The organism is Streptomyces sp. JN8, from assembly GCF_055808075.1.
Genome location: NZ_CM147852.1, coordinates 4,148,874 through 4,204,696, shown reverse-complemented (window position 1 = coordinate 4,204,696; position 55,823 = coordinate 4,148,874). Strand labels below are relative to the sequence as shown.

Annotated in this window: 51 protein-coding genes (2 of these 51 cut by a window edge); 21 read left to right on the top strand and 30 right to left on the bottom strand. The window is 71.7% G+C overall.

Going from position 1 to position 55,823, the window contains the following annotated elements; genetic code table 11:
- A protein-coding gene (locus ACY0MR_RS18470) for an MATE family efflux transporter (protein ID WP_388800774.1) crosses the window boundary here: on the bottom strand, window positions 1–447 show its beginning. Its footprint begins 891 nt before the window's first position; 447 of the gene's 1,338 nt are visible here — the first part of the coding sequence; the start codon lies at window positions 445–447; its stop codon lies beyond the left edge, outside the window.
- 423 nt (window positions 448–870) lie between these two features.
- Here ACY0MR_RS18470 and dnaB point away from each other — a divergent pair, with 423 nt between their 5' ends.
- Window positions 871–2,355, top strand: a complete 1,485-nt coding sequence (gene dnaB / locus ACY0MR_RS18465) for a replicative DNA helicase (protein WP_388800777.1) — start codon at window positions 871–873, stop codon at window positions 2,353–2,355.
- Between the two features lie 55 nt (window positions 2,356–2,410).
- On the opposite strand, the gene ACY0MR_RS18460 is transcribed toward dnaB, so the two are convergent.
- Window positions 2,411–2,974, bottom strand: a complete 564-nt coding sequence (locus ACY0MR_RS18460; protein ID WP_473554142.1) for a dihydrofolate reductase family protein — start codon at window positions 2,972–2,974, stop codon at window positions 2,411–2,413.
- Between the two features lie 112 nt (window positions 2,975–3,086).
- Here ACY0MR_RS18460 and ACY0MR_RS18455 point away from each other — a divergent pair, with 112 nt between their 5' ends.
- Window positions 3,087–4,469: a serine hydrolase domain-containing protein gene (locus ACY0MR_RS18455; protein WP_473554140.1), complete on the top strand. Its 1,383-nt coding sequence runs from the start codon at window positions 3,087–3,089 to the stop codon at window positions 4,467–4,469.
- 134 nt (window positions 4,470–4,603) lie between these two features.
- Here the strand turns inward: ACY0MR_RS18455 and ACY0MR_RS18450 are convergent, their stop codons facing one another.
- The 3 genes from ACY0MR_RS18450 to ACY0MR_RS18440 all read right to left on the bottom strand — a co-directional run bounded on the left by ACY0MR_RS18450 (window position 4,604) and on the right by ACY0MR_RS18440 (window position 6,627).
- Window positions 4,604–5,056 carry a GNAT family N-acetyltransferase gene (locus ACY0MR_RS18450; protein ID WP_388800793.1) on the bottom strand — a complete coding sequence of 151 codons (453 nt, stop codon included), beginning with the start codon at window positions 5,054–5,056 and terminating at the stop codon, window positions 4,604–4,606.
- An 83-nt stretch (window positions 5,057–5,139) separates the two neighbouring features.
- The gene (locus tag ACY0MR_RS18445) at window positions 5,140–5,598 is read right to left on the bottom strand and encodes a MarR family winged helix-turn-helix transcriptional regulator (protein WP_361855334.1); all 459 of its coding nucleotides are present in this window, start codon (window positions 5,596–5,598) and stop codon (window positions 5,140–5,142) included.
- A 165-nt stretch (window positions 5,599–5,763) separates the two neighbouring features.
- Complete coding sequence (locus tag ACY0MR_RS18440) at window positions 5,764–6,627, bottom strand: GNAT family N-acetyltransferase (protein WP_361855337.1); 864 nt, start codon at window positions 6,625–6,627, stop codon at window positions 5,764–5,766.
- A gap of 114 nt (window positions 6,628–6,741) precedes the next feature.
- On the opposite strand from ACY0MR_RS18440, the gene ACY0MR_RS18435 reads away from it, so the two are divergent.
- Both ACY0MR_RS18435 and ACY0MR_RS18430 read left to right on the top strand, forming a co-directional pair.
- A complete protein-coding gene (locus ACY0MR_RS18435; RefSeq protein WP_388800797.1) occupies window positions 6,742–7,395 on the top strand; it encodes an HAD family hydrolase in 654 nt (217 codons plus the stop codon).
- Window positions 7,396–7,504: 109 nt separating this feature from the next.
- Entirely contained in the window at window positions 7,505–8,794 is a 1,290-nt protein-coding gene (locus ACY0MR_RS18430; RefSeq protein ID WP_388801224.1) for a globin domain-containing protein, read from the top strand.
- On the opposite strand, the gene ACY0MR_RS18425 is transcribed toward ACY0MR_RS18430, so the two are convergent.
- The 5 genes from ACY0MR_RS18425 to ACY0MR_RS18405 all read right to left on the bottom strand — a co-directional run bounded on the left by ACY0MR_RS18425 (window position 8,737) and on the right by ACY0MR_RS18405 (window position 12,583).
- Entirely contained in the window at window positions 8,737–9,231 is a 495-nt protein-coding gene (locus tag ACY0MR_RS18425) for an NUDIX hydrolase (RefSeq protein WP_361859761.1), read from the bottom strand. The genes ACY0MR_RS18430 and ACY0MR_RS18425 overlap by 58 nt on opposite strands.
- A gap of 134 nt (window positions 9,232–9,365) precedes the next feature.
- Window positions 9,366–10,262 carry a LysR family transcriptional regulator gene (locus ACY0MR_RS18420; protein WP_361859764.1) on the bottom strand — a complete coding sequence of 299 codons (897 nt, stop codon included), beginning with the start codon at window positions 10,260–10,262 and terminating at the stop codon, window positions 9,366–9,368.
- A 312-nt stretch (window positions 10,263–10,574) separates the two neighbouring features.
- Window positions 10,575–11,708: a cystathionine gamma-lyase gene (locus tag ACY0MR_RS18415; RefSeq protein WP_473554135.1), complete on the bottom strand. Its 1,134-nt coding sequence runs from the start codon at window positions 11,706–11,708 to the stop codon at window positions 10,575–10,577.
- A complete protein-coding gene (locus ACY0MR_RS18410) occupies window positions 11,705–12,196 on the bottom strand; it encodes a low molecular weight protein-tyrosine-phosphatase (protein WP_392866862.1) in 492 nt (163 codons plus the stop codon). Before ACY0MR_RS18410 ends, ACY0MR_RS18415 begins: the two co-directional genes overlap by 4 nt.
- Window positions 12,197–12,205: 9 nt before the next feature.
- Window positions 12,206–12,583: a phage holin family protein gene (locus tag ACY0MR_RS18405; protein ID WP_319315257.1), complete on the bottom strand. Its 378-nt coding sequence runs from the start codon at window positions 12,581–12,583 to the stop codon at window positions 12,206–12,208.
- 51 nt (window positions 12,584–12,634) lie between these two features.
- Between ACY0MR_RS18405 and ACY0MR_RS18400 the strand changes: the two genes are divergently transcribed.
- The 4 genes from ACY0MR_RS18400 to ACY0MR_RS18385 all read left to right on the top strand — a co-directional run bounded on the left by ACY0MR_RS18400 (window position 12,635) and on the right by ACY0MR_RS18385 (window position 14,932).
- On the top strand, window positions 12,635–12,952 hold the full coding sequence (locus tag ACY0MR_RS18400; RefSeq protein ID WP_473554132.1) for a cupin domain-containing protein: 318 nt from the start codon (window positions 12,635–12,637) through the stop codon (window positions 12,950–12,952).
- Window positions 12,953–13,123: 171 nt separating this feature from the next.
- Window positions 13,124–13,342, top strand: coding sequence for a DUF5326 family protein (locus ACY0MR_RS18395; protein WP_361859777.1), 219 nt, complete (start codon window positions 13,124–13,126; stop codon window positions 13,340–13,342).
- A 237-nt stretch (window positions 13,343–13,579) separates the two neighbouring features.
- Window positions 13,580–14,350 (top strand): IclR family transcriptional regulator, encoded by a 771-nt coding sequence (locus ACY0MR_RS18390; protein WP_361859780.1) that lies wholly within the window; start codon window positions 13,580–13,582, stop codon window positions 14,348–14,350.
- A 138-nt stretch (window positions 14,351–14,488) separates the two neighbouring features.
- Window positions 14,489–14,932 carry an SsgA family sporulation/cell division regulator gene (locus tag ACY0MR_RS18385; RefSeq protein WP_030317990.1) on the top strand — a complete coding sequence of 148 codons (444 nt, stop codon included), beginning with the start codon at window positions 14,489–14,491 and terminating at the stop codon, window positions 14,930–14,932.
- A gap of 172 nt (window positions 14,933–15,104) precedes the next feature.
- Here ACY0MR_RS18385 and ACY0MR_RS18380 read toward each other — a convergent pair whose 3' ends face one another.
- Complete coding sequence (locus tag ACY0MR_RS18380) at window positions 15,105–16,514, bottom strand: YibE/F family protein (RefSeq protein WP_388800812.1); 1,410 nt, start codon at window positions 16,512–16,514, stop codon at window positions 15,105–15,107.
- Window positions 16,515–16,725: 211 nt separating this feature from the next.
- Between ACY0MR_RS18380 and thiC the strand changes: the two genes are divergently transcribed.
- Window positions 16,726–18,519, top strand: a complete 1,794-nt coding sequence (gene thiC / locus ACY0MR_RS18375) for a phosphomethylpyrimidine synthase ThiC (RefSeq protein ID WP_392045193.1) — start codon at window positions 16,726–16,728, stop codon at window positions 18,517–18,519.
- Between the two features lie 62 nt (window positions 18,520–18,581).
- On the opposite strand, the gene ACY0MR_RS18370 is transcribed toward thiC, so the two are convergent.
- From ACY0MR_RS18370 to ACY0MR_RS18360, 3 genes are all read right to left on the bottom strand, one after another.
- Window positions 18,582–19,241, bottom strand: coding sequence for a hypothetical protein (locus tag ACY0MR_RS18370; RefSeq protein WP_473554128.1), 660 nt, complete (start codon window positions 19,239–19,241; stop codon window positions 18,582–18,584).
- 160 nt (window positions 19,242–19,401) lie between these two features.
- Window positions 19,402–20,763: a metallophosphoesterase gene (locus tag ACY0MR_RS18365; protein WP_473554125.1), complete on the bottom strand. Its 1,362-nt coding sequence runs from the start codon at window positions 20,761–20,763 to the stop codon at window positions 19,402–19,404.
- 273 nt (window positions 20,764–21,036) lie between these two features.
- Window positions 21,037–22,143, bottom strand: a complete 1,107-nt coding sequence (locus ACY0MR_RS18360) for a LacI family DNA-binding transcriptional regulator (protein ID WP_361857832.1) — start codon at window positions 22,141–22,143, stop codon at window positions 21,037–21,039.
- Between the two features lie 682 nt (window positions 22,144–22,825).
- Between ACY0MR_RS18360 and hisC the strand changes: the two genes are divergently transcribed.
- Window positions 22,826–23,929 carry a histidinol-phosphate transaminase gene (gene hisC / locus ACY0MR_RS18355; RefSeq protein WP_404084059.1) on the top strand — a complete coding sequence of 368 codons (1,104 nt, stop codon included), beginning with the start codon at window positions 22,826–22,828 and terminating at the stop codon, window positions 23,927–23,929.
- A gap of 60 nt (window positions 23,930–23,989) precedes the next feature.
- On the opposite strand, the gene ACY0MR_RS18350 is transcribed toward hisC, so the two are convergent.
- Window positions 23,990–24,370 (bottom strand): cyclophilin-like fold protein, encoded by a 381-nt coding sequence (locus ACY0MR_RS18350; RefSeq protein ID WP_473554122.1) that lies wholly within the window; start codon window positions 24,368–24,370, stop codon window positions 23,990–23,992.
- Window positions 24,371–24,573: 203 nt separating this feature from the next.
- On the opposite strand from ACY0MR_RS18350, the gene ACY0MR_RS18345 reads away from it, so the two are divergent.
- Genes ACY0MR_RS18345 through ACY0MR_RS18330 form a run of 4 tightly spaced genes read left to right on the top strand, consistent with a single transcriptional unit; the run spans window position 24,574 to window position 32,566 of the window.
- Window positions 24,574–26,082 carry a cytochrome ubiquinol oxidase subunit I gene (locus ACY0MR_RS18345; protein WP_361857841.1) on the top strand — a complete coding sequence of 503 codons (1,509 nt, stop codon included), beginning with the start codon at window positions 24,574–24,576 and terminating at the stop codon, window positions 26,080–26,082.
- A gap of 18 nt (window positions 26,083–26,100) precedes the next feature.
- A complete protein-coding gene (cydB, locus tag ACY0MR_RS18340) occupies window positions 26,101–27,102 on the top strand; it encodes a cytochrome d ubiquinol oxidase subunit II (protein WP_388800827.1) in 1,002 nt (333 codons plus the stop codon).
- Window positions 27,103–27,121: 19 nt separating this feature from the next.
- Complete coding sequence (cydD, locus tag ACY0MR_RS18335; protein ID WP_473554119.1) at window positions 27,122–30,799, top strand: thiol reductant ABC exporter subunit CydD; 3,678 nt, start codon at window positions 27,122–27,124, stop codon at window positions 30,797–30,799.
- 54 nt (window positions 30,800–30,853) lie between these two features.
- Window positions 30,854–32,566, top strand: coding sequence for a GAF domain-containing sensor histidine kinase (locus ACY0MR_RS18330; protein ID WP_473554117.1), 1,713 nt, complete (start codon window positions 30,854–30,856; stop codon window positions 32,564–32,566).
- A gap of 15 nt (window positions 32,567–32,581) precedes the next feature.
- Here ACY0MR_RS18330 and ACY0MR_RS18325 read toward each other — a convergent pair whose 3' ends face one another.
- Window positions 32,582–33,463: a Cof-type HAD-IIB family hydrolase gene (locus tag ACY0MR_RS18325; protein ID WP_473554116.1), complete on the bottom strand. Its 882-nt coding sequence runs from the start codon at window positions 33,461–33,463 to the stop codon at window positions 32,582–32,584.
- Between the two features lie 262 nt (window positions 33,464–33,725).
- Between ACY0MR_RS18325 and ACY0MR_RS18320 the strand changes: the two genes are divergently transcribed.
- Complete coding sequence (locus ACY0MR_RS18320) at window positions 33,726–34,313, top strand: DUF6083 domain-containing protein (RefSeq protein WP_473554113.1); 588 nt, start codon at window positions 33,726–33,728, stop codon at window positions 34,311–34,313.
- Between the two features lie 194 nt (window positions 34,314–34,507).
- Here the strand turns inward: ACY0MR_RS18320 and ACY0MR_RS18315 are convergent, their stop codons facing one another.
- The 6 genes from ACY0MR_RS18315 to ACY0MR_RS18290 form a co-directional block, all read right to left on the bottom strand.
- Complete coding sequence (locus ACY0MR_RS18315) at window positions 34,508–35,401, bottom strand: LLM class flavin-dependent oxidoreductase (RefSeq protein WP_361852756.1); 894 nt, start codon at window positions 35,399–35,401, stop codon at window positions 34,508–34,510.
- 24 nt (window positions 35,402–35,425) lie between these two features.
- The gene (locus tag ACY0MR_RS18310; RefSeq protein WP_473554111.1) at window positions 35,426–35,878 is read right to left on the bottom strand and encodes a hypothetical protein; all 453 of its coding nucleotides are present in this window, start codon (window positions 35,876–35,878) and stop codon (window positions 35,426–35,428) included.
- A 37-nt stretch (window positions 35,879–35,915) separates the two neighbouring features.
- Window positions 35,916–36,500, bottom strand: coding sequence for an RNA 2'-phosphotransferase (locus tag ACY0MR_RS18305; RefSeq protein WP_361852750.1), 585 nt, complete (start codon window positions 36,498–36,500; stop codon window positions 35,916–35,918).
- A gap of 143 nt (window positions 36,501–36,643) precedes the next feature.
- Entirely contained in the window at window positions 36,644–37,570 is a 927-nt protein-coding gene (locus tag ACY0MR_RS18300; protein ID WP_404084074.1) for a MerR family transcriptional regulator, read from the bottom strand.
- A 106-nt stretch (window positions 37,571–37,676) separates the two neighbouring features.
- Window positions 37,677–39,470, bottom strand: a complete 1,794-nt coding sequence (locus ACY0MR_RS18295) for an SDR family oxidoreductase (protein ID WP_473554108.1) — start codon at window positions 39,468–39,470, stop codon at window positions 37,677–37,679.
- Window positions 39,470–40,315: a M24 family metallopeptidase gene (locus ACY0MR_RS18290; RefSeq protein WP_361852741.1), complete on the bottom strand. Its 846-nt coding sequence runs from the start codon at window positions 40,313–40,315 to the stop codon at window positions 39,470–39,472. Before ACY0MR_RS18290 ends, ACY0MR_RS18295 begins: the two co-directional genes overlap by 1 nt.
- Before the next feature lie 274 nt (window positions 40,316–40,589).
- Here ACY0MR_RS18290 and ACY0MR_RS18285 point away from each other — a divergent pair, with 274 nt between their 5' ends.
- Genes ACY0MR_RS18285 through ACY0MR_RS18270 form a run of 4 tightly spaced genes read left to right on the top strand, consistent with a single transcriptional unit; the run spans window position 40,590 to window position 44,146 of the window.
- Entirely contained in the window at window positions 40,590–41,552 is a 963-nt protein-coding gene (locus ACY0MR_RS18285; protein WP_388801228.1) for an ABC transporter ATP-binding protein, read from the top strand.
- Window positions 41,549–42,451, top strand: a complete 903-nt coding sequence (locus ACY0MR_RS18280; protein WP_473554106.1) for an ABC transporter permease — start codon at window positions 41,549–41,551, stop codon at window positions 42,449–42,451. The genes ACY0MR_RS18285 and ACY0MR_RS18280 overlap by 4 nt, the downstream gene beginning before the upstream one ends.
- Before the next feature lie 49 nt (window positions 42,452–42,500).
- Window positions 42,501–43,412, top strand: coding sequence for an ABC transporter ATP-binding protein (locus tag ACY0MR_RS18275; protein ID WP_473554104.1), 912 nt, complete (start codon window positions 42,501–42,503; stop codon window positions 43,410–43,412).
- 14 nt (window positions 43,413–43,426) lie between these two features.
- Window positions 43,427–44,146, top strand: a complete 720-nt coding sequence (locus tag ACY0MR_RS18270; RefSeq protein ID WP_473554101.1) for an ABC transporter permease — start codon at window positions 43,427–43,429, stop codon at window positions 44,144–44,146.
- Between the two features lie 139 nt (window positions 44,147–44,285).
- On the opposite strand, the gene ACY0MR_RS18265 is transcribed toward ACY0MR_RS18270, so the two are convergent.
- Window positions 44,286–45,584: a CynX/NimT family MFS transporter gene (locus tag ACY0MR_RS18265; protein ID WP_473554099.1), complete on the bottom strand. Its 1,299-nt coding sequence runs from the start codon at window positions 45,582–45,584 to the stop codon at window positions 44,286–44,288.
- Complete coding sequence (locus ACY0MR_RS18260) at window positions 45,584–46,261, bottom strand: FadR/GntR family transcriptional regulator (RefSeq protein ID WP_388800866.1); 678 nt, start codon at window positions 46,259–46,261, stop codon at window positions 45,584–45,586. The genes ACY0MR_RS18265 and ACY0MR_RS18260 overlap by 1 nt, the downstream gene beginning before the upstream one ends.
- A gap of 124 nt (window positions 46,262–46,385) precedes the next feature.
- Between ACY0MR_RS18260 and lpdA the strand changes: the two genes are divergently transcribed.
- Together lpdA and ACY0MR_RS18250 are read left to right on the top strand one after the other, a co-directional pair.
- Window positions 46,386–47,789 carry a dihydrolipoyl dehydrogenase gene (gene lpdA / locus ACY0MR_RS18255; protein ID WP_473554095.1) on the top strand — a complete coding sequence of 468 codons (1,404 nt, stop codon included), beginning with the start codon at window positions 46,386–46,388 and terminating at the stop codon, window positions 47,787–47,789.
- A 56-nt stretch (window positions 47,790–47,845) separates the two neighbouring features.
- A complete protein-coding gene (locus tag ACY0MR_RS18250; protein ID WP_473561836.1) occupies window positions 47,846–48,502 on the top strand; it encodes a rhomboid-like protein in 657 nt (218 codons plus the stop codon).
- Between the two features lie 104 nt (window positions 48,503–48,606).
- Here ACY0MR_RS18250 and ACY0MR_RS18245 read toward each other — a convergent pair whose 3' ends face one another.
- From ACY0MR_RS18245 to ACY0MR_RS18220, 6 genes are all read right to left on the bottom strand, one after another.
- Window positions 48,607–49,413 (bottom strand): HAD family hydrolase, encoded by an 807-nt coding sequence (locus tag ACY0MR_RS18245; RefSeq protein WP_361852719.1) that lies wholly within the window; start codon window positions 49,411–49,413, stop codon window positions 48,607–48,609.
- On the bottom strand, window positions 49,410–50,699 hold the full coding sequence (gene serS / locus ACY0MR_RS18240) for a serine--tRNA ligase (protein ID WP_388800874.1): 1,290 nt from the start codon (window positions 50,697–50,699) through the stop codon (window positions 49,410–49,412). The genes ACY0MR_RS18245 and serS overlap by 4 nt, the downstream gene beginning before the upstream one ends.
- A 497-nt stretch (window positions 50,700–51,196) precedes the next feature.
- Window positions 51,197–52,132: a prephenate dehydratase gene (gene pheA, locus ACY0MR_RS18235; protein ID WP_361852713.1), complete on the bottom strand. Its 936-nt coding sequence runs from the start codon at window positions 52,130–52,132 to the stop codon at window positions 51,197–51,199.
- 81 nt (window positions 52,133–52,213) lie between these two features.
- The gene (gene efeB, locus ACY0MR_RS18230) at window positions 52,214–53,479 is read right to left on the bottom strand and encodes an iron uptake transporter deferrochelatase/peroxidase subunit (protein ID WP_388800878.1); all 1,266 of its coding nucleotides are present in this window, start codon (window positions 53,477–53,479) and stop codon (window positions 52,214–52,216) included.
- A 3-nt stretch (window positions 53,480–53,482) separates the two neighbouring features.
- Window positions 53,483–55,456 carry a copper resistance CopC/CopD family protein gene (locus ACY0MR_RS18225; RefSeq protein WP_473554091.1) on the bottom strand — a complete coding sequence of 658 codons (1,974 nt, stop codon included), beginning with the start codon at window positions 55,454–55,456 and terminating at the stop codon, window positions 53,483–53,485.
- A gap of 45 nt (window positions 55,457–55,501) precedes the next feature.
- Window positions 55,502–55,823, bottom strand: partial view of a copper chaperone PCu(A)C gene (locus ACY0MR_RS18220; protein ID WP_361852705.1) — the 3' portion only. Its footprint extends 146 nt past the window's final position; the window shows 322 of its 468 coding nt (coding positions 147–468); its start codon lies off the right edge, out of view; the stop codon is at window positions 55,502–55,504.

Genomic DNA, 55,823 nt, shown 5'->3' with positions numbered 1-55,823 from the left:
CATGGCGGGGATGCCGAAGCTGGAGATCCTGAGGTAGGTGACAGCGTGGGGTGTCGCGGTGTCGGAGGCGCCGAAGAGGTCCACGAGCCAGGGCGCTGTGGGCAGGGTCAGGGCGACCACCGCGAGGCCGAGGAGAAGGGCGAGCCAGATGCCGTCCATGCCCTGCCGGATCGCGGCCGGGAGGTCTCCGGCGCCGACACGGCGGGAGACGGCGGCCGTGGTGGCGTAGGCGAGGAAGACGAAGACGCTGACGGCGGTGGAGAGCAGGGCGGCGGCGATCGCGAGACCCGCGAGCTGGGGGGTGCCGAGGTGGCCGACGATGGCGCTGTCGACCATGAGGAAGAGCGGCTCGGCGACGAGCGCGCCGAAGGCCGGCAGGGCGAGGGAGACGATCTCGCGGTCGTGCTGCCGGCGGACGGCCTTAGGTGTCGCGGGGGCCTGGGTCATGGGGTCAATCTAATCTTCCACAGGTAAGAGATGCAATGCATCTGTGATCCTTACTTCTGGCGGGCAAGGTGCTTCGGGTGTGGGTCGTTTGTTCTGATCTTGGTCCAGGGGTAGAAGTTTTTCTCCCCCACAGCCCGTGGATGGGAAAGTCCCAGCTCAGAGCCGTGACGGCGGGGGGTCTATGAGTTTGTCCACATGGCTGTCCCCCGGTCCGTGCACAGGTTCCGGCGAGTTCTCCACAGACTGAGGGCCTTCACCCACAGGGCCTGTGGATAACCAGATTGGCTGACGCCTCCGACGGGCCTACCGTGGTCCGGCGCCCGACGCGCCAGAAGCGGTCGCAAAGCCACTCGTTGATCAAGCCCGTGGCGTAAGAAAGAGTGGCACGGCGAGGTCCGCGGAGCGGACGGGAGGAGGTGCTTGGTGAGCATTCCCGAGCCCATGGACGACCCTTGGGCCGACGGCGGACCGAGCGACCGACTGCCCACCCGTACCCGGGGCGAGGGACGCGGCCGCGGCCGCGGACGGGACGACCAGCACGAGCGCGGCGGCGAGGGCGGACCGTGGGACGGCGGGCTCTCCGGCTTCGAGCGCGTCCCCCCGCAGGACCTGGACGCCGAGCAGTCCGTCCTCGGCGGCATGCTGCTCTCCAAGGACGCCATCGCGGACGTCGTGGAGATCATCAAGGGTCACGACTTCTACAAGCCGGCCCACGAGACTGTCTACGCGGCCATCCTCGACCTCTACGCCAAGGGCGAGCCGGCCGACCCCATCACCGTCGGCGCCGAGCTCACCAAGCGCGGCGAGATCACCCGTGTCGGCGGGGCCTCCTACCTGCACACCCTGGTCCAGTCGGTACCGACCGCGGCCAACGCCTCGTACTACGCGGAGATCGTCCACGAGCGGGCCGTCCTGCGGCGCCTGGTCGAGGCCGGCACCAAGATCACGCAGATGGGCTACGCGGCCGACGGGGACGTCGACGAGATCGTGAACTCGGCCCAGGCCGAGATCTACGCGGTCACCGAGCAGCGGACCACCGAGGACTACCTGCCGCTCGGCGACATCATGGAGGGGGCGCTCGACGAGATCGAGGCGATCGGCTCCCGCAGCGGTGAGATGACCGGTGTGCCCACCGGGTTCACCGACCTGGACTCGCTCACCAACGGTCTGCACCCGGGCCAGATGATCATCATTGCGGCCCGCCCTGCCATGGGTAAGTCGACCCTGGCCCTGGACTTCGCCCGTGCGGCATCCATCAAGAACAACCTGCCCAGCGTCATCTTCTCCCTCGAGATGGGCCGCAACGAGATCGCGATGCGTCTGCTCTCGGCGGAGGCCCGGGTCGCGCTGCACCACATGCGCTCCGGCACGATGACCGACGAGGACTGGACCCGGCTGGCCCGGCGGATGCCGGACGTCTCGCAGGCCCCGCTCTACATCGACGACTCCCCGAACCTCTCGATGATGGAGATCCGGGCGAAGTGCCGCCGGCTCAAGCAGCGCAACGGCCTCAAGCTCGTCATCATCGACTACCTGCAGCTGATGCAGTCCGGCGGTTCGAAGCGGCAGGAGAGCCGTCAGCAAGAGGTCTCCGACATGTCGCGAAACCTGAAGCTGCTGGCCAAGGAGCTGGAACTGCCGGTCATCGCGCTCTCGCAGCTGAACCGTGGTCCCGAACAGCGCACCGACAAGAAGCCGATGGTCTCCGACCTGCGTGAGTCCGGCTCGATCGAGCAGGACGCGGACATGGTCATCCTGCTGCACCGCGAGGACGCCTACGAGAAGGAGTCCCCGCGCGCCGGCGAGGCCGACATCATCGTCGGCAAGCACCGTAACGGCCCCACGGCCACGATCACCGTGGCCTTCCAGGGCCACTACTCCCGCTTCGTGGACATGGCCCAGACCTGACCGCGCCCGCGCGAGGCGGGACCGGGCTGTCCGGGCCGTGTGCCGCGACGGCTGCTCAGCGCTTCGTTGCGTATCGGGTCAGGATCACGCCGCCGGGGAGGGGGCGGGTCTCCAGGAGGTCGAGGTTCGACCAGTGGTCCAGTGCGGAGAAGAACGGCGTTCCGCCGCCCGCCAGGACCGGGGCGGTGGCCAGGACGTACTCGTCGACGAGGCCGGCCCGCATGGCCGCGCCGGCGAGCGTCGCACCGCCGATGTCCATCGGGCCGCCGTCCTCGGCCTTGAGCCGGGCGATCTCGGCGACCGCGTCGCCGGTGACCAGTCGGCTGTTCCAGTCGACCCGGTCGATCGTCGAGGAGAACACCACCTTCTCCATGTCCCGCCAGCGCCGCGCGAACTCGATCTCCGCCGGAGTCGCTCCGGGCTGCTGGTCGCCGGTCGGCCAGTAGGAGCTCATCGTCTCCCACAGCTTGCGCCCGTACAGGGTCAGTTCGGTCGCCTCCAGCTGGTCGGACCAGAACTGGAACAGCTCGTCGCTCGGCACGCTCCAGCCGATGTCGTCGCCGGGCGCGGCGATGTAGCCGTCCAGGGTCACGTTCATGCCGTAGATCAGTTTTCGCATGGCGCCAGCCTTCCGTGCGGGGGTCTTCCGAGTACGGACCGACGCGGCGCCGGAAACTGATCGGTGCGCCGCGGCACGCCGTCCGTCCGGGGGATCACGTTGGATGGGGTCCATGACGACAACTTTCGAATCCCTGCTGCCCGGTACCGAGCGGGCACTCCTGCACCGTGTCGCGGTGGCCCAGTCCGAGGGGCGGGCGCCCTCCTTCGTAGGAGCGGTGGTGCGTGAGGGAGCGCTGGTGTGGAGCGGCTTCCGCAGTTGCGTGGACGGACACGCGCCGGACGCCGACACCCAGTTCAGGATCGGGTCGATCACCAAGGTGTTCACGGCCGTGCTGGTGATGAGGCTGCGGGACGAGGGGCTCCTGGGCCTGGACGATCCGCTGGAGCGGCATCTCAAGGGCACGGGTGTGGGGGCCGTGACGATCGCTCAGCTCCTCGGGCACAGCGCCGGTCTCGCGGCCGAGACGCCGGGGCTGTGGTGGGAGCGTTCCTCCGCGGAGCTCCGGCCGGAGCTCTCCGACGTCCTGGGGGAGGAGCCCTTCCGGCAGGCCCCCGGGCGGCGTCACCACTACTCCAACCCCGGCTACACGCTCCTCGGTTCGCTGGTCGAGGCCGTGCGCGGGGTGCCCTGGGAGGAGGCGCTGCGGCGCGAGATCCTGGAGCCGCTCGGGATGGACCGCACGACATCGGATCCGGTCGCCCCGCACGCGGGCGGTTGGGCGGTGCACCCGTGGGCCGACGTGATGCTGCCGGAGCCGTCCGAGGACCTCGGGCTGATGGCGCCGGCCGGACAGCTCTGGTCGACGGCCGCTGACCTCGCCCGTTTCGCCGTGTTCCTCGCGGCCGGAGACGAGCGGGTGCTCGCGGCGTCGACCGTGGCGGAGATGCGGGCCCCGGCCGCCGCGCCCGGCGAGGGCGACTGGGAGGGGAGTTACGGGCTCGGTCTGCAGCTGGTCCGCAGGGACGGCCGTACCTTGATCGGTCACTCCGGCTCGCTGCCGGGCTTCGTCGCCGCCCTCTGGGTGAGCGTGAAGGACGGGGTCGCGGCGATCGCGCTCGCCAATGCCACTTCGGGGCCTCTGGCGGGGGCTGTGGCCGCCGATCTCGTCCGGATCGTGGCGGAGGCCGAGCCGCGCTTTCCGGAGCCCTGGCGGCCGCTTCCGGCGGCCGAGGTCGACGAGGAGCTGCTGGCCCTGGCGGGCCCCTGGTACTGGGGCACGTACGCCTACGGGCTCCGGATCGGCCCCGAGCGCGGTGTGGTGCTCGAACCCCTGCGGGGTGCCGGACGGCGGGCCCGCTTCCGGGCGCTGCCCGAGGGGGGCTGGATCGGGCTCAACGGCTACTACGAGGGCGAGACGCTCCGGGCGGTGCGGCGCGCGGACGGCAGCGTGAGCCATCTCGACCTCGGCTCCTTCGTCTTCACGCGGGAGCCGTACGCGCCTGGGGACGCGGTGCCCGGTGGTGTGGACGGGGAGGGCTGGCGCGGGCTCTGAGGCCTCGGGGCGCCGTACGTGACGGCGGTCCGGCCGACTCGTAGGGGACCCGTTCTGTGGTGTTTCACGTGAAACACGCCTGGAGGCGCGCCGGGACCCGGCCCCGGCGCACTCTCGGCGGCGAGGGCTCCGCCTCAGAGGCTCTTCTTGAAGCCCAGGTGGGAGGCCTCGAAGCCGAGCCGCTCGTAGAAGCGGTGGGCATCGGTGCGGGTGACGTCGGAGGTCAGCTGGACGAGCCGACAGCCCTGGCGGCCGGACTCCTCGACGGCCCACTCGATCAGACGGGTGCCCAGACCGCTGCCGCGCTCGTCGGCGTGGATGCGGACGCCCTCGATGATCGAACGGGTCGCGCCCCGACGGGAGAGGCCCGGGATGATCGTCAGCTGGAGCGTGCCGACGACCTTGTCCGCGCGAGTGGCCACGACGACGTGCTGCTGCGGATCGTCCACCAGACGTTCGAAGGCCGCGAGGTACGGGCCGAGGTCGTCGGGGGATTCGCGCTGCGCGCCCAGGGGGTCGTCGGCGAGCATCGCGACGATGGGGGCGATGTCCTCCGTGGTGGCGGGGCGTATCTCAAGATCGCTCATGCCCCGCAGCGTACGACGCCCCTCGGTCGGCGGGGGATCGTCGGGCGGCCGGGCGCCGGTGGCCGTGCGGGGTGTTCGCCGGCTCAGGCGGGGACGCCCACGCCCTCGACGACCTGGACCAGCGGGGCGAGCTCCGGGTTCTTGGCGGCCTCGTCGAGGGCCTCGCGCAGCGCGCTGTCGTTGGTGGGCCTGGCCTCCGCCAGGAGCTTCTGGCCCGCCTCGGTGACATCGGTGTAGATGCCGCGCCGGTCGGTGGCGCAGAGGTAGCGGGTGAGCAGGCCCCTGTCCTCCAGCCGGGTGACCAGCCGGGTGGTGGCGCTCTGGCTGAGGACGACGGCGTCGGCGACCTGCTTCATCTGGAGGTGCCCGCCCGGACCGCTGTGCTGGCGGCTGAGGACGTCGAGCAGCGAGTACTCGCGCACGCTCAGACCGTGGCGGGACTCCAGGGCACGCTCGATGTGCGTCTCGATCCTGCCGTGCAGGAGGGAGAGGGCGCACCAGCGCTGGGAGAGCGCGGTGAGTGCGGGGTCCGTCGCGGTCATGGTCTCTCCTCGGTCTCTCCTCGGCACCGGAGTGGTTCTCGACCAGGATAAACGATGCGACGCAATAATGCGCGTGTGCAAGTAAATGGGGGAGGTCGGGCCTCCCGCCCGCCCGGCCTCCCGCCAGCCCGGCCTCCCGCCCGCCCGGCCTCCCGCCGCGCCCGGCTACCCGGCGGCGACGGTCAGCGGGGCGAAGCGGCGGGTCCAGTCGCCGGGCAGGTCGGGGAGGGAGTGGACCATCACCGCGTTGAAGGCGATCGGGGCGAGGCCGTTCTCCTTCACCCAGCTCAGCAATTCCGAGTGGCGCACGTCGATGTCCGTCCGCAGCGGCCGGTCGCCCGCGGCAGCGAGCGAGGCGATCAGGGCCTGGGCGGTGGCGGTGTCCCGGGCGATCAGCGGTCCGACGACATGGGTGTCCATGTTGGGCCAGGCCGCCGCGAAGCCGGTGATCTCGCCGTTCTCCTCGGCCACCCGGAGGTGGTCGGCGAACGCGGGGAGTCGGGTGATCATGTGGGTCCGGTCGAGACCGAAGACCTCGCGGTCGAGACGGAGGATCGCCTGGAGGTCCTCGGCCGTCGCCGGGCGGACCGGAACGGCCGGCGCGGGTGCGGCGAAGGTGAAGCGGCCGCGCACCATCTCCGCGCGGCCCGTCCGGGCGAAGCCCAGCTGCTCGTACAGGGGCTGCCCGTTCGGTGTCGCGTGCAGGGTGAGCGGGGTGTCCCCGGATTCCGAGAGCACATGCTCCATGAGGCGGCGTCCCACGCCCTGGCGCGCGTACTCCTCGGCGACGAGGACCATGCCGATGGCGGCGAGCCCCGGGCCGTACGAGGTGACCACGGCACAGCTGATCAGCCCGGAACCCGACGGGTCGTCGATGCCGTAGCCGGTGCCGGCGCTGAGCAGGAGGCCCCACTTGTGCTCCTCGCGCGGCCAGCTCCGGTTCTCGGAGAGGTCGGCGCAGGCGAGGAGGTCGTCCACGGTGAGGCGCCGGATGGGGAGCTGGGAGAGCGACGTGGGGGAGATCGGCATGGAGTCAGGCTGGCCGACGGGGTGATCTCGCGTCCACCGCTTTACCGGAGCCGACCGACCACGGGCGGCGGTCGGCCGTTGGGGGCGTTGCCTCCGGCACGGAGGCCGGAGACGATGTTTCACGTGAAACCGCGACCACAGCGCCTGCATCTCTTCGACCTCGACGGCACCCTGATCCGGGGCTCGGCCGCGGCGGTGGAGATCTCGCGCCAGCTGGGGGTCGACGAGGAGATCGCCGCCCTGGAGAAGGGCTTCCTCCAGGGGCTCACCCCGGACGAGTTCGCCGTCCGGGCCCGCGAGCTGTGGTCCGCGCTCACCGTGGAACAGGTCGCGGCGGCCTTCGACGGGGCCCCCTGGCTGCTGGGCATCCGCGAGGTATGGGCGGACATCCGGGACCGCGGTGACCTCTGCGCGGTCATCTCCCTCTCTCCCGACTTCTTCGTCGAGCGGCTTCTCGACTGGGGCGCCGACGCGGTGCACGGCTCGCGCTGGCCCGCCGTGCCCTTCACCGAGCCGGTGCACCGACCGGGCATCCTGAACGCGCGGGCCAAGGTGCGGATCGCGGGGGAGCTCTGCGCCGAGTACGGAGTGGACCCGGCCCACTGCGTCGCCTACGGGGACTCGATGTCCGACGCGGAGCTGTTCGCGATCGTGCCGGAGACGGTGGCGGTGAACGCGGACCACCACCTTGCCGGGCTCGCCCGCCGCACCTACACGGGAGGCGATCTGCGCGAGGCCTATGCCTTGGTCCGAAACAGCGCAGCTTAGTCAGAAACCCCGCCCTTTGGCCCGAGAACGCCGCTTTCCCTCCGCGACGCCGGTCGGAGGGGTCATGCTGCGTCCACGGAAGCCGGCCAGCGCGAGGGCGAGGCACATGATGGATGCTCCGACCACCACGAGGGCGCCGGAGGACGAGGACGGGCCGGAGCGCCCGGCGGGGGACGGAAACGGGCCCCGCCGTCCGAGAGAGGGCGGACACGAGCCCCGGATAGCGGCGGAACCCTCCGCGGACGCGGTACTCGTCCGCCGCACCCTCACCGAGATCGCACCGGTCGCCGACCGGGTGACCTCGTACTTCTACGCCCTGCTCTTCCTGGGGAACCCGGGGCTGCGCGAGATGTTCCCCGCGGCCATGGACACCCAGCGGGACCGCCTCCTGAAGGCGCTGCTCACCGCGGCGGAGCACATGGACGACGCTCCGGTGCTCACCGCCTACCTGCAGAACCTCGGCAGGGGGCATCGCAAGTACGGCACCCACGCCACCCACTACCCGGCCGTCGGCGAGGCCCTCATCGGCGCGCTCGCCCGGTACGCGACGACGACCTGGGACGAGGCGTCACAGGCGGCCTGGGTCCGGACGTACACGACGATCTCCCAGATCATGATCGACGCGGCGGCCGAGGACGAGCTCTCGGCGCCCGCCTGGTGGCGGGCGGAGGTGGTCTCCCACGATCTGCGGACCTCGGACATCGCCGTCATCACGCTCCGCCCCGACCAGCCGTACCCCTTCCTGGCGGGCCAGTACACGACGCTGGAGACCCCGTGGTGGCCGCGGATATGGCGGCACTACTCGTTCGCCTCGGCGCCCCGCCCGGACGGGCTGCTCTCGCTCCACGTGAAGGCGGTCCCCGCGGGCTGGGTGTCCAACGCGCTGGTGCACCGGGCGCGCCCCGGGGACGTCCTGCGCCTCGGTCCGCCGGCCGGGTCGATGACCGTCGACCACGACACGGACACCGGCCTGCTCTGTGTCGGCGGGGGCACCGGGATAGCCCCGATCAAGGCCCTGGTGGAGGACGTCGCCGAGCACGGGGACCGGCGTCCGGTCGACGTCTTCTACGGGGCCAAGAGCGGCCACGACCTCTACGACATCGACACGATGCTGCGGCTCCAGAAGACCTTTCCCTGGCTCTCCGTCCACCCGGTCACGGAGGAGCAGGGGCGGCTGCCGGAGGCGGTGTGCCGCTACGGCTCCTGGAGCGAACGCGACGCCTACCTCTCGGGGCCGCTCGGGATGGTGCGCCGCGGGGTGGACGCGCTGCGGGGGGCGGGGGTCCCGGCGGAGCGCATCCGGCACGACTTCCTCGCCGAACTGGCCCCGCCGGCCGACGATCAGCCCAGGTCGGGCGCGTGCATGGCGCGGACACCCTCGATGTTGCCGTCGAGGTAGTGGCGCAGGGAGAGCGGGACGAGGTGCACGGCGGCGATGCCGACCCGGCTGAAGGGCACCCGCACGATCTCGTACTCCCCGACGGGTTCGTCCATCTCGGGGCCGTGCCGCAGCGAGGTGTCCATGGAGTCCAGCCGGCACACGAAGAAGTGCTGGACCTTCACCCCGGAGACCCCGCCGTCGACGATGTGCTCCATGGTGTCGACGAAGCAGGGCACCACGTCGACGACCTTCGCGCCGAGCTCCTCGTGGACCTCGCGGTGCAGGGCCTCGACGACGGTCGCGTCGGTGGGTTCCACGCCGCCGCCGGGCGTGACCCAGTAGGGATCCATGCCCGGCTTGGTGCGCTTGATGAGGATGAGGTCGTCCCCGTCGAGCAGGATGGCGCGGGCGGTGCGCTTGATCACGGGTCGTTCGGTCGTGGGCCGTTCGTTCATGGGGAGAAAATGGCCCGTCCGGGGTGTCCTGAAACGCGTTCCCGGCGCAGACTCACCGGCGCCCGGGGAACCGAGCGGCTCCCCCGCGGAACGACGCGGCCCCCCGCCGCCCCCTTCGGCTCCCCCGCCGGGGCTCACCAGTCCCCCGCCGCCCTGAGCAACTCCTCGTGGGCCCGTGCGAGGGGGGCCAGCGCGAGCGTTCCGGTCCGTACGACCAGGAAGTACGTCCGCAGCGGGGGGACCGGCGGGTCGAGCAGGGCCACGAGCCGTCCCTGCTCCAGGGCGTCCTCGCAGAGATACCGGGGAAGGACCGCGAGCCCCGCGCCGGAGGCCGCGGACTCGCGGACGGCACGGAGATCGGGGGCGATCACGGTCGCGGCGACCGCCGGCTTGGTCTCGAAGACGCTCGCCCAGTAGCGGGCGACGAAGGGCAGCGATTCGTGGACCTCGACCACCGGCAGCTGCTCCAGGACCACCGCGCCCTTGCGGAGCAGGACCTCGGGGGAGAGGCGGGCCGCCCAGCGCGGGGCGGCGACCAGGACGTACTCCTCGTCGCAGAGCGGGGTGGAGGCGAGCAGACCGCCCCGGGGCCGGGCGGTGGCGACGGCCAGGTCGTGGTGCCCGGCGGCGAGCCCGTCGAGGATCTCCTCGGTGTTGCCGAGGAACGACGCCCTCACGGCCAGGCCCTGGCCGACCAGCGGGGTGAGGGCGGGCAGGACGCGTAGTGCGGTGAACTCCGGGGGCCCGGCGACATGGAGGGTGCGGACCCCGCTCTCCTCGTCGGCGCCGGTTCCGGCGATCTCGACGAGGGCGTCCAGATGGGGAGCGGCGCGGTGCGCGAGCTCGTCGCCGATGGTGGTCGGGGTGACGCCGCGGGCCTGCCGGAGGAAGAGGGGGCGGCCGAGCTGGCGTTCGAGGGTCCGGATCTGGCTCGTGACGGCCGGCTGGGAGAGCCCGAGAAGCGCGGCGGCGCGCGTGAAGGAGCCGGCCCGGTGCACCGTGACGAAGGTGCGCAGCAGGGCCAGATCCATGGTCGCCCCCTCCCGGCCGTGCGGCCGTTGGACTCACGCGGTCGGCTGACTGCGCCTCAGGACCGTCCAACTATAAATAAGTCGATAGGTCTCTGTCGCTACCGTGATTGGACACTGACGCACAGTCAACTAGCCTTGTTCAGGCGGTCTCCGCGCGTGGAACCGAGGCGTTCCGAGCCACGAGGGGGGAGGCTCGGAGCGTCTCGTTCCGTGCGGCGGGGCCGGTGCGGACCGTGTTCCGGCAGGCTCCGTCGCCTGGCCGGAAACCGGTCCCGGCCGCTCCCGACGGCTCCCGACCGTTCGCGGACGGGCTTACGCCCCGGCCTCGTCGAGGGCCCGCAACACGTCGGCGATGAGGTCCTCCGGGTCCTCGGCCCCCACCGAGAAGCGGACGAAACCCTCCGCCACCGCGTCGCCGCCCCAGCGCCCGCGCCGCTCCGCCGTGGAGCGCACACCGCCGAAGCTGGTCGCGTCGTCCACGATCCTCAGCTCCTCCAGGAACCGGTCGGCCCGCTTGCGGTCCGCCAGTTCGAAGGAGACGACCGACCCGAAGCGCCGCATCTGCCGGGCGGCCACCGCGTGCGAGGGGTCGTCCGGCAGCCCGGGGTGGCGCAGCCCGGTCACGTCCGCGCGCGCCGCGAGGGCCTGAGCGAGCGCGAGCGCGGTGGAGCACTGGCGGTCGATCCGCAGCTGCAGCGTGGCGAGCGAACGGTGCGCGAGCCAGGCCTCCATCGGGCCGGGGATCGCGCCGACGACCTTGCGCCAGCGGCGCACCTCCGCGGCCCGCTCGGGGTCACGGCAGCTGACGTGGCCGAGCAGGATGTCGCCGTGCCCGGTCAGTCCCTTGGTGTCGCTGGCGACGGAGAAGTCCGCGCCCAGTTCGAGGGGACGCTGGCCGAGCGGTGTGGCCAGGGTGTTGTCGACGGCGACGAGCACCCCCGCGGCATGCGCCTCGCGCACCAGCCGGCGGATGTCGCAGACGTCGAGCCCGGGGTTGGACGGGGTCTCGATCCACAGCAGCCGGGCCCCTTCGAGGACGGAGAGCTGGCCGTCGTCGCGGGTGGGCGCGGTGCGGACCTCGATGCCGTACGCCCTCAGCTGCTCGTGCAGCAGGGGCAGGGCCTGGTAGCCGTCGTCGGGGACCACCACGGCGTCGCCCGTCCTCAGCTGGGAGAGGAGGACGGCGGAGATCGCGGCCATGCCCGAGGCGAAGACCAGCGTCTCGACGTCCTGCTCCCCCGGTGCCTCCAGCTCGCCGATCGCCCGTTCCAGATGGGTCCACGTCGGGTTCTCGTCGCGGCCGTACGCGTATCCGCCGGTCGGCTCGCCCGGCAGGTGGAAGTGCGCGGCGAAGACCGGCCCCGGCAGGGTCGGTTCGTACTTCACGGGTTCGGGCAGCCCCGCCCGGACCGCGCGGGTGCCGTCGCCGTAGTGCTTGTCGGTCACGGTGTCCGTTCCTCCAGTTCGCGGCGGACGGCGGCGAGCAGTCCCGCGCTCGCCGCCTCCACCATCTCCAGGCACTCCTCGAAGCCCTCGCGGTCGCCGTAGTAAGGGTCGGGGACGTCGAGTGCGTCCCCCGCGGCGGGGTCGTAGGAGCGCAGCAGTCGTACCCGCGCCGCCTCCTCGGGCGTGCGGGCGAGTCGGCGCAGGTCGCGCAGGTGCCCTTCGTCCAGGGCGATCACCAGGTCGAGGGCGGGGAACCAGGAGGCGCGGAACTGCCGGGCGGTGTGCGCCGAGGTGTAGCCGTTCTCGTCGAGGACGGCGACCGTGCGGTGGTCGGCGCCGTCGCCCTCGTGCCAGCCTCCCGTCCCGGCACTGTCGACCTCCACCCGTGCGCCGAGGCCGGCGTCGTCCACGTGCCTGCGGAAGACGTGCTCGGCCATCGGCGAGCGGCAGATGTTGCCGGTGCAGACGAAGCAGACGCGGTAGGTCATGGCCGGCACTCAGTCGCCGTCGGGGAGCACGACGTTCAGCGCCCACGAGACGACGGAGATGATCAGGCCGCCGAGCACGGCGGTCCAGAAGCCCTCCACGTGGAAGCTGAGGTCGAACTGCTCGGCGAGCCAGGACGTGAGCAGCAGCATCAGGGCGTTGACGACGAGCGTGATGAGCCCGAGCGTCAGGATGAAGAGCGGCAGCGTCAGCAGCTGGACGATCGGCTTGACCAGGAAGTTCACGAGCCCGAAGACGAGGGCGACGAGAATGAGGGTCAGTGCCTTCTTGCCGGTGCTGTCACCGGTCAGGGTGATGTCCTGGACCAGCCAGATGGCCACTCCCAGGGCGCCCGCGTTCGCGAGCGTCTTGACTACGAAATTCATCATGTGTCTGATCGTGGCAGACATGATCGGGCCGAGGGCAGGGGCGGACGGGCGATGAAGGCATTCCGGCTGGATGAACTGGAAGCGGAACGCGCCGAGAACAAGGGCGCGTACCTCCAGTTCCTGCGGGAGCGGAACATGTCCGTGGGCCTGTACGCGCTGGACGCCGGCGCACTCGACCCGCAGCAGCCGCACGGCCAGGACGAGGTCTACTTCGTGGTGAGCGGCCGGGCGGCGATCACGGTGGGGACGGAGACGACCCAGGTGGCGCGGGGAAGCGTGGTGTACGTGCCGGCCGGCGTGGAGCACCGCTTCCACCACATCAGCGAGGACCTGCGGGTGATGGTGGTCTTCTCCCCGCCGGAGGCCTGACGCACCGGATTCCGCTCCCTGGTCCGGCCCGATCGACCGGACGCCCCCTAGGGGGCGGATCAGGGGAGAGCGGGGGCCGCGGGACCCCCGTGCGCCCCTTCCGGAACCTAGCCTTGAGGTTGTTCCGCACGGGGTGTGCGGAACGGATCTTCGAGAGCGAGGGAGAGGACGATGGCCGTACAGGAGGTTCTCGCGGGGATGCCGTGGTGGGTGAAGTGGGTCGCCATACCCGTCATCGCGCTGCTCGTCTTCGGCGGACTGATCACGAGCGTCCTCGCCTTCGTGGTCGGACTGCTCTTCAAGGTGCTGCTCTTCGTGGCCCTCGTCGCCGGACTGATCTACGTCGTACGGAAGTTCACCTCGTCCGACCGTTCGCGCGAGGAGTGGTAGCACACGCTACCCAGCGGTATGAAGCCGACGGAGGGGATTAGCCCGGCCGGGGGAACGCACCGGTTTAAGCAGGGCGCGGGCCCGAGGGCTCCCACTAGAGTGGAATCCCTCCGCCGCGTTGGGGACTACAGGTGTAGACATCCCTGCTGACCAGCGGTTTCCCAGGCCCGGCGGGCGCGCGGGGGCGGCCCCCGCGGGCGGGTGCGATGCATCCGTCGTGATGCCTGGGGGTGACCTTTGGCCACGGCTTCGCAAACGGCTGCGCCTACCCTGATCGGCTCGGTGCAGCGGGCACTGAGACTGCTGGAGGCCGTGTCCTCCCACCCGGACGGCGCCCCTGCCAAGCAGCTCGCCCGGGAGACGGGCCTCCCGCTCCCCACCACGTACCACCTGCTCCGCACCCTGACGCACGAGGGCTATCTGCTCCGCGAGAAGGGTGTGTTCGTCCTGGGCGACGCCGCGGTCCGACTGGCCGGCGGCGGAGGTGTGCAGAATCGTCGCATCAAGATCGAAGACTCTCTCGCCCGCTGGCGGGACGCGATCGGCGTGCCCGTCTACTTCGCCGTCTACCGCGAGGGGGAGATCGAGCTCGTCGCCGTCGCCGACACTCCCTCCGCACCCGCGGTGGAGGAATGGGCCGATTTCCGCGAGACGGCTCACGCCCATGCGATCGGGCAGTGCCTGTTGAGCCAACTCGATCTGAAATCTCGTCAAGACCACCTCGATCGCCACCCGGTCGAAGCCATCACTCCGTACACGCTGCGTAACCGCCGTGAGCTTTTGGAGCGTTTGGGAGGTTTGGGGCGAATGGAGCCCCTGGTGGAGCGTCAGGAATATGCGTTGGGCACGGTCTGTGCCGCAATCCCCATCACCGCGGGCTCCATGACGGCCGCAATGGCCATTTCTCTTCCCCTTCACCAGGAAGAACGGTTGCTCCCAGCAGTCGAGCAACTACGCACAGAGATCGGGAGGCTCTTCAGTTCGCTCGCGTTCTCTATCAGTATCTGAAAAATCACTCCTTGTGATCTGCTAGTGCTTACAGCACGATTGCGTCAAGAGGGCCGCGGGGGATCATTCCTGGCCGTTTCGGTCACAGCTTTCAGCAGCTGTGTTTACACAACTGCTCCATCTACTGCGGGGTACATGATGCGAGAGTCGGTTCAGGCCGAGGTCCTGATGAGCTTCCTCGTCTCCGAGGAGCTCTCCTTCAAGATCCCGGTGGAACTCCGATACGAGACCCGGGATCCCTACGCGGTGCGGATGACCTTCCACCTCCCCGGGGACGCGCCGGTGACCTGGGCGTTCGGCAGGGAGCTGCTGCTCGACGGGATCAACCGGCCGAGCGGGGACGGCGACGTGCACATCGCCCCGACGGAGCCCGAGGGCCTCTCGGACGTCTCCATCCGGCTCCAGGTCGGCGGAGACCGCGCCCTGTTCCGGGCGAGCGCGCCGCCGCTGGTCGCCTTCCTCGACCGTACGGACAAGCTGGTTCCGCTCGGTCAGGAACGCACGCTCGGCGACTTCGAGGACAACCTGGAGGCCGCGCTGGGCCGGATCCTGGCCGAGGAGAGCGCGGGCCCGGCCGCCTGAACCGGCGCGCCTCCCGCGCGCCCCAGCGCACCCGCCCGGCACGGCGCGCACCCGCGCACCGACCGTGGCACCGCGCGCCCCCGCACACCCGCCCGGCACCCGTGCGCCGCGCACGCGTCCGGCTCTCACGGACCCCCGGGCGCCCGCCCGGCACCGCCCCCGACCCCACTGCTCACTTCGCGCGACGGCGCCGTCCACCCCGCGCCGCCGCGGGCTTCCGGCTTCCCGTGCCCGGTGCTCCCCCGGCGTCCGTGCGGTCGGCGGAGACCACCAGGGCCGCGAGCGCCGTGGTGAGCGGCACGGACGCGACCAGACCGATCGATCCCACCAGGGTCCGGACGATCTCCTCGGCGACCAGCTCGCTGTTGGCCACCGTCCCCATGCTGCTCTGCGCGATGGAGAAGAGCAGCAGCAGCGGGAGGGCGGCACCCGCGTAGGCGAGCACCAGCGTGTTCACGACCGAGGCGATGTGGTCCCGGCCGATCCGGATGCCGGCCCGGTACAGGGCACGCGGCCCCATGCCCGGATCGGCCTGCTTGAGCTCCCAGACCGCCGACGTCTGGGTGACCGTGACGTCGTCGAGCACACCGAGCGAACCGATGATCACACCGGCCAGGAGCAGGCCGGACATGTCGATCTCCGGGTACAGGCCGTGGATCAGACCGGTGTTGTCGTCGGTGTTGCCGCTCAGCGAGGCCCAGCCGATGAACACCGAGCCGAGCAGGCCGATCAGCAGCAGCGAGATCAGCGTCCCGAGCACCGCGACCGAGGTCCGGGCGGAGAGTCCGTGGCACATGTAGAGCGCGATCAGCATGATCGCACTCGATCCGACCACCGCCACGACCAGCGGATTCGACCCGTCGAGGATCGCCGGCAGGATGAAGAACGTCAGGATCAGGAAGCTCACGACCAGGGCGATGAGGGCCATCACGCCCTTCATCCGGCCGACCAGCACGACGGCGACCGCGAAGATCCCGGCCAGCACCGCCATCGGGAGCTTGCGGTTCACGTCGGTCACCGAATACTGCAGGTCACGCGGCGCGTCGGGGGCGTAGGCCACCACCACGCCCTGGCCCTCGTGCAGTTGGCGCGGCGCATCGGGCTGCACGATCTCGGTGAACGTGCGCCCCTTCTCCGGACCGCTGGTGACCTCGATCGTCGCCTTCCCGCACGTCCCCTCCTGCGACCTGACCGCCTCGCGTCCCTCCGGCGTCGAGGTGTCACCGGTCGGCGGCACCTGACCCGCGTTCACGGAGGCGCAGTCGACCTGTTCGACCGAGACGACCCTGCCCTGCTCGGTCTGCCGGTCGAAGCCGACGCCGGTGCGCTCGTGCGGGGGCGTGCCACCGGGCCACAGCACCACCAGCCCGACCACGACGGCCGTGGCGAAGGGGATGAGGATCGCGGCGATGACCCTGCGCAGATGTCGGGACACCGGGGTGGCGGGCCCGTGGCTGTGGCTGTGCCCATGGGATCCGTGTGCCGGACCGTGCCCGTGCGAGGCATGCGACGCGGCATGCTCGTGGGGCCCGCGGTCGTGGTCGTTGCCGTGCGGCTCGGGGGTCTGTTGGGGGGAAGTCACCGACCGATCATCGCAAGAACGGCAGGGGCCCACTGTTCAGCACGCCAGGGATGACGCTAGCGTGGTGGCACCTTTGCACACGCGGGAGCTCGGAGCACCGGGCTGAGAGGGCGCTGATCACCGTACGCGCGTACTGATGTACGTACGGGAGGAGGCTGCGCCGACCGCCGAACCTGTTACCGGGTAATGCCGGCGTAGGGAGATCGGTCTCATGACCATTCAGGATGCACGCACGCCTGCCTCCGAGCAGAACGACACCTCTGCCGACGGCGCTCGCACGCCGGGCTGGCACAAGGGCTACGTCCAGGGCTCGCGGCCCGACCTCAGGGTGCCGGTCCGCCAGGTGCACCTCACCAACGGCAAGGACGTCACGCTGTACGACACGTCCGGCCCGTACACCGACCCGGGCGTCGACACCGACGTACGCCGGGGCCTTCCGCCGCTGCGCGAGAACTGGATCATCACGCGCGGCGACACCGAGGAGTACGCGGGCCGACCGGCCCGTCCCGAGGACGACGGCATCAAGCACACCTCGCCGCGCGGCGGGGGACTCAAGAACCTCGACGCGGTCTTCCCCGGCCGGCCGCGCCTGCCGCGCCGCGGCCGCGAGGGCCAGGCCGTGACCCAGCTCGCGTACGCCCGCCGGGGGGAGATCACCCCGGAGATGGAGTACGTGGCGATCCGGGAGAACGTCTCCCCCGAGGTCGTGCGCGAGGAGATCGCCGCGGGCCGCGCGGTGCTCCCGGCGAACGTGAACCACCCGGAGATCGAGCCGATGATCATCGGCAAGCGGTTCCTGGTGAAGGTCAACGCCAACATCGGCAACTCCGCCGTCACCTCCTCCATCGAGGAGGAGGTGGAGAAGATGACCTGGGCCACCAAGTGGGGTGCCGACACGGTCATGGACCTGTCCACCGGCCGCAACATCCACACGACCCGCGAGTGGGTCCTGCGCAACTCCCCCGTGCCCATCGGCACCGTGCCGCTCTACCAGGCACTGGAGAAGGTCGACGGCCGCGCCGAGGACCTGACCTGGGAGATCTACAAGGACACGGTCATCGAGCAGGCCGAGCAGGGCGTGGACTACATGACGGTCCACGCCGGCGTGCTCCTGCCGTACGTGCCGCTCACCGCGCGCCGCAAGACCGGCATCGTCTCGCGCGGCGGCTCGATCATGGCCGCCTGGTGCCTCGCGCACCACAAGGAGAACTTCCTCTACACGCACTTCGAGGAGCTCTGCGAGATCCTCGCGACGTACGACGTCACCTACTCGCTCGGCGACGGGCTCCGCCCGGGGTCGATCGCGGACGCCAACGACGAGGCGCAGTTCGCCGAGCTGCGCACGCTCGGCGAGCTGAACACGATCGCCAAGCGGCACAACGTGCAGACGATGATCGAGGGCCCCGGGCACGTCCCGATGCACAAGATCAAGGAGAACATCGACCTCCAGCAGGAGATCTGCGAGGAGGCGCCGTTCTACACGCTCGGCCCGCTGACCACGGACGTCGCGCCCGCGTACGACCACATCACCTCCGGCATCGGCGCCGCCATGATCGCCTGGTGGGGCACGGCGATGCTCTGCTACGTCACGCCCAAGGAGCACCTGGGCCTGCCGAACCGCGACGACGTGAAGACCGGTGTCATCACGTACAAGATCGCGGCCCACGCGGCGGACCTGGCCAAGGGCCACCCGGGCGCGCAGGAGTGGGACGACGCGCTGTCGGACGCGCGCTTCGAGTTCCGCTGGGAGGACCAGTTCAACCTGGCGCTCGACCCGGACACCGCGCGCGAGTTCCACGACGAGACGCTGCCCGCGGAGCCCGCGAAGACCGCGCACTTCTGCTCGATGTGCGGCCCTAAGTTCTGCTCGATGAAGATCTCGCAGGACATCCGGCGGGAGCACGGCGGCGACCTGAAGGCGGACGAGATCGAGGCCGGAATGGCCGCGAAGTCCGCCGAGTTCGCGGCGACGGGCAACCGCGTGTACCTGCCGCTGGCGGACTGACCCCCGCCACCCGGCGACCACACCGGCCCGCGACCCCGGGGGAGTCGCGGGCCGGTGGCGTGTCAGGGGCCGGGGGAGCCGGTGGGCGGGGTGGTGGCGGCGAGCACGTCGCGGAGGAAGGGCAGGATGCCCCGTTCGAGCAGGGCGCGGCGCCAGGCCTCCCGGGCGCGGGACAGTTCGTCGTCCGGTCCGGGCTCGCGCGGGCCGTCCGTGCTCACCTCGGCGGGGCTGTTGCGCAGGGCCGTCACGAGCAGCCCGGCGGCGGCGCCGAGCAGGCCGGCGGCGGCCACCGCGCCGAAGACCAGGCCGGCCGTCAGCAGCGTCGCCCCGAACGCCACGGTGGGGGCGACGGCGTGCAGGACCGCGCCGACCAGCAGGAAGATGGCCGCTGCCGTGCCCGCGAGGACGGGCACCATGACGGTCAGGATCGCGACGACGCCGGGGCCGTCGCCCGGGCGGTCGGAGGACGCCGGGGGCCGGGCCCCGAGGGCGGCCCGGTGCTGCTCGCGGACCTTCACGAAGTGCTCGTACTCGCCGGCCGCCGCGCTGGTGACCAGGGTCGTCGCGTTCAGGGTCAGGGAGCGCAACTGGGCGAGCGAGAGCCGGGTTCCCGCTCCGGCGAGATCCGGACGTGCGTGGGCGGTGCCCAGTGCGTCGTCGAGGACCCGCTCGTACTCGGCGCGATCCTCGGTCAGCAGGTGCGGAGCCACGTTCATGTGCATCCCCCGATGCTCCGTAGGCCCGGATCAGCCGTGGGACACGGTCGGTCGGGCGGAAACGGAGGAGAGCCTGCTACGGATGGACACGATGGTATTGCGGTCGTGCCACGCGCTGACAGGGTGTTTCCGGAATTCGACTTCCCCGGATGCGGAGGGTTATGCGTCAGTCGTTCAGCGGGAGTTGGACGACCAGTAGCTTTCCGGCCATGGTCACTCCGCCGTCCATGGCGATCGCGAGACCGTCCGCGTACACGTGCGGTCCGTCGACGACGGGGCCCGAGCTGTCCTCGTCGTCCTCCGTGCCGACCTGGCCCAGAAGGTACGGGATGGGGCTGTGGCCGTGCACGATCCGGGAGCCGCCGTAGGTGGACAGCAGCTCCTGGACGGCCTGCGGACCGCCCTCGTCGCGGAACGCGAAGCGCTTGGTGAACTTCCGGAAGACGTCCCAGACCTCGTCGGCGTCGTTGCGGTTGAGGATCTCGTGGACGGTGTCGTTGACGTCCTCGATGGTCTGGCCGTAGTCGAGGTACGCGGTGGTGTCGGAGTGGAGCAGCAGGTGGTCGTCCTCGCGGACGACGGCGTCGAGCCGGGACATCCACTGCAGGTGGACGTCCTGGAGGCGGTCCATGTCGTGCTTCTGGCCGCCGTTGAGCAGCCAGGCGGCCTGGAAGGTGGCGGTGCCCGCGCCGGAGTTCACCGGGGTGTCGCCGAAGCGCTTGGCGCCGATGAGCAGCAGTTCGTGGTTGCCCATGAGGGCCTTGCAGTAGCCGCCGGCGGCGGCCGCCTCGGCGGACAGGCGCATGACGAGGTCGATGACGCCGATGCCGTCGGGGCCGCGGTCGGTGAAGTCGCCGAGGAACCAGAGGCGGGCGTTGCCGGCGGACCAGCTGCCGTTCTCGTCGACGAGCCCCTGGGCGCGGAGGGCGGCGACGAGCTCGTCGAGGTAGCCGTGGACGTCACCGACGACGAAGAGCGGTCCGGGGCCCTCGCCGCCGGCCGGGGCGGGCTCGGCGGCGGGCCCGGCCGCCACCGGGACCTGGACGGTGTCGCCGCGGCGGTTGATGACCGGGAGGTCGCGCTCGGTCGGCGTGTAGCCCTCGGGCATCCCGCCCTCGGGGAAGGCGTTGCCGGGGTGGCCGGTGGCGACGGAGACGATGGAGGAGCCCGCGGGCGCGGAGCCGGGGGCGTACGCCGGCGGGGCGAGGCGACCCAGGTGCAGGGTCGGATCGGCGGGCGCGGGCGTGTCGGGCGCGCGCGGGGGGACCGCGGGGGCGGTCGGCGGCGCGCTCTCCGACGCGGCCGAAGGTGCCTGCGCCGCCGGGGCGGACGCGGCCGGAGGGGTGGGTGCGGTCACGGATGCGTGCTCCGGGTGAGCGGGCTCGGCGGGTGTCGGCACCGGCAGCGGCTCCGTGGTCGTCGGATCGGCGGCGTGGCCCTGTACGGGCACGCGGGCGTACGGCGGTACGCGGAAGTCGCGCAATGTCGCCGTGCGCGCCACGGGCTCCTGCCCGGCCCCCTGAGTCATGGACCCCTCCACCACCGTCGCGATGCCCTGCACAGCGCGGACCGGCCTGGTCGGGGTGGTCCACGATGTCGTGCGCCCATCATAGGAATGAGGGTCCTCCTGTGTGACGCACCAGGGGTGGTGAATCCGGGTCCACTCCGGGTTCACCGGTTGTTTCGCCCGAATTGAGAAGGTCGAGTACGGGGTTGGGACCGGATAGGTGGCCGGTTTCGCCGCCCCGGCCCACGGGCAGGGACGGGGACGGCGGACGCGTCGGCGCCGGTTGGCGGTGTGTCAGTCCTTCTCGGGAGACCGGGGCGGGCTGACGGTGGTGCGTGGTGAACGGCGCTGCGAGGACGTGCGGACGATGAGTTCGGTCGGTATCACCCGTTCGACCGGGCCGTCGGCGTCGATCCCCTCGATGGCGTCGATGAGGAGCTGGACGACGGCCGTGCCGATCCGGCGCGGTTTGAGCGAGAGCGTCGTGATGGGCGGTTCGGTGGTGGCGTAGACGGTCGACTCGCTGCAGCAGACCAGCAGCAGGTCGTCCGGGACGCGCAGCCCGTAGCGGCGCGCGGCCGCGAGGAGGTCGGTGCCGTTGGGGTCGAAGAGGCCGTACACGGCGTCGGGCCGGTCCGGTCGGGCGAGCAGCCGGTCGGCCGCGACGGCGCCCGCGCACGGGTCGTGCGCCGGATAGGCCTCGTAGACGGGGTCCTGGCCCACCCGCTCGCACCAGTCGAGGTACGCGGTGGTGGACAGTCGGGTGTAGGTGTCGGTGGTGGTTCCGGTGAGGAGGCCGATGCGGCGGGCGCCCGCGGCGGCGAGGTGGTCGAGCAGATCGAGGACGGCGGCTTCGTGGTCGTTGTCGACCCAGGCGGTGACCGGAAGGGTGCCGGCGGGGCGTCCGTCGGAGACGACGGGCAGGCCCTGCCGGACCAGTTCGGTCACGACCGGGTCGTGGTCGGAGGGGTCGATGACGACGGTCCCGTCGAGGGCGACGTTCGACCAGACGTCATGGCGGGACGTCGCGGGAAGGATGACCAGGGCGTAGCCCCGCGCGAGCGCCGCCGACGTGGCTGCTCTGGCCATCTCCGCGAAGTACGCGAATTCGGTGAAGGTGAAAGGTTCATCCCCGTACGTGGTCACGGTCAGGCCGATGAGTCCCGACTTCCCCGTGCGGAGCGTGCGGGCTGCCGCGGACGGGCGGTAGCCCAGCCGGTCGGCGACCTCGCGCACGTGCCGGCGGGTGGCGTCGGGGAGTCGGCCCTTGCCGTTGAGCGCGTCGGAGACAGTCGTGATGGAGACCCCGGCGGCGGCGGCCACGTCCCGGATGCCCGCTCGGCCCTGCCGGCTTCCCCGGGTCTGTGCCCGGCTCACCTGGTGCTTCCCTGCTGCTGTCATGGCGAGCCGATAGTAGGGCGATGAGGGGCGGTTGGGCCGGTCGCATATGCAGGCGTTGACAGGCACGTTTCTGCATGGCCAGAAGGCGTCAAGAGGCAAGGAATCCAAGGTAGTTAGGGCCTTCACCATGGGACCAGTGGTTGCCGAACGGTGTAGGCCTGGCGTGGGGGCGAGGTCTCGAAGAGGTCTCAACTCACCTCTACGGGGGATGCGCGCCACGGCGCCCGCCACCAGCGCGCGCCACCCGGTCGCGCGCCCCCTCGGATCGGGACCACGTCGGCGGACGCCGCGGAGCCCGCTCGTGGGGCGGTTCGGGGGATGGGCTCCGGGTGGCGCGCGGGGGTGGCGTGGCGGGGCCGCTCCCCGGCGGCGCGGACGGTGCCGTGGGAGACCGGTGTGGACGGGCCGTGGAGGAGCGGGCGGAGGGGTGCGCGGGGCGGGGCGGTGGTCGGGCCGCGGCGGGCGCGGCCGGCAGCGGGACGGGGCGGATCCGGGGGTGGACCGGGGCGGATCCGGGGTGGGTCGGGGACGGATGCGCTGGACGGGCCGGGGTCCGTGGCGGACGCGCCCGGGCGCGGGTCGCGCAGTGTGTCCCTCCTGTTGTCCGCAGCCCATTCGCAGCGGCGGCGAATCCTCATAAGGTGAGGAGTATTGGCGGTACGGAGGTCGAGGAGGCCACAGAGTGAGCGAGACCAGCGGGACCAGCGGGACGAGCACGGGCCCGAAGCTGCGCGCCGAGCTGGACGGCGTCCCCACCTACAAGCCGGGCAGGCCGGCGGCCGCGGGCGGGCCCGTGGCCTTCAAGCTGTCCTCCAACGAGAACCCGTACCCGCCGCTGCCCGGGGTCATGGAGTCCACGCTGGCCGCCGCCGCGAACTTCAACCGCTACCCGGACATGGCGTGCACCGGTCTGACCGAGGAGCTGGCGGACCGTTTCGGCGTGCCGGTCTCCCACCTGGCCACCGGCACCGGCTCGGTCGGCGTCGCCCAGTCGCTCCTCCAGGCCACCTCCGGCCCCGGCGACGAGGTCATCTACGCCTGGCGCTCCTTCGAGGCGTACCCGATCATCACGCAGATCAGCGGTGCCACCTCGGTACAGGTCCCGCTGACCGAGGGCGAGGTGCACGACCTCGACGCGATGGCCGAGGCGATCACCGACCGGACGCGGCTGATCTTCGTCTGCAACCCGAACAACCCCACGGGCACCGCGGTGCGCCGGGCCGAGCTGGAGCGCTTCCTCGACCGGGTGCCCTCCGACGTCCTGGTCGTGATCGACGAGGCGTACCGCGAGTTCGTCCGCGACGCCGACATCCCGGACGGCATCGAGCTCTACCGCGACCGGCCGAACGTCGCCGTGCTGCGGACCTTCTCCAAGGCGTACGGCCTGGCGGGGCTGCGGGTCGGCTTCGCGGTCGCCCACGAGCCGGTGGCGGCGGCGCTCCGCAAGACGGCGGTGCCGTTCGGCGTGAGCCAGCTGGCGCAGGACGCGGCGGTGGCCTCGCTCCGGGCCGAGGACGAGCTGCTCGGGCGGGTCGGCTCCCTGGTGGCCGAGCGCGAGCGGGTCCACAAGGGGCTCGTGGGGCAGGGCTGGACCGTGGCCGACACCCAGGCGAACTTCGTCTGGCTGCGGCTCGGGGAGAAGACCCTGGACTTCGCGGCCGAGTGCGAGCGCCACGGAGTCGTGGTGCGGCCGTTCGCCGGCGAGGGCGTGCGCGTCACGATCGGCGAGTGCGAGGCGAACGACCTGTTCCTGAAGGCGGCGGAGGGCTTCCGCAAGGAGGTCTGACCGCTGGTACCGGGCGGGCGGCCGTACGGTCTCGGCCCTCCGCCCGCGGTCCCGTCCGCGTCAGTCGGCTGCGCGCTCCACCCGGATCGGGTCGCCGTCGCGGACGGTGGCCAGGATCCTCGGGTCGTCGTCGAGCGCGCCGAGGACGTTGCAGGGGCTCGCGAGCCGGCACTCGTCGCCCCGCGAGATCGGGGTGGGGCCGTAGGGCAGGGCGAGCGCGTCGCCGTCCGTCCAGAACGCGACCGTGCCGGGATCGACGACCTGGCGCGCGCCGTCCTCGACGGCCACGGAGACCGGGGTGTCGAAGTAGACCTCCTCGCCCCAGGTCCGGGCGATGGAGGAGATCGGGAGGGCCCCCGCGAGCGCTGCGCTCGTGGGGGTCTCCTCAAGGGTGGCCGTGGTGTGTCCGGCCGGCCAGACGATGCGTATCCGAAGGGTCATGCCCCGGATTCAACAATATGTTGAAGGTTCTGGGAAGGGTCGGCCTTCAGTAGGGGGCCCCGCATGAAGGTACGGATTTCGTATGAGTGATAATGCTTGTGAATGTGAACGCGTTCACAAGCGTGTCCTGGTTCGTCCCGTAATAGGTGGGATCAACGGGGCAAACTGCCGATGTGACCACGGCGATGTAAGGAGAGAACGACGTGGACCTAGCTCTGGCGCCAGAGACCTTGGCGCGCTGGCAGTTCGGCATCACCACCGTCTACCACTTCCTCTTCGTCCCCCTGACGATCTCCCTCGCGGCCCTCACCGCCGGCCTCCAGACGGCATGGGTACGGACGGAGAACGAGAAGTACCTCAGGGCGACGAAGTTCTGGGGCAAGCTCTTCCTGATCAACATCGCCATGGGTGTGGTCACCGGCATCGTGCAGGAGTTCCAGTTCGGCATGAACTGGTCCGACTACTCGCGCTTCGTCGGTGACATCTTCGGGGCGCCGCTGGCCTTCGAGGCGCTCATCGCCTTCTTCTTCGAGTCGACCTTCATCGGCCTGTGGATCTTCGGCTGGGACAAGCTCCCCAAGCGGATCCACCTCGCCTGCATCTGGATGGTGTCGATCGGCACGATCCTCTCGGCGTACTTCATCCTCGCGGCCAACTCCTGGATGCAGCACCCGGTCGGCTACCGGATCAACGAGGAGCGGGGCCGGGCCGAGCTCACCGACTTCTGGCAGGTGCTCACCCAGAACACCGCGCTCACCCAGTTCTTCCACACCATGACCGCGGCCTTCCTGGTCGGCGGTGCGTTCATGGTCGGCATCGCCGCCTTCCACCTGGCGCGCAAGAAGCACATCCCGGTGATGCGGACCTCGCTCCGGCTCGGCCTGATCACCCTGATCATCGCCGGTCTCGGCACCGCCATCAGCGGTGACCTGCTCGGCAAGGTCATGTTCAAGCAGCAGCCCATGAAGATGGCCGCCGCCGAGGCCCTCTGGGACGGCGAGGCGCCCGCCCCGTTCTCGATCTTCGCGTACGGCGACGTCGACAAGGGCCACAACAAGGTGGCCATAGAGATCCCGGGTCTGCTGTCGTTCCTGGCGAACGACGACTTCAGCTCGTACGTCCCGGGCATCAACGACATCAACAAGGCCGAGCAGGAGAAGTTCGGGCCCGGTGACTACCGGCCCAACATCCCCGTCGCCTACTGGGGCTTCCGCTGGATGATCGGCTTCGGCATGGCCTCGCTGACCATCGGGATGATCGGCCTCTGGCTGACCCGCAAGAAGTTCATGCTGGCACCGGGGCTGAGGACCGGTGAGGACGAAGTGCCGAACCTGGTCCTGTTCAAGCGGAAGGCGCTCAGCCCCCGCCTGGGCAGGTGGTACTGGATCGTGGCCCTCTGGACCATGGCGTTCCCGCTGATCGCCAACTCCTGGGGCTGGATCTTCACCGAGATGGGCCGTCAGCCCTGGGTCGTCTACGGCGTGCTGCGCACCCGGGACGCGGTCTCCCCCGGCACCACCACGGCCGAGGTGCTCACCTCGATGATCGTCTTCACCGCGCTCTACGCCGTGCTCGCCGTGATCGAGGTCAAGCTCCTCGTGAAGTACATCAAGGCCGGCCCGCCGGAGCTCACCGAGGACGACCTCAACCCGCCCACCAAGATCGGCGGGGACTCTCGTGACCCCGACCGCCCCATGGCCTTCTCGTACTGAGGCTCAGGAGATCGAGGCATGGAACTCCACGACGTCTGGTTCGTACTCATCGCCGTCCTCTGGATCGGCTACTTCTTCCTTGAGGGCTTCGACTTCGGGGTCGGCATCCTCACCAAGCTGCTCGCCCGCGACCGGCCCGAGAAGCGCGTCCTCATCAACACCATCGGGCCCGTCTGGGACGGCAACGAGGTGTGGCTGCTCACCGCGGGCGGCGCGACCTTCGCCGCCTTCCCCGAGTGGTACGCGACGCTCTTCTCCGGCTTCTACCTGCCCCTGCTGATCATCCTGGTCTGCCTGATCATCCGGGGCGTCGCCTTCGAGTACCGGGCGAAGCGGCCCGAGGAGGACTGGCAGCGCAACTGGGAGCAGGCCATCTTCTGGACCTCGCTCATCCCCGCGTTCCTCTGGGGCGTGGCCTTCGCCAACATCGTCCGCGGTGTGAAGATCGACGCGGACATGGAGTTCGTCGGGAGCTTCTGGGAGCTCCTCAACCCGTACGCGCTCCTCGGCGGCCTGGTCACGCTCACCCTCTTCACCTTCCACGGAGCGGTCTTCGTCTCCCTCAAGACGGTCGGTGACATCCGGGGCCGGGCGCGGGCCCTCGCCCTCAAGCTGGGCCTGATCACGGCGGTGGCCGCGCTCGGCTTCCTGATCTGGACCCAGCTCGACACCGGGGACGGCTGGAGCCTGGCGGCGATGCTGATCGCCGTGGTGGCCCTGGTCGGAGCGATCTTCGCGATCAAGGTGGGGCGCGAAGGGTGGTCGTTCGCCCTCTCCGGCGTCACCATCACGGCCGCCGTGGCGATGCTCTTCCTCGCGCTCTTCCCGGACGTCATGCCGTCTTCACTCAACCCGGAGTGGAGCCTTACCGTGACGAACGCCTCGTCGAGCCCGTACACGCTCAAGATCATGACCTGGTGCGCGGCGATCGCGACCCCGCTGGTGCTGCTCTACCAGAGCTGGACCTACTGGGTGTTCCGCAAGCGGATCGGTACGCAGCACATCGCCGGAACCCACTAGCCGGCCCTCTCCAGGGAGCATGTTTCACGTGAAACCGATCGATCCGCGCCTGCTCCGGTACGCCAGGGCCACCCGTCTCTTCCTGATCGCGGTGGTCGGCCTCGGCCTGGTCGGGGCGGCGCTGGTCATCGCCCAGGCGATGCTCATCGCCGAGATCGTGGTGGGGTCCTTCCAGAAGGGCCAGTCGGTTTCCACCCTGACCACCCCCCTGCTGCTGCTCGTGGGCATCGCGGCGGCGCGGGGGCTGGTCTCCTGGCTGACCGAGCTCGCCGCCCACCGGGCGAGCGCGGCGGTCAAGTCCGAACTCCGCGGCCGGCTCCTGGTCCAGGCGTCCGCCCTCGGACCGGGCTGGCTCAGCGGCCAGCGGGCCGGCTCGCTGATCGCCCTCGCCACCCGTGGAGTGGACGCCCTCGACGACTACTTCGCCCGCTATCTGCCCCAGCTCGGGCTCGCCGTCGTGGTGCCCGTGGCCGTGCTGGCCCGCATCGTCACCGAGGACTGGGTGTCGGCCGCGATCATCGTGGTCACCCTGCCGCTCATCCCGGTCTTCATGACCCTCATCGGCTGGTACACCCAGGCCCGCATGGACCGGCAGTGGAAGCTGCTCTCCCGGCTCTCCGGACACTTCCTGGACGTGGTGGCCGGGCTCCCCACCCTCAAGATCTTCGGCCGGGCGAAGGCCCAGGCCGAGTCGATCCGCGCGATCACCTCCGAGTACCGCCGGGCGACCATGCGCACGCTGCGGATCGCCTTCCTCTCCTCCTTCGCCCTGGAGCTCCTCGCGACGCTGTCCGTCGCGCTCGTCGCCGTGACCATCGGCATGCGACTCGTCCACGGCGAACTCGACCTGTACACCGGTCTCGTCATCCTCATCCTGGCGCCCGAGGCGTATCTGCCGCTGCGGCAGGTCGGCGCGCAGTTCCACGCGGCGGCGGAAGGGCTCGCCGCGGCGGAGGAGATCTTCGACGTCCTGGAGGAGCCGGTACGCGACGGGGGCGGCCGTCCGGCGCCCGAGTCGGTACGGCTGGAGCTCCAGGACGTGACGGTGCGCCACGCCGGGCGCGCCGAGCCCTCGCTGGACGCGATGCACCTCACCGTCGAGCCCGGGGAGACGGTGGCCCTGGTCGGACCGAGCGGGGCCGGGAAGTCGACCCTGCTCGACGTCGTCCTCGGCTTCGCCGTGCCGGAGGACGGCGGTTCCGTACGGGTCGGGGGCGAGCCGCTCGCCTCGCTGGATCCGGAGGCCTGGCGGTCGCGGATCGCCTGGGTGCCGCAGCGGCCCCACCTCTTCGCCGGGACGATCGCCGAGAACGTCCGGCTCGCCCGCCCGGACGCCTCTGACGAGGCCGTCCGGGACGCCCTGCGGGACGCCGGGGCGGACGGGTTCGTGGCGGAGCTGCCGCGGGGACTCGACACCCCGCTCGGCGAGGACGGAGCCGGACTCTCGGCGGGGCAGCGGCAGCGGCTCGCGCTGGCGCGCGGCTTCCTCGCCGACCGGCCGCTGCTGCTGCTCGACGAACCGACGGCGGCGCTGGACGGCGAGACGGAGGCGGGGATCGTCGACGCGGTCCGCCGGCTGGCGGCGGGGCGGACGGTGCTGCTGGTCGCCCATCGGCCGGCGCTGCTCGCGGTCGCGGACCGGGTCGTGACGGTCGGCGGCGGCGCGTCCGACGGCTCCGCGGACGACGGCTCCGCGTCCGGGTCCACGTACAGCTCCGTGTCCGGCGGCTCCGCGTCCGGCTCCGTGTCCGGCGGCTCCGCGTCCGTCGGCTCCGTGGACGGCGGGCGCCCGGAGCGGGCGGAAGCGGTCCGGGACGGCGGGGCGGCCGGAACCGACCTCGCCACGGGATCCCGTCCGGAGGGAGTCGCGGAACCCCGCGCCGAGCGGTCCCCCGCCACCGGGACGGCCATGCTCGGACGCGTGCGGGCGATGGCGGGGGAGCTCAGGGGACGGATGGGACTCGCCCTGCTCCTCGGAAGCCTCGCCCTCGGCTCCGCCGTGGGACTCATGGCCGTGTCCGGCTGGCTCATCTCCCGCGCCTCCGAACAGCCCCCCGTGCTCTACCTGATGGTCGCCGTCACCGCCACGCGCGCCTTCGGCATCGGCCGGGCCGTCTTCCGCTACGCCGAGCGGCTCGTCTCGCACGACGCCGTCCTGCGGATGCTCGCCGAACTCCGGGTTTCCGTCTTCCGGCGGCTGGAGCGGATCGCGCCCGCCGGACTGCGCCGCACCCGCCGCGGCGACCTGCTCTCCCGGCTCGTCCAGGACGTCGACGCGCTCCAGGACTACTGGCTCCGCTGGCTCCTGCCGGCCGGTGCCGCGCTCGTGGTGGGACTCGCCTCCGTCGGGTTCACCGCCTGGCTGCTCCCCGAGGCCGGCGCCGTCCTCGCCGCGGGCCTGCTCGTCGCGGGCGTCCTCGTGCCGGCGGTCAGCGGTGCGCTGGCCCGCCGCGCCGAACGGCGGCTCGCCCCCGCGCGCGGCGCCCTGGCGACCGCCGTGGCCGACCTGCTGCGCGGCTGCGCCGAGCTGACCGTGGCCGGCGCCCTGCGGGACAGGATCGAACGGACGCGGGCCGCCGACCGCACCCTCACCGGCATCGCCTCCCGGCAGGCCGCGGCCGCCGCGCTCGGCGCCGGGCTCTCCGCCCTGGTCTGCGGCGTGACGGTCGCGGGCGCCGCGGTCGTCGGCGTCCAGGCCGTGGCGGACGGGCGGCTCGCCGGGGTGGCGCTGGCCGTGGTCGTCCTCACCCCGCTCGCCGCCTTCGAGGCCGTCACCGGTCTGCCGCTCGCCGTCCAGTACCGCCAGCGCGTCAGGCACAGCGCCGAGCGGGTCTTCGAGGTGCTCGACGCGCCCGTCCCCGTCCACGAGCCGGTCCGGCCCGAGACTCCCCCGGCGAGCCCCTTCCCGGTGGAGCTCACCGGACTCTCCGCCCGGCACGCCGGGCAGGAGAGGGAGGCGCTCGCCGGCTTCCGGCTCACCCTGGAGGCCGGGCGCAGGGTCGCCGTCGTCGGCGCCTCGGGCTCCGGCAAGACCACCCTCGCCCAGGTGCTGCTGCGGTTCCTGGACGTGGAGTCCGGCATGTACCGGCTCGGCGGGGTGCCCGCCTGGGAGCTCGACGGCGACGCGGTCCGGCGGCTCGTCGGCCTCTGCGCCCAGGACGCCCACCTCTTCGACAGCTCCGTCCGGGAGAACCTGCGGCTCGCCCGGACCGGTGCGAGCGACGAGGAGCTCCGCGAGGCACTGCGCCGCGCCCGGCTGCTCGACTGGGTCGACGGACTGCCGCAGGGCCTCGACACCCTCGTGGGCGAGCACGGCTCCCGGCTGTCCGGCGGGCAGCGGCAGCGCCTGGCGCTGGCCCGCGCGCTGCTCGCCGACTTCCCCGTCCTCGTCCTCGACGAACCGGCGGAGCACCTGGACCTGGCCACCGCCGACGCGCTCACCGACGATCTGCTCCGGGCCACCGAAGGCCGGACGACGGTCCTCATCACCCACCGGCTGCACGGACTCGACGCGGTCGACGAGGTCCTCGTCCTCGACGGGGGCAGGACGGTGCAGCGCGGCCCGTACGCCGAGCTCGCCGAGGCCGAAGGACCGCTGCGCCGGATGCTGGAGCAGGAGCGGGAGACCGATCTGCTGGCCGTCGGCGCGGGCGCGGCGGCGGCCCTCGGGACCGATCGGGAACCGCTCGTGTCCTGATCCCGGGCGCCGCCTGACTTTTCTCGCCAAATAGGACTAACTAGGCTCAAGCCCATGACCGCCGCAGCGTCCGAAGCCCCGGACCCCCTGGAAGCCGCCACCCAGGCCACCCGCAGCCTCCAGGGGCTGTCCACGGAGCTCACCGCCCGCGTTCCGCAGCTCCTCGAAGCCATGCGCTCGGTGGGCACGGGGCTCGAACTGCACTCCACCCTCGACCGGATCTGCGAGACCGCCGCCGAACTCGCCGACGCCCGCTACGCCGCCATCGGCGTCGTCGACGAAGAGGGCAAGGGACTCTCCGACTTCGTCACCTTCGGCGTCGACGAGGAGGTGGCCCGCCGGATCGGGCGCCGGCCCGACGGACACGCGGGGCTGCTCGGCGCGCTCATCCGCGACCCGCAGACGATCCGCCTCGCCGACCTGTCCGCCGATCCGCGCGCCGCGGGCTTCCCGCCGGGGCATCCGCCGATGCGGACCTTCCTCGGGGTGCCCATCCGGGTCCAGGGCGAGATCTTCGGCAATCTGTACCTCGCGGAGAAGCGGGGCGGCGACGAGTTCAACGACTACGACGTCCACATGGTCCGGGTGCTCGCCACCGAGGCGGGCATCGCCATCGGCAACGCGCGGCTGTACGAGGCCGCCCGCCAGCGCGAGCGGTGGATCGACGGCTCCGTGGCCGTCACCACCGCGCTGCTCTCCGGCGGCGACGCGGACGACGCCCTCACGGTCGTCGCCGAGCAGGCCCGCCGACTCGCCGACGCCGACGCCGGGATCGTGCTCCTGCCCTCCGAGGACGGCGGCCTGGAGATCGTCGCCGTCTCCTCGCCCCGGCCCACGAAGTCGCTCGGCGTGGTGATCCCGCCGGAGAGCCCCGTGGTGCAGCGGCTCCTGGAGGGCGAGGCGGTCTTCGTGGCGGACGCCTCCAGCGATCCCCGCATGATCAGCCGGCTGACCTCCCCGTACGGCCCCAGCATGATGCTGCCGCTGCAGAGCGGCGGGCGGGTGCTGGGCGCGCTCGCCACGCCCCGGGTGCGGGGCGGGCGCCAGTTCACCGAGACGGAGCGGACGCTGGCCACCCAGTTCGCCTCGCAGGCGGCGCTGGCCCTGATGATGGCCGACGCGCAGCGGGACCGGGAGCGCCTCGCCGTGTACGAGGACCGCGACCGTATCGCCCGCGATCTGCACGATCTCGTCATCCAGCGGCTCTTCGCCACCGGCATGATGCTGGAGAGCGCCCAGCGCCGCTCGATCGTGCCGGCGGTGCGCGAGGGCGTCGGGAAGGCCGTGGACGAGCTGGACGTGACGATCCAGGAGATCCGTACGGCGATCTTCGCGCTCCAGCAGGGTCCCGCGGAGGCTCCGTCGGGGCTGCGCACCCGGGTCCTGCGGGAGATCAACATGGCGGCCGTGCCGCTCGGCTTCAAGCCCGCGCACCGCTTCCTCGGCGCGATCGACGCGACGGTCGGCGAGCTCACCGGCAAGAACCTCATCGCCGCCCTGCGCGAGGCGCTGTCCAACGCCTTCCGGCACGCGGAGGCGAGCCGGATCGAGGTGGTCGTCGACGCCGGCGTGACCCTGCCCGACGGTTCCGCCGGAGTACGGCTGGAGGTGGCCGACGACGGCATCGGCCTCCCGAAGGGCGGGCGCCGCAGCGGACTGCGGAACCTGGCGCGGCGGGCCGAGTCGCTGGGCGGGGCGAGCTGGTGCGGCCCGGGCCTCGGAGAGGACGGCGGCGGTACGACGGTGATCTGGGAGGCGCCGCTGTAAGGACGGTCGTCCGCCTCAGCCCCGCGGTGCCGTCGTCCCGGCGGCGCGCAGGGCGTCCGCCACCAGCTGCTCGACGACGACGGCGACGCCGTCCTCGTTGTTACCGACCGTGCGGCCGGAGGCGGCGGCGATCACCTCGGGGTGCGACTGGCCCATCGCGTACGAGCGGCCCGCCCAGCTCAGCATCTCGATGTCGTTGGGCATGTCGCCGAAGGCGGCGACCTCGTCGGCGGTGATCCCCCGCTCGGCGCAGCATTGGGCCAGGGTGGAGGCCTTGGAGACGCCGAGGCCGCTGATCTCGATGAGGGCGGTGGGCCCCGAGCGGGTGAAGGAGGCCCGGTGCCCGGCGGCCTCCCGGGCCAGGGCCAGGAACGCGTCGGGGTCGAGGTCCGGGTGCTTGGCGAGCAGCTTGAGGACGGGGGCCGCGGCGCCGGGGGCCTCTTCGAAGAGGAGCTTCTCGGCGGTGGCGACGGTCGCCCCGGGGTCGAGGTGGAACGGCGGGTAGTGCGGTTCGTAGTGGATTCCGGTGGTGAGCTCGACCGCGAACGAGGTGCCGGGCGCGGCGGCGCGCAGGGCCGTGACGACGTCCATGGCGGCCGGGCGCTCCAGCGGACGCACCTCCAGGAAGGTGCCTCCGGCGTGGAGGTCGACCACGGCGGCGCCGTTGGCGCAGATCGCGAGGCCGTGGCCGTGGACGTGCTCGCTGACGACGTCCATCCAGCGGGCCGGGCGGCCGGTGACGAAGAAGACCTCGATCCCGGCCTGCTCGGCGGCGGCGAGGGCGGCGATCGTGCGCTCGGACAGGGTCTTGTCGTCGCGCAGGAGGGTGCCGTCGAGATCGGTGGCGATCAGCCGGACCGTCGGGGCGGGCGTGCGCGGGGATCGGGGAGAGGTCACCGCACCATTCTTCCGCACCGAACGCACGGGCGTGCGGGGAGCCGCACATATGAGTGGCCGGTTTCGGGTGACAGGCTTTTCCGGGCGGCCGGGGGCTTACGCCCCGACGTGGCCGTAAACGTCCGTTCGTTTTCGGGCTGACGGGGAAGGTCCCTGGGAGCTGATGACGTCTCGAGGGGGGCGGAGCATGGGCTCGGGCCGGAGAAACGACGAGTGCGACTCCTGCGGCGCGCCGTACGGGACGTGGGTCCCGAGTCTCGGCATGGCCCTCTGCCCCGGGTGCGAGGGGCGGGGCGCGGCGCAGCCGGCACGGGACCCGGTGCTGGTCGGCGACGTCCTCGCGGGACTGGTCGACGCCGCGTCGTTCGCGGTGAGGGGCGGCGCCGTCCGGGACGTCCGGTGCGGAGAGGCGACGGCGGACGTCCCGCGCCTGGCCGTCGCCGTGCCGGAGCCCCGCTCCGGGGGGACGGCACCGTCCCGTACCGGACGATCCGTGGGGGAGGCCCGGTCTGGAGGGTCGGTGCCGGAGCCCCGCGCCGGGGGGTCCGCGCCGCGTGCCGTGGCCCCGGCCATCTCGGCCTGCCCGCGGTGCGGGGGCCGGGGCGTCTGGTACCGGACGGCGCAGGGCCGCTGGATCATGATCGAGCCCGGTGAACTGGCGTCCTCCGCCGTCCCGGCCGCCAGCCGCTGGCAGCTCGCGGGGGACGGGACCGTGGTCCGGCCCGGGTCCGCCGCCCCGTCCCAGAGGTGCCGGGTCGGGCATGCCGACGTCTGCGCGGCGGGCCCGGAGCCGGTCGGCTCCCCCGTGCTGCTGGCGCTGTGGCGGGGCCACGCCCGGCGGATCGCCTGATCCACCGGGCGCCCGGGCCGGAGCCGCGACCGGGCGGCACGGCCGGGACCGCGACGGGCCGGGACCGGCGGGGCCGGGCCGCGCCCGCGCACAGCTCGGCCGCGACCGCGCCCGCGGGCTCGGCCGCGACGGGGAGCGGCACGGTCCCGAGCGGGGTGCCGGGGCCTCGGGGGCCCGGCACCGGCAGCGGATCGTCAGTCCAGCTGGGCGAGCGCCTCGGTGGCGATCCGCTCGAACACCTGCTGGTCGGCGGCGAAGTCCGAGTCCGGGATGGGCCAGTGGATCACGAGCTCGGTGAAGCCGAGTTCGCGGTGCCGTCCCGCGAAGTCGACGAACGCGTCGACGGACTCCAGCGGCCGGCCGCGGTCCGGGGTGAAGCCCGTCAGCAGGACCTTGTCGAGCTCGGCGACCTCGCGTCCGGTCTCGGCGCAGGCCTTGCCGAGCTTCTCGATCTGGCCCCGCAGCGCCGCCACCGACTGCTCCGGAGTGCCGGTCTCGAAGATCTTCGGGTCGCCCGTGGTCACCCACGCCTGGCCGTGGCGGGCCGCCAGCCTCAGGCCCCGGGGGCCGGTCGCCGCGACCGCGAAGGGCAGCCGGGGGCGCTGGACGCAGCCGGGGATGTTCCGGGCCTCGTCCGCCGAGTAGAAGGTGCCCCGCTGGGAGACGGCGTCCTCGGTGAGGAGCCGGTCGAGCAGCGGCACGAACTCGGCGAAGCGGTCGGCGCGCTCTTTCGGCGTCCACGGCTCCTGCCCCAGCACCGTGGCGTCGAAGCCGTTGCCGCCCGCGCCGATGCCGAGCGTGACGCGTCCGCCGGAGATGTCGTCGAGCGTGATCAGCTCCTTGGCGAGCGTCACGGGATGGCGGAAATTGGGCGAGGTCACGAGGGTGCCGAGCCGGATCCGGGTGGTGGCCGCGGCCGCTGCCGTGAGGGTGGGCAGCGCCCCGAACCACGGGCCGTCACGGAAGGTCCGCCAGGACAGGTGGTCGTAGGTGTAAGCGGCGTGGAAGCCGAGTTCTTCGGCCCGCTGCCAGGTCTTCTGCCCCTCGCTCCATCGGTGGATGGGGAGGATCACCGTACTCAAGCGCATGACGGCCACGATACGCGCGGGGGATCAGCGGACGTTGCGGTTCATCCAGGGGGTGAGGGAGGTGCCGGAGACGAGTTCCTTGTACGTCTCGTCGCCGGGGAGCGGCACGACGAGCCACCAGCCCGGCGGGAAGAATCGTCCCTTCACGTGGGCGAGGCCGCCGTGGACGGCGCGGACGAAGGCGGGTACGGCGTCGCGCGGGACGTCCGCGAACTCGATGCCCTCGACGATGATCCGGGCGTCGTCCTCGGGGAAGATCTGGACCGTGACGGCGGGAGTGCCGCCGAGTTCGACGTAGGCCTCGTGCGGGAGCGAGCCGTCGTCGTCGAGGACGGCGAACGCGTCCGCGGAGGTGCGGCGGGACGTCCGGTCGGCGCCGATGTCGTCGGTCACCGTCATCTCCAGGTGGAACTCCCGGGCGAGTTCGCGGATCGCGACGACGGCTGCTTCGGTGCTGGGCAGGTGCGGGTGGGCCATGGGAACGATCATGCCTCAGGGGTCGTTCGGCCCGGCCTCAGCCCGGAAGGCGGAGGAACTCCGGCGGGACGGCGTCCGCGAGCCAGACCCCGTTGGCGCTGACGCGGAAGACGTGTCCGGCCCGGTGCATGGCTCCGGCGTCGACGGCGATCACGATCGGCCGGCCGCGGCGGGCGCCGACCCGGGTCGCGGTCTCCCGGTCGGGGGAGAGGTGCACGTGGTGGCGGGCCATGGGGCGCAGCCCCTCCGCCCGGATCGCGGGGAGCGCCGCGGCGACCGTGCCGTGGTAGAGGTACGCGGGCGGTTCCGCCGGGGGCAGGTCGAGGTCCACCTCGACGGTGTGGCCCTGGCTGGCGCGGATGCGGGTGCCCTCGACGGCGAAGCGCTTCTTGTCGTTGGTCGCGACGACGTGGTCGAGTTCGGCCCGGGTGATGGGGAGGCCGTTCCGGGCGAGGGCGGCGAGCAGGGTGTCGATCTCGGTCCACCCCTGCGGGTCGAGGACGAGGCCGATGCGCTCGGGCTGGTGACGCAGATGCTTCGACAGGTACTTCGAGATGCGCACCGTGCGGCGCTCGTCCGGTGGCTGCGGCCGGGGTTGCTCCCGGGGCTGGTCTCTGGTCATTCCGTCAGGATGGCGGAGCGCGGATCGCCGATCCATTGATTTTGGTACACAGGTTTGATCCACAGCCAAAGCGAGTTATCCACAGGGTAGTTGGCGATTCTGTGGACAACACACCTATCATTCCGAGTAAATTGGGTAAATTGTCACTCATCGCGCGGAGTTGAGGCAAGCACGTCCAATGTCCTCTTGTGTACCTCTCGTTCGGCAGCCGCCGCGACGAAGGCGGCGACACCCTCCGAGCCGACGAGATCCTGAACGGCCCGCACCGTCCCCGCCGGTAGCGCGACCGGCCGGGGCTCGTCGTCCCGCACCGGCGGCGCGTCCGGCGACAGATGGAGCTGAAGGTGCCGGGTGGCCAACAGTCGCATCGCCCGCGCCAGTTCGGCGTCCACGGTCTGCTGGGCCAGCGGCCTGAGGCGGCGGACCATCGTCGCGGCCTCGTGCGCGTCGGCGTCCGTCGGCGGCCGGTGCTCCAGATAGCGGGCGAAGACGTGCTCGGTCGTGAACTCCAGGAAACGGGACGCTATGTGCTCCACCTGGTCCCGAAGTTCCCTCAGATGCCCGGTGATCGCACCGAGCGGAACGCCCGCCGCGTACAACTCGGCCGCCACGGCGAGCTCCTGGGGGCTCGGTACGAGGTACTCCTCCGTCTCCCGGTCCGGCAGCGGCTCCAGTACGCCGAGCTCGACGGCCTCCAGGATGGCCGCCTCGTCCGGTGTGCCGCCGAAGCGGGCCTCCAGCTCCGCCCGGGAGATCCGGTCGGCCTGCTCGTCCGTCCACGGACCGTGCACCTCGGCGACGAGGCCGAGCACCCCGCCGAGCCCCCGACCGGTGTCCCAGGCCTCCAGGAGCTCCTTGATCGAGGCCAGCGTGTAGCCCCGGTCGAGGAGGTCGGCGATCTGCCGGAGCCGCGCGAGGTGCGCGTCCCCGTACACGTTCGACCTGCCCCGCCGCTCCGGTCGGGGCAGCAGCCCACGGTCCTGGTAGGCGCGGATCGTGCGGACCGTGGCGCCGCTGTGGTGGGCGAGATCCTCGATCCGGTACTCCGGCTGTGCTGACTGCTCGGACAAACCCGCTCCCACCGACCGCTCGCTCCACCCCGCCGCCGCGGGGCCCCTGTGCAGGCCACCGATCGTACGACCGCCGCGCGGCGAGGGCCCCCGCGCGGTCCGACCGCTACGCCGGCGGCTGCCACCGCGCGAAGGCCCGGAGCGTGCCCGGGCTGAGCCGCGACAGGACGTGCGCGCCCCGCGCCTCGGGGGTCACCGGGACCACCGCGCGGTTGTGCAGGACCGCCGCCAGGATCGCGTCCGCGACCTTCTCCGGCGGGAAGTTGCGCAGCCCGTACAGCCGGGAGGCCTTCCGCCGGCGCCGCTTCTCCTCCGCCTCGTCGCTGACGCCCGCGAACCGGGCCGTCGCCGTGATGTTGGTGTTGACGATGCCGGGGCATATCGCGGAGACCCCGATGCCCTGCTCGGCCAACTCGGCGCGCAGGCACTCGCTCAGCATCAGCACCGCGGCCTTCGAGGTGCTGTACGCCGGGAGGGCCCGGGAGGGCTGGAACGCCGCGGCGGACGCGGTGTTGACGATGTGGCCGCCCTGGCCGCGGGCCGTCATCTGCGCGCCGAAGAGGCGGGATCCGTGGATCACGCCCCACAGGTTGACGTCGAGGACCCGCTTCCACTCCTCGGCGGTCGTGTCGAAGAAGGACCCGGTGAGCCCGATGCCCGCGTTGTTGACGAGGACGTCGACCACTCCGTACTCGCTCGCCACCCTGGCGGCGAGCTTCTCCATGGCATGCTCGTCGGCGACGTCGACGGTCTCGCCCCAGGCCTCGGGGGCCCCGATCAGCCGGGCCATGCCGGCCGTGCGGGCCGCGCCCTCGGCGTCCCGGTCGACGGCGACGACCCGGGCCCCGGCCTCCGCGAAGGCGAAGGCGGTGGCGCGTCCGATGCCGCTGGCGGCACCGGTCACCAGGACCAGCTGCCCGCCGAACCGCTCCGCGTACGCCGGCTTCACCCCGCTCCTCGCCGCCTTCGCCGCGACGGGCACGGCGGCCCGGGTCGCCGGGTCCTCATGGGCCCGGACGAAGTCGCCGATCCAGGCGGAGAGCTGGTCGGGCCGGGTGCGGGGCACCCAGTGCTTCGCGGGCAGCGTGCGCCGGGTCAGGTCGGGGACCCAGTCGCCCAGGTCGTCGTAGAGCCGCTCGGAGAGGAAGGCGTCGCCGGTCGGGGTGATCAGCTGCACGGGCGCGTGCGCGTACGCGTCGGGGCGCGGCCGGCCGAGGCGGGACCGGACGTTGTCCCGGTAGAGCCAGGCGCCGTGCGCCGCGTCGCTCGGCAGCGACGGGGTCGGGTAGTCGCCGGCCGGGACCTTCTCGACGCGCTCCAGGATCCTCGGCCAGCGCTTGCCGAGCGGGCCGCGCCAGGCGAGCTCCGGCAGCACGGGGGTGTGCAGCATGTACACGTACCAGGACTTGGCCCCCTGACCGAGGAGCTGGCCGACCCGGCGCGGGGTGGGCCGGCTCATCCGCCGCTTGATCCAGTGCCCGAAGTGGTCGAGGGAGGGCCCCGACATCGAGGTGAAGGAGGCGATCCGGCCCTCGGTGCGGGGGACGGTCACGAACTCCCAGGACTGCACCGACCCCCAGTCGTGGCCGACGAGGTGGACCGGCCGGTCAGGGCTGACGGCGTCGGCGACCGCGAGGAAGTCGTCCGTCAGCTTCTCCAGGGTGAAGCCGCCGCGCAGCGGCGTCGGAGCCGTCGAGCGGCCGTGGCCGCGGATGTCGTAGAGGACGACGTGGAAGTCCTCGGCGAGCCGGCCGGCGACCTCCGTCCACACCTCCTTGGAGTCCGGGTAGCCGTGCACGAGCAGCACGGTGGGCCGGCCCTCCTCGCCGAGCTCGGCGACGCACAGTTCGATCCCGCCCGTACGGACCCAGCGCTCCCGCGCTCCGTTCAGCCCCGCCATCAGACCGCTCCCTCGTTCCAGCGCCGCACGTGCGGCAGATCGTCGTCCAGCCAGAACGCGCTCTGCTCGGGATCCTCGGAGTCGGTGACGACCAGGATCTCCTCGAACTTCGCGCCCGTCCCCCGGAATCCGAGGTGCGGCTCGACCGCCCACAGGCCCGGCTGCGGAGGGTGGTCGGAGAAGGTGTACGGCGACCAGAGCGGCGACCAGCCGTCCCGGTGGCCGTGCAGGGCGTCGCTCGCGAGGCCCTTGAGCGCCTGGGTGCCGAAGCCGAAGACGGTCGGCGACCAACGGCGCTCCTTCACCCGGTCGATCTTGTGGGCGATGACGCCGAAGGGGTAGGCCCGGTGCCGGTTCGCGTACCCCTGGCGGACCATGAGGCGGTCGACGTCCTGGTAGATCTCGCGGAGCGTGCGGCGCTCGCGCACCTCGCGCAGGATCAGCTCGCGGTGCTCCCTGAGGTCGGCGAGCAGCTTGTCGTGCAGCGGGTCGAGGCCGAGGCAGCCGCTGTAGCCGATGTCGGCCGTGTACCCCTTGAACACCGGGGCCATGTCGAGGATGAACGGCATCCCCGGTTCGAGGCGCCGGTTCGTCGGGAAGAACTGCAGCGGGATCCTGAAGTCGGTGAAGGCGGTGCGGTCCCCGAACCAGGCGAACGGCCGGTGGAACCAGTCCCGGACACCCCGCTCGTACAGCCACTCGCGCTGCATCCGGGCGGCCTCGCGTTCGGTCACGCCCGGCTTGAGCTGCGCCGCGACGGCCTCCGCGCACGCGTAGGAGAGCCGCTGCACTTCCCTGAACCCCCGCAGCTCCGCGGAGAGTTCGCCTGTCACTGGTGAGGCCATGCCACCCGCCGTCCCGTGTGAGCGCCCGACTGCGCTACGCGTCCGTAACTTGACACCGATGAATGTGACAATGCTCGGCGGCTGCGTCAAGGGGTCGGACGGCGCCCTGTGGAAAACCGGTCGTCCCACCCGCGCCGCGGGGAGCCGCGGACCCGGGCGGAAAGACTTTCGTCGCGAGCTCCCCTACTGGCATGTACTCCTCTGGTCGGACAAGGATCGAGCCGTTGGGCTGACGACCCCTGTGGCGCAGGCCACTACCGTCGGAGGCGTGACTGTGATCGCGACCGAAAGCCTCAGCAAGCGGTACCCCCGGGTGACCGCTCTTGACCGGCTCTCCCTGGACATCGGGCCCGGTGTGACCGGACTCGTGGGTGCCAACGGAGCCGGCAAGTCCACCATGATCAAGATCCTGCTCGGGCTCGCCCCCGCCACGGAGGGCACCGCCCACGTCCTCGGGATGGACGTCCGCACGTCGGGCGCCGAGATCCGCGAGCGCGTGGGCTACATGCCCGAGCACGACTGCCTGCCGCCGGACGTCTCGGCCACCGAGTTCGTCGTCCACATGGCGCGGATGTCCGGGCTGCCCGCGACCGCCGCCCGCGAGCGGACCGCCGACACCCTGCGGCACGTCGGTCTGTACGAGGAGCGGTACCGCCCGATGGGCGGCTACTCGACCGGCATGAAGCAGCGCGTGAAGCTCGCCCAGGCCCTGGTCCACGACCCGAAGCTGGTCCTCCTGGACGAGCCGACCAACGGTCTGGACCCGGTCGGCCGGGACGAGATGCTGGGGCTGATCCGCCGGGTCTGGACCGACTTCGGCATCTCGGTCCTGGTCACCTCGCACCTGCTCGGCGAGCTGGAGCGCACCTGCGACCACGTCGTCGTCATCGACGGCGGCCGGCTCCTGCGCTCCAGCTCCACCAGCGACTTCACCCGGCAGACCACGACGCTCGCCGTCGAGGTGACCGACTCCGACACGCACACCGACGGCACGGCGGCCCTCCGGGCGGCCCTCGCCGCCGCGGGCGTCACCCTCCACGAGGGCGTGGAGGAGGGCCTGCCCGGTGCCGGGCACATCCTCCTCCTGGAGGCCCCGGGCGAGGAGACGTACGACCTCGTGCGGGACACCGTCGCCGACCTCGGCCTCGGTCTCGTCCGCATGGAGCAGCGCCGCCACCACATCGCCGAGGTCTTCCGCCCCGAGGCGTCCCAGCACGAGGAGGTGCCGGCCCGATGAGCACCCCCGCCCCCCAGGCCGCTCCCGACACGACCCGCATCCACAACATCGGCTACCGCTCCTACGACGGCCCGCGCCTCGGCCGGGCGTACGCGCGCAGGTCGCTGTTCTCGCAGTCCCTGCGCGGCGCGTACGGACTGGGCCGCAGCGCCAAGTCCAAGGTGCTGCCGATGCTGCTCTTCGGCGTGATGTGCGTACCCGCGCTGATCATCGTCGCGGTCGCGGTCGTCACCAAGCAGTCCAAGCTGTCGATCGAGTACACGCAGTACGCGATCTTCCTCCAGGTCGTCATCGGCATCTACCTGGCCTCGCAGGCGCCGCAGTCGGTCTCCCGCGACCTCCGGTTCAGGACCGTGCCGCTGTACTTCTCCCGGCCGATCGAGCGCGCGGACTACGTGCTCGCCAAGTTCGGCGCGATGGCCTCGGCGCTGTTCCTGCTGACCGCGGTTCCGCTGCTCATCCTCTGGATCGGCTCGCTGCTGGCCAAGATGGACTTCGGGACGCAGACGCGGATGTTCGGTCAGGGACTGGTCTCCGTGGCCCTGCTCTCGCTGCTCTTCGGCGGCGTCGGGCTGGTCATGGCGGCGCTCACCCCGCGCCGCGGCTTCGGCGTCGCCGCCGTGATCGGCCTGCTCACGATCTCGTACGGAGCGGTCTCGACGCTCCAGGGCATCGCGTACGGCACGGACAACCCGGGCGCCATCTCCTGGCTCGGCCTGTTCTCGCCGATCACGCTCATCGACGGCGTGCAGACCGCCTTCCTCGGCGCGCCCTCCTCCTTCCCCGGCGGCGAGGGACCGGGCGCCGGCACCGGCGCGGTCTATCTGCTGGTCGTCCTCGCGCTCGTCGCCGGCTCGTACGGCATCCTGATGCGCCGCTACCGAAAGGTCGGGCTGTGACAGCCCTCCCGTCGCCCGCCACCACCCCTCTAAGGAATGGGCCGCGCCCATGAGCATCCTCACCATCGACCACGTCTCCCGCTGGTTCGGAAACGTCGTGGCCGTGAACGACGTCACGATGACGGTGGGCCCGGGTGTCACCGGCCTCCTCGGGCCGAACGGCGCGGGAAAGTCCACCCTGATCAACATGATGGGCGGCTTCCTCGACCCCTCCACCGGCAGCGTCACCCTCGACGGGCAGACGATCTGGGGGAACGAGTCGGTCTACCGCGAGATCGGTGTCGTGCCCGAGCGCGAGGCGATGTACGACTTCCTCACCGGCCGCGAGTTCGTCGTGGCCAACGCCGAACTCCAGGGCCTCGGCGCCACGGAGGCCCAGCGGGCCCTGGCGACGGTCGAGATGGAGCACGCGCAGGACCGCAAGATCTCCACGTACAGCAAGGGCATGAGGCAGCGCGTGAAGATGGCGTCGGCCCTGGTGCACGACCCGTCGGTGCTGCTGCTCGACGAGCCGTTCAACGGCATGGACCCGCGCCAGCGCATGCAGCTGATGGACCTGCTGCGGCAGATGGGCGCGGACGGCCGCACGGTGCTGTTCTCCTCGCACATCCTGGAGGAGGTCGAGCAGCTCGCCTCCCACATCGAGGTGATCGTGGCCGGCCGCCACGCGGCCTCCGGCGACTTCCGCAGGATCCGCTGGCTGATGACGGACCGCCCGCACCGCTACCTGGTCCGCTCCAGCGACGACCGGGCACTGGCCGCGGCGCTGATCGCCGACCCGTCGACGGCGGGGATCGAGGTCGACCACGCCGAGGGCGGGCTGCGCGTGCAGGCCGTGGACTTCGGCCGGTTCACCGAGCTGCTGCCGAAGGTCGCGCGCGAGCGCGGGATCCGCCTGCTGACGGTCTCGCCCTCGGACGAGTCCCTCGAATCGGTCTTCTCGTACCTCGTCGCGGCCTGAAAGGAGCCTGACCGATGTACAACCCCACAGTCGCCCGGCTCACCTACCGGGCCCTCCTCGGCCGCCGCCGGGCCCTGATCCTGTTCCTGCTGCCCGCCATGCTGCTGCTGATCTCGGCGGCGGTGCGCGCCTTCAACGGCGCGGACGACCAGGTCGCGGCCGATGTCCTGGGCGGCTTCGCGCTGGCCACGATGGTCCCGCTGATCGGCGTGATCGCCGGTACGGGCGCGATCGGCCCGGAGATCGACGACGGCTCGATCGTCTACCTGCTGTCGAAGCCGGTGAAGCGGCCCTCGATCATCTTCACCAAGCTGATCGTCGCGATCGCGGTGACGATGGTCTTCTCGGCGGTGCCGACGTTCGTCGCCGGCTTCATCCTCAACGGCAACGGCCAGCAGGTGGCCGTGGCGTACACGGTGGCGGCGCTCGTGGCCTCCATCGCGTACAGCGTGCTGTTCCTGCTGCTCGGCACGATCAGCCGCCACGCCGTGGTCATCGGCCTGGTCTACGCCCTGGTGTGGGAGGCCCTGTTCGGTTCCCTGATCGAGGGCGCGCGGACCCTGAGCGTCCAGCAGTGGGCGCTCGCCCTGGCCGAGAAGGTCACCGGCGACGGCCTGGTCACCTCGGAGGTGAGCCTCACCACGGCGGTCGTGCTCCTCACCGCCGTCACGGTCGTGGCGACCTGGTTCGCCGGGTTCAAGCTCCGCACGCTGAAGCTGGCGGGCGAGGAGTAGCAGCGGACACGCACGCGGTACGGCTCCGAGGCCGGGCGCCCCATCCCGGGAGCCCCACCTCGGAGCCGCACCGCGTGCCCCTCCCCTCACCCGGTCCGTTCACCCGGTCCGCTCGCGCGGTCAGTTCACCCCGTCCGGCTCACACCGTCCGATCCCGGGCGGCGAAGAGCCCCACCGTGAGGGCCGCCGCGCAGACCCCGAGGACCACGCCGAGGGGCAGCGTCCAGGAGCCGGTGGCCTGGTGCAGGGCGCCGGCCGCGAGCGGGCCCGCGGCGGCGAGCAGATAGCCGACCGTCTGGGCCATGCCGGACAGCCGCGCCGCGGTCACCGCGTCCCCGGAGCGCAGCACGATCAGCGTCAGGGCGAGGCCGACCGCCCCGCCCTGGCCCACCCCGAGCACCGCGGCCCAGAGCCAGGCGCCCTCCACCGGCGCCACCATCAGACCGGCGTAACCGGCCCCGACCAGCGTGGTGACCAGGACGATCAGCGGACGCTGGCTCCGCATCCGGCCGGCCAGCAGCGGCACCACGAAGGCACCCGCGACCTGGACGAGGTTGTTGAGGGCGAAGACGACACCGGCCGTGGAGGGGCTCATCCCGTGGTCGGTGAAGATCGTCGGCATCCAGGCGATCAGCACGTACGACCAGAGCGACTGCAGTCCCATGAAGAGCGTGACCTGCCAGGCCAGTGCCGAGCGCCAGACGCTCACCCGGCGGGTGCCGGCGGCCGGGACGGCCCGTACCTCGTGGCCGGTGCGGCCCCGGGCGATCAGCACCTGGGGCAGCCAGGCGACCGCGGCGAGCACGGCGAGCAGGGACCAGAAGCCGAGCGAGCCCTCCCAGCCCCCGCCGAGCGCCTTCTCCAGCGGCACGGCGGCCGCCGCCGCGACCGTCGCACCGGCGATCATCGCGCCCGTGTAGACCGAGGTCATCGCCGCGGCCCGGTCCGGGAAGTCACGCTTGATCAGGCCGGGCATCAGCACGTTGAGCAGGGCGATCGCGGTGCCGACGAGGAGGCCGCCGCCGTACAGCGCGTACACGGAGGGAAGCACGCGCGCGAGGATGCCGACGGCGAGCAGCAGCAGGGCCGCGAGCAGCACGCGTTCGGCGCCGAAGCGGCGTCCCAGCCAGGGCGCGACCAGCGCGCCGACGCCGAGGAACAGCACCGGCACCGAGGTCACGAGCGAACTCGCCGTGGCGGAGAGGCCGAAGGCCGCGGATATCTCGCCGACCAGCGGCGCCACGCCGGCAAGCGCGGCCCGCATGTTCAGCGAGGCCAGCACGATCCCGACGAGGAGCAGTGCGGGGTGCGCCGACAGCGCCCGCCGGGCGGCCGCACCGGCGGCCGGCGGCCGGGCCCCGGCCTCCGCGTCGACGAGCACGGCCGGCGGCGCGGGCGGGTCTCCGGCCGATCCCCTGGTCCGGGTCTCCGCGCGCATCAGGAGTCCTCCGTGAGCGCCGCGACCGTCTCCCTCGGGAGCCGCAGCAGTTCGCGGGCCTGGCGTTCCGCCGTCTCCGGATCGCCGGCCTCGATCGCCGCGACCAGGGCCGCGTGGGCGTCGATGTCGACCGGCGGCATCTCGCGGTCGCCGAGGGCCTCCACAAGGACCTCGTGGACCTGGGCGGAGAAGAACCGGTACACCTCGACGAAGGCGGCGTTGTGGGTGGCGCCGACGACCGCGAGGTGGAAGGCGAGGTCGGCGTCCGCGTTCCGGTCGCCCTCCTCGCGCAGCGTGGTGAGGGCCGCCCCGAGGCGCAGCAGGTCGTGGGTGTCCCGCCGGGCCGCCGCGAGCCGCGCGGCCTCGGCCTCCAGGGCGACCCGCAGTTCGAGGACGTCGGCCGCGCCCGCGTGCCGCACCCCGCGCAGCACGGCCGCCGGATCGGCGGTCGACCTGACGAAGGTGCCGTTGCCCTGGCGGGATTCCAGCAGGCCCGCGTGGACCAGCACCCGGACCGCCTCGCGGACCGTGTTCCGGCCCACACCGAGCTGCTGGGCGAGCTCGTGCTCGGTGGGGATGCGGTCGCCGACCGCCCACTCGCCGTCCGCGAGCTGCGTCCGCAGCTGGTCCACCACGGAGTCGACCAGCGAGGTCCGTCCCGTCGCCCTGAGTGCCATGCCGTTCCGACCTCTCCATTCGCCCGGTTGCCCGGTCATCCTACAACTGACCCGTGCGGGGGACACCGGACTACTGTGGGCCCGTACGCGGACCGAACACCCTCACCACCCTCGGGAGTCAGTCATGTCAGACCGCTTCGACGTCGTCGTACTCGGAGCTGGCCCCGGCGGCTACGTCGCCGCCATCCGCGCCGCCCAGCTGGGCAAGCGGGTCGCGGTCGTCGAGGAGAAGTACTGGGGCGGTGTCTGCCTGAACGTCGGCTGCATCCCCACCAAGGCGCTGCTGCGCAACGCGGAACTGGCCCACATCTTCAACCACGAGGCCAAGACCTTCGGCATCAAGGTGGACGGCACCGTCTCCTTCGACTACACCGAGGCGTTCCGCCGCAGCCGCTCGGTCGCGGACGGCCGCGTCAAGGGCGTCCACTTCCTCATGAAGAAGAACAAGATCACCGAGTTCGACGGCCGGGGCACCTTCCTCGACGCGAACACCCTCCAGGTCGCCAAGTCCGACGGCACCTCGGAGACGATCCGGTTCGACAACTGCATCATCGCCACCGGGGCCACCCCGCGCCTGCTCCCGGGCACCGCCCGCAGCGAGCGCGTCGTCTCGTACGAGGAGCAGATCCTCGCCGAGGACGCCCCCCAGTCGATCATCATCGCCGGCGCTGGCGCCATCGGCATCGAGTTCGCGTACGTCCTCAACAACTACGGCACCAAGGTCACGATCGTCGAGTTCCTCGACCGGATCGCGCCGCTGGAGGACGAAGAGGTCTCCAAGGAGCTGGCGAAGCAGTACCGCAAGCTCGGCATCGACGTCCTCACCTCGACCCGCGTCGAGGCCATCGACGAGTCCGGCCCGCAGGTCCGCGTCACCGTCACCGGCAAGGACGGCGCCCAGAAGGTGCTGGAGGCCGACAAGGTCCTGCAGGCCATCGGCTTCGCCCCGAACGTCACCGGCTACGGCCTGGAGGCGACCGGCGTCGCGCTCACCGAGCGCGGTGCGATCGAGGTCGACGGCCGCTGCCGCACCTCCGTGCCGCACATCTACGCGATCGGCGACGTCACCGCGAAGCTGATGCTCGCGCACACCGCCGAGGCCATGGGCGTCATCGCCGCCGAGACCATCGGCGACGCCGAGACCATGGAACTCGACTACCCCATGATCCCGCGCGCGACCTACTGCCAGCCGCAGATCGCCAGCTTCGGCTGGACCGAGGCGCAGGCCCGCGAGAAGGGCTTCGACGTCAAGGTCGCCAAGTTCCCCTTCGTGGCGAACGGCAAGGCGCACGGCCTCGGCGACGCCACCGGCTTCGTCAAGATCATCGCGGACGGGACGCACGGCGAGATCATCGGCGCCCACCTGATCGGCCCCGACGTCACCGAGCTGCTCCCCGAGCTGACCCTGGCGCAGCAGTGGGACCTCACCGTCCACGAGGTCGCGCGGAACGTCCACGCGCACCCGACGCTGGGCGAGGCCGTGAAGGAAGCGATCCACGGCATTGCCGGACACATGATCAATTTCTGAGGTTTCCCACGGCTTCGGGTGATAGGCACTGAAAGGTGCCGACCGACGCCAGCGGAATCCGCGGAACCCCGCCGGGTGGCGAACCGTCCCGACCGATCAGGTCGTGGGTGCGTTCGTCACCCGGCACCCATGTCTGGCTCGGGGTCATCGCGATCACCAGTCTGGTCATCGCGCTCTCCCCGCAAGGCCTCGACACCTATCTGCTGCACCGCAACAGCAGCAATCTGCACCAGCTGTCCCACCATCCGCTGCGGGCCCTGCTCGGCAGCGCGTTCTGGATCGAGGACCCGGCCGACCTGCTGCTGTACGCGGCGCTGTTCGAGCTCGTCCACGCGCCCGTGGAGCGCTGGATCGGCACGCCGAAGTGGCTCTTCACCGTCGCCACCGCCCACATCGCGGCCACCCTGATCAGCCAGCAGGTCGTCCTCGTCGCCATCCGCCTGCACGACGTGCCGCGCAGCATGGCGCACGTCGTCGACATCGGGGTCAGTTACGGCCTCGCCGCGTCGGCGGGCATCCTCACGTACCGGCTCGCCCGGCCCTGGCGCTGGCTCTACCTCGCGGGGGTCGTGGCCTTCTTCGTCGTGCCGCTGCTCACCGACCGCACGTACACCGACCTCGGGCACGCGATCTCGCTGGCCGTCGGCCTCGCCTGCTATCCGCTCACCCGCGGAAAACCGGTCGACCTCGAACAGGGGCCCGGCGCACACTAGTCGTACGGGGGAGACGGGGGATCCGCCGTGAAGAGGGGGCGGCCGCTTCGAGCGTGCGGACTCCGGTCCGCGCGGGGCCGCCCCCGCTTCCCCGCTCCGAGCCGTCAGGCCGACAGGAGGCGCTCCAGGACGACGGCGATGCCGTCCTCCTCGTTCGACGCCGTGACCTCGTCCGCCACCGCGCGCAGTTCCGCGTGCGCGTTGCCCATGGCCACGCCGTGGGCGGCCCAGCCGAACATCGGGATGTCGTTGGGCATGTCGCCGAAGGCGATCGTCTCAGCGGCCTTCACCCCGAGCCGGCGCGCGGCCAGCGAGAGGCCGGTCGCCTTGCTCAGACCGAGCGGCAGGATCTCCACGATGCCCGGCCCGGCCATCACGACGTCCACGAGACCGCCGACGGTCTCCCGGGCGGCCCGGGTGAGCTCGTCGTCCGTCAGCGTGGGGTGCTGGAGATACAGCTTGGTCAGCGGGGCCGCCCACAGCTCCGCCGGGTCCTCGTACGGCACGTACGGCAGCGGGCCCTCCTGGACCCGGTAGCCGGGGCCCATGATGACCTCGCCCTCCAGGCCGTCGCGGCTGGCGGCCAGCGCGAGCGGGCCCACCTCCGCCTCCAGCTTGGACAGCGCGAGTCCCGCGAGCTGTCGGTCCAGGGTCAGCGAGGTGAGCAGCCGGTGCTCCCCCGCGTGGTAGACCTGCGCGCCCTGGCCGCACACCGCGATGCCCTCGTAGCCGAGGTCGTCGAGGATGTGCCGGGTCCAGGGCACCGCCCGGCCGGTGACGACGATGTGCGCGGCACCGGCCTCCGTGGCGGCGGCGAGCGCGTCCCGCGTGCGGGCCGAGACGGACTCGTCGGCGCGCAGCAGCGTGCCGTCGAGGTCCGTCGCGACCAGGCGGTAGGGGAAGGTGCTCACTTGGCGATCGGCTCCAGGACCTCACGGCCGCCGAGGTAGGGCCGCAGCATCTCCGGGACGCGCACGGAACCGTCGGGCAGCTGGTGGTTCTCCAGGATCGCCACGATCGTCCGCGGGACGGCGCAGAGCGTGCCGTTGAGCGTGGCGAGCGGCTGCACGGTCTTCTTGCCGCCCTGCTCGTCGCGCATGCGGACGGACAGGCGGCGGGCCTGGAAGCTGTCGCAGTTCGAGGCCGAGGTCAGCTCGCGGTACTTGCCCTGGGTCGGGATCCACGCCTCGCAGTCGAACTTGCGGGAGGCGGAGGCACCGAGGTCGCCGGTGGCGACGTCGATGACCTGGAACGGCAGCTCCAGGCCGGTCAGCCACTGCTTCTCCCACTCCAGGAGCCGCTTGTGCTCGGCCTCGGCGTCCTCCGGCGCGACGTACGAGAACATCTCGACCTTGTCGAACTGGTGGACGCGGAAGATGCCGCGGGTGTCCTTGCCGTACGTGCCGGCCTCGCGGCGGAAGCAGGGCGAGAAGCCCGCGTACCGCAGGGGCAGCTTGTCCGCGTCGATGATCTCGTCCATGTGGTACGCCGCGAGGGGCACCTCGGACGTGCCGACGAGGTAGTAGTCGTCCTTCTCTAGGTGGTACACGTTCTCCGCGGCCTGGCCGAGGAAGCCGGTGCCCTCCATGGCGCGCGGACGGACCAGCGCCGGGGTCAGCATGGGGATGAAGCCGGCCTCGGTGGCCTGCGCGATCGCCGCGTTGACCAGGGCGAGCTCCAGGAGGGCGCCCACGCCGGTCAGGTAGTAGAAGCGCGAGCCGGAGACCTTGGCCCCGCGCTCGACGTCGATGGCGCCCAGCGCCTCGCCGAGCTCCAGGTGGTCCTTGGGCTCGAAGCCCTCGGCCGCGAAGTCGCGGATGGTGCCGTGCGTCTCGAGGACGACGAAGTCCTCCTCGCCGCCGACCGGTACGTCGGTGTGGACGATGTTCCCGAGCTGGAGCAGCAGCCGCTTGGCCGTGTCGTCGGCGTCGTTCTGCTCGGCCTCGGCGGCCTTGACGTCGGTCTTGAGCTGCTCGGCCTTCTGGAGGAGCTCGGCGCGCTCCTCCGGGGTGGCCCTGGGGATCAGCTTGCCGAGCGCCTTCTGCTCGGATCGGAGCTCGTCGAAGCGGACGCCGGACGACCTGCGCCGCTCATCGGCGGAGAGCAGGGCGTCGACGAGCGCGACGTCCTCTCCACGGGCGCGCTGGGAGGCGCGAACACGGTCGGGGTCCTCACGGAGCAGGCGAAGGTCAATCACCCCACCAGGCTACCGGTGCGCGTTCACCCGCCCCCACCGGATAACGTCACGCGTGTTGTCACGAGTGACGTTATGCCCGAATTGATACCCGTGAGAATGCCGGGATCCGGGCGCCGCATTCAGTTATCCACAGGCTGTGCGGAAGATCTGTGGACTACGGGGAAGATCGCGTGGATTTCCCGGCCGACTCCTGAGAATTCCGTGATCAAACACCATTGAGCCACTCATTTGGGTGGGAATTGCTCGCCCTGAAGAGTTGATCGGGAGAACGGTGCTGACGAGGGCCGCTTCCCCTTGCTGTGGACAGCGAGGCGACGTCGGAGAGTGGCTAGGGCGATTTGTCGACCTTGTCGGGGTGAGCTGTCGACTTGTCCCCAGGTCGAGCCCGCGGCCTGTGGATAACTGCTGTGGGTAACTGAAAAATATGCAGGTAGGACTAGTGGTTCGCACCTGTGGACGAACGCTCCCGCCGAGGGGAGCGTTCGGTCACCATCGGGTCAGGCCCGACCGTCCTGGGCCCTCGCCAGCCAGTCGGAGGCCGCCATGAACTCCCCGTCCGAGGTGCCGCGCCGCAGCGCCGCCACGTCCTCGACCGCGACGCCCGCCCTCGGGTACGAGCCGAGGAAGCGCACCTTGGGGCAGATCCGCTTGAGCCCCATCAGCGCCTCGCCCACCCGCCGGTCCGAGATATGGCCCTCGGCGTCCACGGCGAAGCAGTAGTTCCCGATCCCCGCCCCCGTGGGCCGGGACTGGATCAGCATCAGGTTCACCCCGCGCACCGCGAATTCCTGGAGCAGTTCGAGGAGGGCACCCGGATGATCGTCACCCAGCCACAGCACCACCGAGGTCTTGTCCGCGCCGGTCGGCGCCGAGGGCCGGGCCGGCCGGCCCACCAGGACGAACCGCGTCTCGGCGTTCTCCGCGTCGTGGATCTCGGTGACCAGGGCCTCCAGGCCGTAGGTCGCCGCCGCGAACTCCCCGGCGAACGCGGCGTCGAAGCGGCCCTCCTGCACCAGCCGGGCACCGTCCGCGTTGGACGCGGCCGACTCCCACAGGGCCTCGGGCAGGTGCTCCCGCAGCCAGTTCCGGACCTGCGGCTGGGCCACCGGGTGGCCCGTGACCGTCTTGATGTCCGACAGCTTCGTCCCCGGCCGCACGAGCAGCGCGAAGGCGATCGGCAGCAGCACCTCGCGGTAGATCATCAGCGGTTCGCCGGAGGCGAGTTCGTCGAGGGTCGCGGTCACCCCGCCCTCGACCGAGTTCTCGATCGGCACGAGGGCGGCGGCGGCCTCCCCGTTCCGTACGGCGTCGAGCGCGGCCGGCACCGAGACCATGGGGACGAGTTCCCTCGTCGCGGCCTCGGGCAGCGTACGCAGCGCGGCCTCCGTGAAGGTGCCCTCGGGGCCGAGATACGTGTACCGGGTGGCGGACATACCGTCACCCTAATGGGCCCCGGAGCCCCGGGCCGCCCGTCCGGCGCCGCGCGTGCGCCCGCCGGGCGGCAGACCGCGAGGTCAGGACTCCAGGAGCCGCTGTCCCACGTACTCGCCCTCGGCGGGGCCGCCCGGCACCGCGAACAGGCCGCTCGCCTCGTGCCGGATGAAGGGGGACAGCGCGTCGCCCCGGTCGAGCTTGCGCTGCACGGGCACGAAGCCCCTCAGCGGGTCGGCCTGCCAGCAGACGAAGAGGAGGCCGGCGTCCGGCGTGCCGTCCGGAGCGATCCCGTCGTGGAAGGAGAACGGCCGGCGCAGCATCGCGGCCCCGCCGTTCTGTTCGGGGGCGGAGATCCGGGAGTGGGCGTTGTCCGGGATGACCGTCGTCCCGTCGGGACCGCGCTTGTCCAGGTCGAGCTCGGTGGTCTCGGTGCCGCCGGTGAGCGGGGCCCCGTCGGACTTCCGCCGCCCGATCACCTTCTCCTGCCGGTCGAGGGGCAGCTTCTCCCAGTCGTCGAGCAGCATCCTGATCCTGCGCACCACCGCGTAGGAGCCGCCGGCCATCCACTCCGTCGCGCCCCCGGTGCCCGCCGGGACGAAGACGCGCCGGTCGAAGTCGGGGTCGGTGACCTTCGGATTGCCCGTCCCGTCGACCTGGCCCATCAGATTGCGGGCCGTCATGGGCTGGGCGGTGGCACCGGCCGAGCGGTTGAAGCCGTTCATCTGCCAGCGCACCCGGGCCGCGTCGCCCGCGTCCTTCTGGAGGGCGCGCAGCGCGTGGAAGGCGACGAGCGCGTCGTCCGCGCCGATCTGGACCCACAGATCGCCCTCCGAGCGCCGTGCGTCCAGGGCGTCGGAGGAGAAGGCGGGGAGCGGGTCGAGCGCGGACGGGCGGCGGGCGGTGAGCCCGGTCCGGTCGAAGAACGTACGGCCGAAGCCGAAGGTGACCGTGAGGGACGAGGGGCCCGCGTCGAGCGCCACACCGGTGTCCCCGGCCGGTGCCTTGCCCGCCATCAGCGCCTTCGCCGTCACCGACCAGCGGCGCAGCAGGGCCGCCGACTCCTTGCGCCCGGCCCCGGGAGCGAGGTCGAAGGCGATCAGATGGCCGCGGGACTGGAGGGGAGTGGTGATGCCCGCCTGATGTTTCCCGTGAAACATCACCTCGGTCGCACCGACGGAGGTCAGCGCGGGAGCTCCGCCGGCGCCGGTTCCGCCGTCGCCGTCCGATCCGGCCGCGGTGACCCCCACGCCCCCGGCCGCGCCGATGACCAGACCGGCCGCGCCCGCCGCGCCGACGGTGCCGAGCAGGCGCCGCCGGGAGATCTCAAGGTTGTCGTTCTCGGTCACGGGTCAGCCGATCTTCACGTTCTTCTCGATGGTGGTCTGGTCGATGTCGGAGGTGCGGACGGTCACCTGGATCTTCCACTCGCCGGGCATCGGGATCTGGACGCCGCTCGCGCTCCAGTGTCCGGTCTGGATCCGGTCCGGGGCGACGGGCAGCGGTCCGACGTCCTTCGCCTCCAGGGTCAGGGCGACCTTGATCTCGGGGACGTCCAGCGGCTTGCCGTTGGGGCGCTCGACGAAGAGGTGGAGCGCGTTGGCGCCGGTGCGGCCCGGGTCGAGGCTGAGCCGGACGACGCCCTTGCCGTCGACGCCGCCGGTGTCGAAGGGCAGCCGGATGTCGACGGGCCGGTCCGGCACGGCGGCCGGGCCGGACGCGGTCGAGCCGCTCCGGCCCGCCTCCTCCTCGGTGCGGCCGGGTTCGGTCGAGGTGAGGACGGTGGTGACGGCGAGGAGCACGACGGCGACCGCGGCCTCGGTCAGCACCGAGCGGCGCAGACCGGCCCGCTCGGGGTCGGCGTCCCGCTCCCGCTTGCGCCGGGCGGTGGCGACGGCGGCCCGCTGCCGGGCGAGCTGCGCGGCCCGCTCGGGATCCGCGGCAGACGCGCCGTCGCCCGCGTCGGAGTCCTGGCCCGCCTCCTCGCTCTCCTCGGCGTGCTCGCTCTCCTCGGTCTTCTCGGTGGTCCCGGTGTTCTCGGTGGTTCCGGTCTTCTCGTTGTCATCGGGCTCTTCCGCCGGCGTCGGGTCGGCGAGGCGGCGGGTCCAGCGGCGCGAGATCCAGGCGATGCCGATGAGGACGGCCATCAGGCCGATCTTGACCAGCAGCAGCTGCCCGTAGCGGGTCCCGGTCAGCGCGGACCAGGAGCCGACCTGGCGCCACGACTGGTAGAGGCCGGTGGCCGCGAGGACGACCACGGAACCGAAGGCCACCCGGGAGAAGCGCTCGATCGCCGAGCGGTCGACGGACGGGGCCTTGTAGAGGGAGACGAGCAGCACGGTGAGACCGCCGAGCCAGGCGGCGACGGCCAGCAGGTGCAGGATGTCGACGGGCATCGCGATACCGGGCTGGATGCCGGTCGAGGCGTGCTCGGCCAGCGCCCACGTGCCGGCGATGCCCGCCGCGACGACGGTGCCGCCGATGCCCAGCCCGAAGCTGAGGTCCTTCTTCTCCTTCGGGTCGGTCCGCCGGGCGTAGGCGCCGAAGAGGACCGCCACGAACAGCGCGGCCGCGCCGAGGAGCAGCAGCCGCGAGGTGAGCGCGGCGCCGGTCTTCGTCTCCAGGACGGCCTTGAGGCCGGCCAGGTCGAAGACGTCGGAGAGCTCGCCCGAGCCGGTGTACGGGTTGCGCAGCAGCAGCATGAGCAGGGTGGCGCCGGTGAGGGCCAGCCAGCCCCGGACCACGGTCCGCTGGACGGGACGGACGCCCGCGCCGCGCGGCCAGCAGGCCAGGACGAAGGCGCCGCCGCCGACGAGGACCGCGAAACCGGCGTACGAGACGTAGCGCGCGATGCCGTAGAGGGCGCCGACGAGGCCGCCGCCGGCCGCCCGGTCGGGCAGGGCGACGGATGTCGTGGAGGGGGCGCCGATGGAGAAGGTGAAGGCGCCGGCGATGGGGTGGCTGTCGGCGGAGACGGTCTGCCAGGCCACGGTGTAGGTGCCGTCGGGCAGTCCGGCCCGGAGCGCCACGCCGTAGCGGACGATCGAGCCGCTGCAGAGGTCGAGTATCTCGCCGGTGTCGGCCCGCCGGCCCGCCGGGTCGAGGACCCGGATCGAGTCGGCGCTCATGGCGACCTGCTCGGAGAAGGTGAGGTTGACCTCCTTGGGAGCGGTGGCGACCACCGCCCCGTCCTTGGGATCGCTTCCCGTCAGCGCCGCGTGCGCGGACGCGGGTGCGGCGCCGGCGAGCAGCGTGCCGAGCAGCGCGGCCGCGAGTATCAGCAGCCGGGCCAGGGCGGTACCGAGGCGCGGGGCGGTGGTTGTCATCTTCCGGTTCACTCCGTCAGTTCTGTGAGAACTCCGTCAACGCGCTCAGTGCTGCTGCGGGTTGTGGTTGGCGGCTTCGACGGGAAGGTCGACCTTGATCGGGTCGGACTTCTCGAAGTGGAGCTCGATGCTGACCTTCTCGCCCTGCTTGGGCTGCTTCTTCAGCTCCATGAACATGATGTGGTTGCCGCCCCGGGCGAGCTGCAGCTCCCCGTTCGCGGGGATGTCGAAGGACTTCACCTCCTGCATCTTCTGGTCCTTCGTCTCGTGGATCGTGACGTCGTCCGAGATGCTGCTGGTGACCGAGGTGAGCTTGTCCGCGGTGCCGCTGTCGTTCTTGATGGTGAGGAAGCCCCCGGCCATGTCC

What these genes read in the sequence shown, in the direction of transcription:
- ACY0MR_RS18435 (WP_388800797.1), top strand. Translation starts at nt 6,742, where the DNA reads ATGTTTCACGTGAAACCGCGACCACAGCGCCTGCATCTCTTCGACCTC.
- ACY0MR_RS18225 (WP_473554091.1), bottom strand. Translation starts at nt 55,456, where the DNA reads ATGACAACCACCGCCCCGCGCCTCGGTACCGCCCTGGCCCGGCTGCTG.
- ACY0MR_RS18455 (WP_473554140.1), top strand. Translation starts at nt 3,087, where the DNA reads ATGACGACAACTTTCGAATCCCTGCTGCCCGGTACCGAGCGGGCACTC.
- ACY0MR_RS18330 (WP_473554117.1), top strand. Translation starts at nt 30,854, where the DNA reads ATGACCGCCGCAGCGTCCGAAGCCCCGGACCCCCTGGAAGCCGCCACC.
- ACY0MR_RS18305 (WP_361852750.1), bottom strand. Translation starts at nt 36,500, where the DNA reads ATGACCAGAGACCAGCCCCGGGAGCAACCCCGGCCGCAGCCACCGGAC.
- ACY0MR_RS18360 (WP_361857832.1), bottom strand. Translation starts at nt 22,143, where the DNA reads ATGACAGCAGCAGGGAAGCACCAGGTGAGCCGGGCACAGACCCGGGGA.
- ACY0MR_RS18290 (WP_361852741.1), bottom strand. Translation starts at nt 40,315, where the DNA reads ATGGCCTCACCAGTGACAGGCGAACTCTCCGCGGAGCTGCGGGGGTTC.
- ACY0MR_RS18315 (WP_361852756.1), bottom strand. Translation starts at nt 35,401, where the DNA reads ATGCGCTTGAGTACGGTGATCCTCCCCATCCACCGATGGAGCGAGGGG.
- ACY0MR_RS18385 (WP_030317990.1), top strand. Translation starts at nt 14,489, where the DNA reads ATGCGAGAGTCGGTTCAGGCCGAGGTCCTGATGAGCTTCCTCGTCTCC.
- ACY0MR_RS18320 (WP_473554113.1), top strand. Translation starts at nt 33,726, where the DNA reads ATGGCCCTCTGCCCCGGGTGCGAGGGGCGGGGCGCGGCGCAGCCGGCA.
- cydD (WP_473554119.1), top strand. Translation starts at nt 27,122, where the DNA reads ATGTTTCACGTGAAACCGATCGATCCGCGCCTGCTCCGGTACGCCAGG.
- ACY0MR_RS18450 (WP_388800793.1), bottom strand. Translation starts at nt 5,056, where the DNA reads ATGAGCGATCTTGAGATACGCCCCGCCACCACGGAGGACATCGCCCCC.
- ACY0MR_RS18275 (WP_473554104.1), top strand. Translation starts at nt 42,501, where the DNA reads ATGAGCATCCTCACCATCGACCACGTCTCCCGCTGGTTCGGAAACGTC.
- ACY0MR_RS18260 (WP_388800866.1), bottom strand. Translation starts at nt 46,261, where the DNA reads ATGGCACTCAGGGCGACGGGACGGACCTCGCTGGTCGACTCCGTGGTG.
- ACY0MR_RS18310 (WP_473554111.1), bottom strand. Translation starts at nt 35,878, where the DNA reads ATGGCCCACCCGCACCTGCCCAGCACCGAAGCAGCCGTCGTCGCGATC.
- ACY0MR_RS18410 (WP_392866862.1), bottom strand. Translation starts at nt 12,196, where the DNA reads ATGACCTACCGCGTCTGCTTCGTCTGCACCGGCAACATCTGCCGCTCG.
- ACY0MR_RS18270 (WP_473554101.1), top strand. Translation starts at nt 43,427, where the DNA reads ATGTACAACCCCACAGTCGCCCGGCTCACCTACCGGGCCCTCCTCGGC.
- ACY0MR_RS18440 (WP_361855337.1), bottom strand. Translation starts at nt 6,627, where the DNA reads ATGCCGATCTCCCCCACGTCGCTCTCCCAGCTCCCCATCCGGCGCCTC.
- ACY0MR_RS18405 (WP_319315257.1), bottom strand. Translation starts at nt 12,583, where the DNA reads ATGATGAATTTCGTAGTCAAGACGCTCGCGAACGCGGGCGCCCTGGGA.
- ACY0MR_RS18295 (WP_473554108.1), bottom strand. Translation starts at nt 39,470, where the DNA reads ATGGCGGGGCTGAACGGAGCGCGGGAGCGCTGGGTCCGTACGGGCGGG.
- ACY0MR_RS18365 (WP_473554125.1), bottom strand. Translation starts at nt 20,763, where the DNA reads ATGACTCAGGGGGCCGGGCAGGAGCCCGTGGCGCGCACGGCGACATTG.
- cydB (WP_388800827.1), top strand. Translation starts at nt 26,101, where the DNA reads ATGGAACTCCACGACGTCTGGTTCGTACTCATCGCCGTCCTCTGGATC.
- ACY0MR_RS18400 (WP_473554132.1), top strand. Translation starts at nt 12,635, where the DNA reads ATGAAGGCATTCCGGCTGGATGAACTGGAAGCGGAACGCGCCGAGAAC.
- pheA (WP_361852713.1), bottom strand. Translation starts at nt 52,132, where the DNA reads ATGTCCGCCACCCGGTACACGTATCTCGGCCCCGAGGGCACCTTCACG.
- thiC (WP_392045193.1), top strand. Translation starts at nt 16,726, where the DNA reads ATGACCATTCAGGATGCACGCACGCCTGCCTCCGAGCAGAACGACACC.
- ACY0MR_RS18350 (WP_473554122.1), bottom strand. Translation starts at nt 24,370, where the DNA reads ATGACCCTTCGGATACGCATCGTCTGGCCGGCCGGACACACCACGGCC.
- ACY0MR_RS18370 (WP_473554128.1), bottom strand. Translation starts at nt 19,241, where the DNA reads ATGCACATGAACGTGGCTCCGCACCTGCTGACCGAGGATCGCGCCGAG.
- ACY0MR_RS18395 (WP_361859777.1), top strand. Translation starts at nt 13,124, where the DNA reads ATGGCCGTACAGGAGGTTCTCGCGGGGATGCCGTGGTGGGTGAAGTGG.
- ACY0MR_RS18420 (WP_361859764.1), bottom strand. Translation starts at nt 10,262, where the DNA reads ATGGATCTGGCCCTGCTGCGCACCTTCGTCACGGTGCACCGGGCCGGC.
- ACY0MR_RS18425 (WP_361859761.1), bottom strand. Translation starts at nt 9,231, where the DNA reads ATGAACGAACGGCCCACGACCGAACGACCCGTGATCAAGCGCACCGCC.
- ACY0MR_RS18280 (WP_473554106.1), top strand. Translation starts at nt 41,549, where the DNA reads ATGAGCACCCCCGCCCCCCAGGCCGCTCCCGACACGACCCGCATCCAC.
- ACY0MR_RS18445 (WP_361855334.1), bottom strand. Translation starts at nt 5,598, where the DNA reads ATGACCGCGACGGACCCCGCACTCACCGCGCTCTCCCAGCGCTGGTGC.
- ACY0MR_RS18265 (WP_473554099.1), bottom strand. Translation starts at nt 45,584, where the DNA reads ATGCGCGCGGAGACCCGGACCAGGGGATCGGCCGGAGACCCGCCCGCG.
- ACY0MR_RS18430 (WP_388801224.1), top strand. Translation starts at nt 7,505, where the DNA reads ATGGATGCTCCGACCACCACGAGGGCGCCGGAGGACGAGGACGGGCCG.
- lpdA (WP_473554095.1), top strand. Translation starts at nt 46,386, where the DNA reads ATGTCAGACCGCTTCGACGTCGTCGTACTCGGAGCTGGCCCCGGCGGC.
- ACY0MR_RS18460 (WP_473554142.1), bottom strand. Translation starts at nt 2,974, where the DNA reads ATGCGAAAACTGATCTACGGCATGAACGTGACCCTGGACGGCTACATC.